General features: G+C 61.2%; 42 protein-coding genes (1 of these 42 only partly in view). 26 read left to right on the top strand and 16 right to left on the bottom strand.

Translation table 11 applies throughout. The features are described from left to right. The first annotated feature begins 28 nt into the window (after positions 1-28). The 14 genes from ACUN8C_RS16635 to ACUN8C_RS16570 all read left to right on the top strand — a co-directional run bounded on the left by ACUN8C_RS16635 (position 29) and on the right by ACUN8C_RS16570 (position 22407). Positions 29-1111: a hypothetical protein gene (locus ACUN8C_RS16635; RefSeq protein ID WP_445620271.1), complete on the top strand. Its 1083-nt coding sequence runs from the start codon at positions 29-31 to the stop codon at positions 1109-1111. A 61-nt stretch (positions 1112-1172) separates the two neighbouring features. Continuing rightward, a complete protein-coding gene (dcm, locus tag ACUN8C_RS16630) occupies positions 1173-2600 on the top strand; it encodes a DNA (cytosine-5-)-methyltransferase (protein ID WP_445620270.1) in 1428 nt (475 codons plus the stop codon). Between the two features lie 177 nt (positions 2601-2777). Then, the gene (gene hsdR, locus ACUN8C_RS16625; RefSeq protein ID WP_445620269.1) at positions 2778-6296 is read left to right on the top strand and encodes a type I restriction-modification system endonuclease; all 3519 of its coding nucleotides are present in this window, start codon (positions 2778-2780) and stop codon (positions 6294-6296) included. A gap of 220 nt (positions 6297-6516) precedes the next feature. Then, positions 6517-7587 carry a Fic family protein gene (locus ACUN8C_RS16620; protein WP_445620268.1) on the top strand — a complete coding sequence of 357 codons (1071 nt, stop codon included), beginning with the start codon at positions 6517-6519 and terminating at the stop codon, positions 7585-7587. A gap of 18 nt (positions 7588-7605) precedes the next feature. Then, on the top strand, positions 7606-9234 hold the full coding sequence (locus ACUN8C_RS16615; protein WP_445620267.1) for an N-6 DNA methylase: 1629 nt from the start codon (positions 7606-7608) through the stop codon (positions 9232-9234). Continuing rightward, positions 9234-10829, top strand: a complete 1596-nt coding sequence (locus ACUN8C_RS16610) for a restriction endonuclease subunit S (protein WP_445620266.1) — start codon at positions 9234-9236, stop codon at positions 10827-10829. Before ACUN8C_RS16615 ends, ACUN8C_RS16610 begins: the two co-directional genes overlap by 1 nt. Then, a complete protein-coding gene (locus ACUN8C_RS16605) occupies positions 10826-12445 on the top strand; it encodes a restriction system-associated AAA family ATPase (protein WP_445620265.1) in 1620 nt (539 codons plus the stop codon). Before ACUN8C_RS16610 ends, ACUN8C_RS16605 begins: the two co-directional genes overlap by 4 nt. A 2-nt stretch (positions 12446-12447) precedes the next feature. Beyond that, complete coding sequence (locus tag ACUN8C_RS16600) at positions 12448-13554, top strand: hypothetical protein (RefSeq protein WP_445620264.1); 1107 nt, start codon at positions 12448-12450, stop codon at positions 13552-13554. 868 nt (positions 13555-14422) lie between these two features. Continuing rightward, positions 14423-14503, top strand: coding sequence for a K(+)-transporting ATPase subunit F (gene kdpF / locus ACUN8C_RS16595; RefSeq protein WP_189517861.1), 81 nt, complete (start codon positions 14423-14425; stop codon positions 14501-14503). Positions 14504-14513: 10 nt separating this feature from the next. After that, positions 14514-16229, top strand: coding sequence for a potassium-transporting ATPase subunit KdpA (gene kdpA / locus ACUN8C_RS16590; RefSeq protein ID WP_445620263.1), 1716 nt, complete (start codon positions 14514-14516; stop codon positions 16227-16229). Positions 16230-16240: 11 nt separating this feature from the next. After that, on the top strand, positions 16241-18316 hold the full coding sequence (gene kdpB / locus ACUN8C_RS16585; RefSeq protein ID WP_445620262.1) for a potassium-transporting ATPase subunit KdpB: 2076 nt from the start codon (positions 16241-16243) through the stop codon (positions 18314-18316). Positions 18317-18327: 11 nt separating this feature from the next. Beyond that, on the top strand, positions 18328-18933 hold the full coding sequence (kdpC, locus tag ACUN8C_RS16580; RefSeq protein ID WP_445620261.1) for a potassium-transporting ATPase subunit KdpC: 606 nt from the start codon (positions 18328-18330) through the stop codon (positions 18931-18933). Next, complete coding sequence (locus ACUN8C_RS16575) at positions 18930-21716, top strand: ATP-binding protein (protein ID WP_445620260.1); 2787 nt, start codon at positions 18930-18932, stop codon at positions 21714-21716. Before kdpC ends, ACUN8C_RS16575 begins: the two co-directional genes overlap by 4 nt. Next, a complete protein-coding gene (locus tag ACUN8C_RS16570) occupies positions 21706-22407 on the top strand; it encodes a response regulator (protein WP_445620259.1) in 702 nt (233 codons plus the stop codon). The genes ACUN8C_RS16575 and ACUN8C_RS16570 overlap by 11 nt, the downstream gene beginning before the upstream one ends. Positions 22408-22479: 72 nt before the next feature. Here ACUN8C_RS16570 and ACUN8C_RS16565 read toward each other — a convergent pair whose 3' ends face one another. The 7 genes from ACUN8C_RS16565 to ACUN8C_RS16535 form a co-directional block, all read right to left on the bottom strand. Next, positions 22480-25002, bottom strand: coding sequence for a membrane-bound PQQ-dependent dehydrogenase, glucose/quinate/shikimate family (locus tag ACUN8C_RS16565; RefSeq protein ID WP_445620258.1), 2523 nt, complete (start codon positions 25000-25002; stop codon positions 22480-22482). A 214-nt stretch (positions 25003-25216) separates the two neighbouring features. After that, on the bottom strand, positions 25217-25549 hold the full coding sequence (locus ACUN8C_RS16560; RefSeq protein ID WP_445621878.1) for a glutathione S-transferase C-terminal domain-containing protein: 333 nt from the start codon (positions 25547-25549) through the stop codon (positions 25217-25219). Further along, positions 25431-25961, bottom strand: coding sequence for a glutathione S-transferase family protein (locus ACUN8C_RS16555; RefSeq protein ID WP_445620257.1), 531 nt, complete (start codon positions 25959-25961; stop codon positions 25431-25433). Before ACUN8C_RS16555 ends, ACUN8C_RS16560 begins: the two co-directional genes overlap by 119 nt. 124 nt (positions 25962-26085) lie before the next feature. After that, positions 26086-26757 carry a response regulator transcription factor gene (locus ACUN8C_RS16550; RefSeq protein ID WP_445620256.1) on the bottom strand — a complete coding sequence of 224 codons (672 nt, stop codon included), beginning with the start codon at positions 26755-26757 and terminating at the stop codon, positions 26086-26088. A 93-nt stretch (positions 26758-26850) separates the two neighbouring features. After that, positions 26851-27621: an SDR family oxidoreductase gene (locus tag ACUN8C_RS16545; protein ID WP_445620255.1), complete on the bottom strand. Its 771-nt coding sequence runs from the start codon at positions 27619-27621 to the stop codon at positions 26851-26853. 65 nt (positions 27622-27686) lie between these two features. Beyond that, positions 27687-28487 (bottom strand): SDR family NAD(P)-dependent oxidoreductase, encoded by an 801-nt coding sequence (locus ACUN8C_RS16540; protein ID WP_445620254.1) that lies wholly within the window; start codon positions 28485-28487, stop codon positions 27687-27689. Further along, positions 28477-29295 (bottom strand): MoaF C-terminal domain-containing protein, encoded by an 819-nt coding sequence (locus ACUN8C_RS16535; RefSeq protein ID WP_445620253.1) that lies wholly within the window; start codon positions 29293-29295, stop codon positions 28477-28479. The genes ACUN8C_RS16540 and ACUN8C_RS16535 overlap by 11 nt, the downstream gene beginning before the upstream one ends. A gap of 261 nt (positions 29296-29556) precedes the next feature. Between ACUN8C_RS16535 and ACUN8C_RS16530 the strand changes: the two genes are divergently transcribed. Further along, positions 29557-30951 (top strand): APC family permease, encoded by a 1395-nt coding sequence (locus tag ACUN8C_RS16530; protein WP_445620252.1) that lies wholly within the window; start codon positions 29557-29559, stop codon positions 30949-30951. A 262-nt stretch (positions 30952-31213) separates the two neighbouring features. Next, complete coding sequence (locus tag ACUN8C_RS16525) at positions 31214-32581, top strand: APC family permease (RefSeq protein WP_445620251.1); 1368 nt, start codon at positions 31214-31216, stop codon at positions 32579-32581. Between the two features lie 118 nt (positions 32582-32699). Here ACUN8C_RS16525 and ACUN8C_RS16520 read toward each other — a convergent pair whose 3' ends face one another. Together ACUN8C_RS16520 and hpaR are read right to left on the bottom strand one after the other, a co-directional pair. Then, positions 32700-34322 carry a GMC family oxidoreductase gene (locus ACUN8C_RS16520; RefSeq protein WP_445620250.1) on the bottom strand — a complete coding sequence of 541 codons (1623 nt, stop codon included), beginning with the start codon at positions 34320-34322 and terminating at the stop codon, positions 32700-32702. Positions 34323-34522: 200 nt separating this feature from the next. Continuing rightward, on the bottom strand, positions 34523-34963 hold the full coding sequence (gene hpaR, locus ACUN8C_RS16515) for a homoprotocatechuate degradation operon regulator HpaR (RefSeq protein ID WP_445620249.1): 441 nt from the start codon (positions 34961-34963) through the stop codon (positions 34523-34525). A 347-nt stretch (positions 34964-35310) separates the two neighbouring features. Here hpaR and ACUN8C_RS16510 point away from each other — a divergent pair, with 347 nt between their 5' ends. From ACUN8C_RS16510 to ACUN8C_RS16490, 5 genes are all read left to right on the top strand, one after another. Beyond that, positions 35311-36291, top strand: a complete 981-nt coding sequence (locus ACUN8C_RS16510) for a helix-turn-helix domain-containing protein (protein ID WP_445620248.1) — start codon at positions 35311-35313, stop codon at positions 36289-36291. 58 nt (positions 36292-36349) lie between these two features. Next, positions 36350-37273: a SphA family protein gene (locus tag ACUN8C_RS16505; protein WP_445620247.1), complete on the top strand. Its 924-nt coding sequence runs from the start codon at positions 36350-36352 to the stop codon at positions 37271-37273. Between the two features lie 8 nt (positions 37274-37281). Continuing rightward, complete coding sequence (locus tag ACUN8C_RS16500; RefSeq protein WP_445620246.1) at positions 37282-38505, top strand: MFS transporter; 1224 nt, start codon at positions 37282-37284, stop codon at positions 38503-38505. Positions 38506-38521: 16 nt separating this feature from the next. Continuing rightward, positions 38522-39967: an amidase gene (locus ACUN8C_RS16495; protein ID WP_445620245.1), complete on the top strand. Its 1446-nt coding sequence runs from the start codon at positions 38522-38524 to the stop codon at positions 39965-39967. A gap of 222 nt (positions 39968-40189) precedes the next feature. After that, complete coding sequence (locus ACUN8C_RS16490; RefSeq protein ID WP_445620244.1) at positions 40190-41881, top strand: amidohydrolase; 1692 nt, start codon at positions 40190-40192, stop codon at positions 41879-41881. Positions 41882-41967: 86 nt separating this feature from the next. Here ACUN8C_RS16490 and gabD read toward each other — a convergent pair whose 3' ends face one another. Together gabD and hpaI are read right to left on the bottom strand one after the other, a co-directional pair. Beyond that, complete coding sequence (gene gabD, locus ACUN8C_RS16485; RefSeq protein WP_445620243.1) at positions 41968-43419, bottom strand: NADP-dependent succinate-semialdehyde dehydrogenase; 1452 nt, start codon at positions 43417-43419, stop codon at positions 41968-41970. A gap of 64 nt (positions 43420-43483) precedes the next feature. After that, the gene (gene hpaI / locus ACUN8C_RS16480) at positions 43484-44287 is read right to left on the bottom strand and encodes a 4-hydroxy-2-oxoheptanedioate aldolase (protein WP_445620242.1); all 804 of its coding nucleotides are present in this window, start codon (positions 44285-44287) and stop codon (positions 43484-43486) included. Between hpaI and hpaA the strand changes: the two genes are divergently transcribed. Then, entirely contained in the window at positions 44286-45329 is a 1044-nt protein-coding gene (gene hpaA, locus ACUN8C_RS16475) for a 4-hydroxyphenylacetate catabolism regulatory protein HpaA (RefSeq protein WP_445620241.1), read from the top strand. The two genes, hpaI and hpaA, sit on opposite strands and share 2 nt — an antisense overlap. Before the next feature lie 28 nt (positions 45330-45357). Here hpaA and ACUN8C_RS16470 read toward each other — a convergent pair whose 3' ends face one another. Genes ACUN8C_RS16470 through ACUN8C_RS16450 form a run of 5 tightly spaced genes read right to left on the bottom strand, consistent with a single transcriptional unit; the run spans position 45358 to position 50056 of the window. After that, a complete protein-coding gene (locus tag ACUN8C_RS16470) occupies positions 45358-46158 on the bottom strand; it encodes a 2-oxo-hept-4-ene-1,7-dioate hydratase (RefSeq protein WP_445620240.1) in 801 nt (266 codons plus the stop codon). Beyond that, positions 46145-47035: a fumarylacetoacetate hydrolase family protein gene (locus ACUN8C_RS16465; RefSeq protein WP_445620239.1), complete on the bottom strand. Its 891-nt coding sequence runs from the start codon at positions 47033-47035 to the stop codon at positions 46145-46147. The genes ACUN8C_RS16470 and ACUN8C_RS16465 overlap by 14 nt, the downstream gene beginning before the upstream one ends. A 57-nt stretch (positions 47036-47092) precedes the next feature. Beyond that, on the bottom strand, positions 47093-48073 hold the full coding sequence (hpaD, locus tag ACUN8C_RS16460; RefSeq protein ID WP_445620238.1) for a 3,4-dihydroxyphenylacetate 2,3-dioxygenase: 981 nt from the start codon (positions 48071-48073) through the stop codon (positions 47093-47095). A 60-nt stretch (positions 48074-48133) separates the two neighbouring features. Beyond that, on the bottom strand, positions 48134-49642 hold the full coding sequence (gene hpaE, locus ACUN8C_RS16455) for a 5-carboxymethyl-2-hydroxymuconate semialdehyde dehydrogenase (RefSeq protein WP_445620237.1): 1509 nt from the start codon (positions 49640-49642) through the stop codon (positions 48134-48136). A gap of 27 nt (positions 49643-49669) precedes the next feature. After that, entirely contained in the window at positions 49670-50056 is a 387-nt protein-coding gene (locus ACUN8C_RS16450; RefSeq protein WP_445620236.1) for a 5-carboxymethyl-2-hydroxymuconate Delta-isomerase, read from the bottom strand. Positions 50057-50509: 453 nt separating this feature from the next. On the opposite strand from ACUN8C_RS16450, the gene ACUN8C_RS16445 reads away from it, so the two are divergent. The 4 genes from ACUN8C_RS16445 to ACUN8C_RS16430 all read left to right on the top strand — a co-directional run. Beyond that, positions 50510-52387, top strand: coding sequence for an FAD-binding monooxygenase (locus ACUN8C_RS16445; RefSeq protein ID WP_445620235.1), 1878 nt, complete (start codon positions 50510-50512; stop codon positions 52385-52387). Positions 52388-52680: 293 nt separating this feature from the next. After that, positions 52681-55737: a cytochrome P450 gene (locus ACUN8C_RS16440; RefSeq protein WP_445620234.1), complete on the top strand. Its 3057-nt coding sequence runs from the start codon at positions 52681-52683 to the stop codon at positions 55735-55737. A 279-nt stretch (positions 55738-56016) separates the two neighbouring features. Continuing rightward, a complete protein-coding gene (locus ACUN8C_RS16435; protein WP_445620233.1) occupies positions 56017-57360 on the top strand; it encodes a hypothetical protein in 1344 nt (447 codons plus the stop codon). Positions 57361-57499: 139 nt separating this feature from the next. After that, positions 57500-57671, top strand: the 5' portion of a protein-coding gene (locus ACUN8C_RS16430; protein WP_445620232.1) for an aldehyde dehydrogenase family protein. Its footprint extends 1313 nt past the window's final position; the window shows 172 of its 1485 coding nt (coding positions 1-172); its start codon is at positions 57500-57502; its stop codon lies beyond the right edge, outside the window.

Here is a 57671-nt window from a genome sequence, read left to right as displayed (position 1 = left end):
TTAGAGATAATGTATAAGGCGCATCGACATGGCACTGCTGACGCCGCTGGGACGGCTCAACGAGATCGACATCGACTGTTCGAACACGCAGATGAGGCTGCTGTCGATGGACAAGCACCGCCTGCTGGAAGGGCTGGTGGTAGAGGCGCTGGTCGAGGGCATTCTTTCAAGGCTTGAGGCCCACGGCGCGATGATCCTGCCGCTGTCACTGGTGCGGGCCGGGCGTCGCGGCAGACAGATCGCCTGGTGGCTCTGGGCGCACCGGCCTGACGCCGAGGTGGATCAGCTGTTCGAGGCCCTGTCATCGTGCCATCCCCGCACCGTGGTGCGCTGTCGCTATGACCGGGCACGACGAGACTTTCTGATCGACGGCTATGGTGGCCATGACGGCGTTGCGTTACAGACCTTTCTGGGGCAGCTCTGTCAAAAACGCGAGCTCGAGTTTCGTCGTCCCGACCAGGAGGTGTGCGAGCGCCTTCGTACCACCCGCGCCTTCTGGCGCATGACCGAGTGCCGGGTCGGGATCGACATGTTTCACGACATCGTGCTCCAGAGGCTCTACAAGAACTGCGCGCTGGCGCCCTTTTTTGACTGGCTGTGGGATATCGATACCCTCCTGCGACTGCCCGGCGGCCAGCGGGTGCAGCTCGAGATCAAACACAAGTACCCCTACCAGGGCCGGAATGGCCTGTGTTTTGGCATCAACAAGGGGCAGGTCGCGACCATGCGCGCGCTGGCCGAAAGCGGCATCGACACCTTCCACGTCATTCTGGTCAAGCCCTGGTGGGATCGGGAGACCGGGCCGGGGTATCTCACCCAGGACCATGCCCATCAGGACCGCGTGCTGCTGATCGGTCACTATCTGGACCGTGATGGCCTCAAGCGCCTGAGTCGCGAGGCAGACGGCGCCAGTGGCAGGTCGGAGTCGCTTTACGGACGCCGGGCTCAGGCCCACAAGGCCATCGCCGCTGCGCGGTTCGTGGTGCTGGGCACGCTGGCCGATTCAGCCGAAACCCTGGCCCGCAACCTGTTGGCCGGCGCCCTGCGACAGCCGCTGCCGCGCCTTACCGATGAATGCCTGAGAAAACACCGCCGAGGCCCTGGAGACTAGCCATCGCTTCCCCCTACAATGGCCTGCCACCCTGCCTGATCAGACTGACCCGCGAGTGCCCATGACGCTGTCTTCATCAGAACCGTTTTCACCGGACCTGCTGCCCCCGGAGCTCGAGACCGAACGTGCCCCCGTGGGGGCCTGCCCCTATGACGTGCTGGACGATGCGGCGCTGCTGGCTCGTGTACTGGAGATCTTTGATCGTGGCGCGGTAGCCGAAAAGCTCTCCGGGGTGAGCGCTCACTGGTCGCGCGAGGCGCTGACGCGCCATCTCAGGGCGGCCGAGCCATCCCCTCTCAGTGACGCCGAGCGCCGGGTGCTGATCACCCTGCTGCCGGCACCGCCGTCTCATCAGCATCAGGCCGATTTCACCTTCATTGATCTGTTCGCCGGCATCGGCGGCATTCGTCAGGGCTTTGAGGCCGTGGGTGGTGAGTGTGTGTTCACTTCCGAGTGGAACAAATACGCCGTGCGCACCTACAAGGCGAACCACTACTGCGACCCGCAGACCCACCGCTTCAACGAAGACATCCGCGATGTGACGCTCTCCGCCCGCGACGACGTCGATGAAGAGACGGCCTACGCCCACATCCGTAAGCAGATCCCCGAGCACGACGTGCTGCTGGCGGGCTTTCCGTGTCAGCCCTTCTCGCTGGCCGGCGTCTCCAAGAAAAACGCGCTGGGGCGCAAGCACGGCTTCGAGTGCGACGCCCAGGGCACGCTCTTTTTCGATGTGGCCCGCATCATTGCCGCACGAAGGCCTGCGGCGTTCGTGCTGGAGAACGTCAAGAACCTCAAGAGCCACGACCAGGGCAAGACCTTTCGCGTGATTTGCGAAGCACTCGATGAGCTGGGCTATGACGTCGCCGACGCAGACGCCCCGAAGGGCCGAGACCCCAAGGTGATCGACGCTCGCCACTTCGTGCCCCAGCATCGCGAGCGCATCGTACTGGTCGGCTTCCGCCGCGATTTAAACGTGCATGAGGGCTTCACCCTGCGCGATATAGACGCGCACTTCCCCGCCCAAAAGCCCACCTTCGGCGAGCTGCTGGATAAGGAGGTCGATGCAAAGTACGTACTTACACCCAAGCTTTGGAACTACCTCTACCAGTACGCCCGCAAGCACAAGGAAAAAGGCAACGGCTTCGGCTTTGGCCTGACCCGGACAGAAGACACCGCCCGCACGCTGTCCGCGCGCTATCACAAGGACGGCTCGGAGATTCTCGTCGATCGCGGCTTTGATGACGCGCTGGCCTTTGATGCCCCCGAAAACCTGCAAAACCGCCCGCGGCGCCTGACACCGCAGGAATGCGCGCGCCTGATGGGCTTTGACGCCCCCGGCGAGCGACGCTTCGTGATTCCGGTCTCCGACACCCAGGCCTATCGCCAATTCGGCAACTCGGTAGTCGTGCCGGTGTTTCAGGCCGTGGCGGAGATGATGAAGCCGAGGGTTTTGAAGGCGAAGAAGATAGGCACAAGGCAAGATTAGGCATTGGTTACAGCAGAGGCTGATCCGAAGGCATTGTAAGCCTCAATAAGAGCCTCAGGGACCAGACGCCGTGTATTAGAAAAACCATCCGATCGCTGCTTGCGCTGTGTTTCAATAAGCAAAAGTAGAAGCGCTGCCCGGCGGGCATCGAAGAGACACAGGATCGGAGAGCAGACAGTGCAGACGGCCAGTTCCCCTGAATCGCCCAATTTCGGTTTTCTTGCAGAGCATGACCCGCTGTTCGTACAGCTCGCCGCCGCTGCTGAACGCGCCTTTTCCAGCGACCCCAACACCACCCTGATCAAGCTGCGCCAGCTGGGCGAGGCGATCGCTCAGCATATCGCGGCACTCTCCGGCATCGAGTTTGATGACCAGACCTCCCAGTCCGATCTTCTTTATCGTCTCAACAAGGCGCTGCAGTTCGACTCGGTCACCCGTGAGCTTTTTCATACCCTGCGCATTGAGGGCAACAAGGCGACCCATCAATTTCGTACCCGCCACCGGGAGGCCATGGATGGCCTGAAGCTCGCCAGGGCACTGGCGATCTGGTTTCACCAGTCCTTTGGTACCGTCGGGACACGCTTCAAGCCCGGCCCTTTCGTACCACCTACTGACCCAAGCGGTCAGCTCCAGCAGCTGCATACCGATATTGAACAGCTCAAACACGAGCTGCAGCAGGCCAACGTGCAGCTGGAATCCAGTCAGCAGCTCAATGCGTTGATCGCACGCGAAAAGGAAGAGTACGAAGCGCTGGCCGTGGCGATGGATGAAGAGTCACAAGCCAAAACGCAGGAGGCGCTGGCACATGAGAATGCGCTGGCGCATCAGCAAAAAGAGTATGAGCAGAAGATCAGGACGCTGCAGGCGCAGCTGGCCGCGCAAAATGAGCAGGCGGTGTCCTCACAGCGTCAGGACGTGACCCAGAAGACCCGAGCGGCCAGCCAGCAAATCGTATTGGATGAGGCGCTGACACGCATCCTGATTGATCAACAGCTCGTCGAGGCCGGCTGGGAAGCCGATTCCGAAGCGCTGACCTATCAAAAGGGCGCCAGACCGGAAAAGGTTAAGCAGCGTGCCATTGCTGAGTGGCCTACCCGCGGGCAGGAACGGGCAGATTACGTGTTATTCCGTGGACTGACGCCGCTGGCGGTCGTGGAGGCCAAAAAGGAAAACGTCAATGTTGCCGGCAAGATCGGTCAGGCCGAGCGCTACAGCCGGGGACTTCAGGTGGTTTCGCCACTGGTAGGCGCTTGGGAGATGGCGGGGCGAACGATTGCCTGGCCGGATGCCCATGACGGCCACTACAAGGTGCCCTTTGTCTACTCCTGCAACGGCCGCCCCTATGTTCCCCAGCAGCTTGAGCAGTCCGGCACCTGGTTTCGGGATGTGCGCGACCCGAGCCATCTCAAGCGCGCCCTTCAGTCGTTTCATACCCCCGATGGACTGATCGACCTGCTGGGGCGCAGCAAAACAGAAGCCGAACAGAAACTGCAGCTGGAGCCCTTTGGTTATCTCAAGCTGCGCGACTATCAGGAAAAGGCCATCACCGCCACGGAGCAGGTGCTGGCCGAAGGGCACAGAACCGCCCTGCTGGCGATGGCAACGGGGACGGGGAAAACGCGCACCATCATCGGCCTGATGTATCGCTTCCTGAAAACCGAGCGCTTCAAACGCATCCTGTTTCTGGTCGATCGTACCGCGCTGGGCGAGCAGGCCCAGGGTGCCTTTGATGAAGCCACGCTGGAGCAGAATCAGACGCTGTCAAAGATCTATAACGTTGCCGAGCTGGGCGACATGACGGCCGAAGCCGAAACGCGCGTACAGGTCGCCACCGTCCAGGCGATGGTCAAGCGCATCTTTGCCAGCGACGCACCGCCCCAGGTCGATCAGTTCGACTGCATCATCATCGATGAAGCCCATCGGGGTTATACGCTGGATCAGGAGATGACCGAGGGCGAGCTGGCCACGCGCGATGTCAGACAGTACCTCTCCAGCTATCGCCGGGTGCTCGATTACTTCGATGCCGTAAAGATTGCCCTGACGGCCACTCCGGCCCGCCATACCAGCGAAATCTTCGGCAGGCCTGTCTACACCTACTCCTACCGGGAAGCGGTGGCCGAAGACTGGCTGATCGATCATGAGCCGCCGGTGCGCTATCAGACCCTGCTCACGCAGCAGGGCATCAAATTTGACAAGGGCGACACCGTTCACGCCATCAATACGCAGACCGGTGAAGTAGAAAGCGCCGAGCTGGACGACGAGCTGAACTTTGAAGTCGATGCCTTCAACCGCCAGGTCATCAATGAAAACTTCAACCGGGTCATCTGCGAGCAGCTGGTGCAGGAGCTTGATCCCTTCGGGGATGAAAAGACCCTGATCTTCTGCGCCACCGATCGCCACGCCGATATGGTCAAGCGCCTGTTGGATGATGCTTTCACGGCGCTTTATGGCGAGGATTACCATGAGGCCGCCGTGGCCAAGATCACCGGCCAGAGTGACCGGGTCGGACAGCTGATTCGCCAGTACAAGAACGAGCGCTACCCCAGTATCGCGATTACCGTTGACCTGCTGACCACCGGCATCGATGTGCCCGCGATCTGTCATCTGGTGTTCATGCGCCGGGTGAAGTCCCGCATTCTCTATGAGCAGATGATCGGCCGTGCCACGCGACGCTGTGACGAGGTCGGCAAGACGGTATTTCGTATCTACGACCCGGTCGACATCTACGCCGCACTGGCGGAAGTCAGCACCATGAAGCCGCTGGTGAAGGACCCCGGTATCAGCCTGGAACAGCTGGCAGGTGAGCTTACCGATCCGGAACGGCTTGAGCGTGCGCTGGATACGCCCGGGGAGCAGGCAGGTGAAAGCCAGGCGCACGTGGTGCTCAGCCAGCTCAGCCAGAAGCTGATGCGGGTGCTTCGCAAGGCGGAAAGCGCCGCGGAGCATAAACCCGAAGTGCGCCAGAAGCTCGATGAGCTGGAAACGCTGTGGGAGGTCCCGCCCAAATCACTCCATAAGCATCTGCTCGAACTCGGTCCGACCGGGGCCGCCAGATTCGTACAGCAGCATTCGGGGCTGATCCGTCAGCTGGAAGCCGTGAAGGCCCTGATGGGCAGCGAGCGAATGCCGGTGATCTCCGAGCACGCCGACGAGATCCGCGAACGCACCCAGAGCTATGGCGTCCATCAGCGTCCGGAAGACTATCTGGAAAGTTTTGAAGCCTTCATTCGCGAGCAGATCAACGAGTCGGCCGCCCTGGCGGCGGTCGTGAATCGCCCCCGCGATCTCACCCGCGAACAGCTCAAGGAGGTGCGTCTGCTGCTGGATCAGCACGGCTACTCGGAAGCCCATCTGCAGACCGCCGTACGCCAGCAGACCAATCAGGACATTGCCGCCAGCATCATCGGCCACATCCGACGCGCCGCGCTGGGCGAGGCGCTGGTGCCGTTCGAGCAGCGCGTCAACAACGCCATGGCGCACATCTATGCCCGGCAGGCGTGGACGCCGGTTCAGCGCCAGTGGCTGGCACGGCTGGCCAAACAGCTGACCCATGAAGTCATTCTGGATCGTGACACCATCAACCGGATGCCGGCATTCAAGGGCGGTGCCAAAAAGCTGGATAACGTGCTGCAGGATCAGCTGGATACGGTGCTGGAGGCGATGAATGAGGCTTTGTGGCCTTCCAGAAGCGCCTGATCAGGCATGTCGATGGCGTCGACATGGGCTCAGTCTGTGTCGATTTTTTGCGGTTTTTTCGACATGGTTCGGGTTCAGAAAGCATGGAAAGTACGTAAATTTTTCCGCTATCCATACACGTGAAATTTAATATGCAAAGAAAATCCGTTTTTCTTTGCATGTCGTTCAGGGCATGTATAGTTTTCTAAACTTTCTATACACAAGCTGAAAAGGATGCGCCGTGCTACCCACCCTGCCCCTTGAATCCCTTGAGCAGTGGGAAACCCGCGCCGTGCTGAAAAAAGCGGCGCAGGCCCATCGGCATCTGGCAGAGCTCAAGGGCGTTGCGGCGACCATTCCCAACGAAGAAATCCTGATCAATACCCTGACGCTGCAGGAAGCCCGGCACAGCTCGGAAATCGAAAATATCATTACCACTCAGGATGACCTGTACCGTGCGGTGGTAGCTGATGAGGCCAGCGTCTCCCCGGAAACCAAAGAAGTGCAGGATTACGCCCGCGCCCTGCGGGCCGGGTTCCACAGCGTTCGACAGTCCCGGTTAATGCGTCTGGATGACATTCTGCTGATTCAGCAAATGATCGAAAAAAATCGGGCAGGCCTGCGCAAGCTCCCCGGGACAGCCCTGAAAAACCAGGCCACCGGTGAAGTCGTCTATGAGCCACCGCAGTCGGCGCTGGAAATAGAAGATCTGATGGTCAATCTGGTGGCCTATATCAATGACGATGAGCTCTGCGATGCCGATCCGCTGGTCAAGATGGCCATCATTCACCACCAGTTCGAGAGTATTCATCCGTTTTACGATGGCAACGGCCGAACCGGGCGCATCATCAACATGCTCTATCTGGTGGCCAACGATCTGCTCGACCTGCCGGTACTTTACCTGAGCCGCTATCTGATCCAGACCAAGGCGAGCTACTACCGGGAGCTGCAGGCCGTGCGCGATACCGGCAACTGGGAGCCCTGGCTGCTCTACATGCTGGAAGGCATCATCCAGACCGCCCGCCAGACCGTCGATCTCATCGCTCGGATACGGGATCTGATGCAGCACACCAAACACCGCATGCGTGAAGAGTGCCCCAAGATCTACCGGCAGGAACTGCTGAACAATCTGTTCAACCACCCCTATACCAAGATCGATTTCGTCGTGGAGGATCTGGCCGTGAGCCGTATTACCGCGACCAAGTATCTCGATGAACTGGTGGGTATCGGCCTGCTGGAAAAAACCAGAGTCGGCCGCAGCAACTTCTATATCAACACGTCTTTAATGGCGCTCTTCCTTGAGCGTGCGTAACCCTTTCTGGAACCTTTCATGACCCATAACGACATCGTTCAGAAACTCTGGAACCTCTGCGACGTGCTGCGCGACGACGGCATCAACTACTCGGACTACGTCACCGAGCTGGTGCTATTGCTGTTCATCAAGATGGTCCACGAAAACACCGAAGCGGGCACGCTGGAAAAGCATCCGCTGCCGGCAGGCTGCCGCTGGCCGGATCTCAACGGCAAATCCGGCCTTAATTTGCTGGATGACTACAAGCGTATTCTGCTGAGCCTCTCCAGCGGGAAAGACGCTCACGGCAATTTTGTGCATAACGACCCGTTGATCAGCGCCATTTACGCCGACGCCCAGACCCGCCTGCGCGAGCCGCGCCACCTGGAACAGATGATCAAGGCACTCGACGGCATTGACTGGTTCAGTGCCCAGTCAGATGGTTTGGGCGATCTCTACGAGGGCCTGCTGGAGAAAAACGCCAACGAGACCAAATCCGGCGCCGGGCAGTACTTCACCCCGCGCGCGCTGATCGACTCGATGGTGCGCTGCATCAAACCGCAGCCCCGAGAAACCATTCAGGACCCGGCCGCCGGCACGGCGGGCTTTCTGATCGCGGCGGATCGCTATATCAAGGATCAGACCGATGATCTGTTTGATCTGGAGGCCCGTGATCAAACGTTTCAGAAGAATCGTGCCTTTATCGGCATCGAGCTGGTGCCCGGCACGCGCCGACTGGCGCTGATGAACTGCCTGCTCCACGGCATGGAAGGTGACGACGAGGGCGTGGTGCATCCGGGCAATGCGCTGGGGCAGGCGGGCGCTGGCCTCGAGCGCGCCGATATCATTCTCGCCAATCCGCCGTTTGGCACCAGCAAGGGCGGGGATGCCAGCATTACCCGTGACGACCTGACCTATAGAACCAGCAATAAGCAGCTCGCCTTTTTGCAGCACATCTACCGCAACCTCAAGCCCGGCGGCCGCGCTGCGGTGGTGCTGCCGGACAACGTGCTGTTCGAGGCCGGCGTGGGCGCCGACGTGCGCCGCGACCTGATGGACAAGTGCCACCTGCACACCATCCTCCGCCTGCCCACCGGCATCTTCTACGCCCAGGGCGTGAAAACCAACGTGCTGTTCTTTACCAAAGGCAGCGCGGCGGATAAATACCAGGACACCGGCTGCACCGACAACGTCTGGGTGTATGACCTGCGCACCAACATGCCGAGCTTCGGCAAGCGCACGCCCTTTGGTGAGCAGCATTTAAAGCCGTTCGAGGCCGTGTATGGCGATGACCCCAACGGCCGAAGCCCCCGGCAGGAAGGCGAGTGGTCGTTCAACGCCGACGAGATCGCTGTGGATACGGAGGCCACGGAGGAAAACCAGGGCGTGGATGATGACCGCCTCGCCAAATCCCGCTGGCGCTGTTTCTCCCGCGAATGGATTCGCGATACCAAGGGGGATTCGCTGGACATCAGCTGGCTCAAGGACAAGGACAGCGTCGACGCGGCTGACCTGCCCGCGCCCGAAGTGCTGGCGGGCGAAGCGATGAGCGAACTGGTGCAGGCGCTGGGCGAGCTGGATGGGCTGATGCGTGAGCTGGGGGCGGAGGAAGAAGCAGACGGGCAGCGGGTGTTGTTGAAGGAAATGATGGGTGGGGACGAAAAATAATGTCTGACCAAGCGCTTCCCCAGCAATGGCTTAATACGCCATTAGAAAATGTCATTTTAAAAATTACTGGTGGCGGAACACCGAGTAAATCTCATCCCGAATACTACCGTGGCGATATTCCATGGATGAGCGTCAAGGATATGAACAAGCATTTCCTTAAAGACACTATTGACCATATATCACCTGAAGCGGTTGAAAATAGTAGTACTAACATTATTCCCGCGGGTACTCCCATTATAGCTACACGAATGAGCTTGGGGAAAATCGTTGTAGCGCACTTCGATTCGGCCATTAATCAGGATCTAAAAGCCCTCTTTTTACCGTCCGATATACACCGGGATTATCTAGTTTATTGGTATCGCTCTATTGCTCATAAAATAGAACAGCTCGGAACGGGAACGACTGTTAAAGGGATACGGCTTGATGCCTTGAAAGCACTTGAGTTTGCACTCCCTCCTCTCGCCGAACAAAAGGTTATCGCCGATAAGCTCAATATCCTGCTGGCGCAGGTAGACAATGGCAAAGCCCGCCTTGAGCGTATTCCTGAAATTCTCAAGCGCTTTCGCCAATCCGTGCTCGCGGCGGCAGTGAGTGGGCGGTTGACGGAAGAGTGGCGCAATGAACATGAGGTATCTATTACCACATGGGGGCAAACGACGGTTGGTGATGTTTCTACGGTTGCCACTGGTAAAACTCCGAGCCGTAAAGAAACTAAATACTGGCAAGCTGGTGAAGTTCCATGGCTTACTAGTGCAAGCACTGGCGCGATTTATACTAATTCTGCTGAACAACATGTTACTCAATTTGCGGTAACAGACTGCTCTCTCAAGATATTTCCACCAGGCACGCTGCTGTTGGCAATGTATGGCGAAGGCAAAACGAGAGGGCAAGTAACTGAACTAAATATTTCAGCTACTTGTAACCAAGCTTGCGCAGCAGTTACGGCAGATGAAAGTAAGATATTACGTAGCTATCTCAAACTCCGACTCATTGAAAATTATGAAGAAACTCGTAAAGCTGCTGCGGGCGGGGCTCAGCCTAATCTTAATCTCAATAAAGTGCGTCAAATTGGTATCGCAGTACCAAGCCAAGAAGAACAAACCGAAATCGTTCGCCGCGTCGATCAGCTCTTCACTTATGCCGATACTATCGATCGCCAAGTCGAAAGCGCCCTCGAATGCATCAACCAGCTTACTCAGTCCATCCTTTCTAAAGCCTTTCACGGCGAGCTGACAGCCCAGTGGCGGGCGAAAAATTCAGAACTGATCAGCGGCGACAACAGTGCCGAGGCTCTAATTGAAAAGATCAAAATTAAACGCGAAGAAGAGACGAAAATATCCAAACGTAAAAAAAATGAAGTTAAAAGAAAGAAAAGGAATGTCATGAAAAATTCAAAAAAAGATGAATTGAAATGTTGGGTTTTAGAAAGAGAAGGTGCTTTTTTTAGTTTTGATGAACTAAGAGATTTTTTTGACGGCAGTTACGAAGAATTAAAAGATTGCTTGTTTGAAATGCTAAGCGATTCCCCTCCCCTTATAAAGCAAAGCTTTAGCAAAAGCGAAGGCATTATATATTTAGAAAGGCTGAATAAATGAAAATAACTTGGTTGCATGTAATCGATGCAGATACTTGTGGAGGACTACTCAACGGAGTTGTTATAAATTTTAGGGATGCTTGGGAGGTAAATGATTCTTTTTCGCCTATATGCTTGATCGGACCCAATGGCGCTGGAAAATCGCAGGCTTTGCAGATTATAGCCGAGATTTTTCAAGCAGCTTTTGCACAATTTTTACCAGATGAAGAGCAGGGGAAACCTAACAATCAAATACAATTTGAGCTTGAGTATTTCATTTTTAATAATAATAAAGAAAGTGAGCGGGTAAAGATTTGGCGAAAAAAAGGGAAAAGCAAGAGGTTGTCTAATATTGTTTTAGAGGTATATTCAGATAATAGGTGGGTTGAGCCTCAAGATTACATAGAGGCAAAAAAATTGCTTCCATCTAAAATTATAGGATATACATCTGGGCAGAATGAGACGATTAGTATTCCTTTTTTTGTAAGTCGATCCGGGTATGCAAAGCAAGTTAGTACCAATGCTTTAGATAAAGAAAAAATTGCTCTGCCGATTCCAGATTCTAGAATGTTACTTGTTGATTATAGCACTAACCTTGAAGTGCTTATGGCTAACTTAATCTTAAACCCTAAGAATGTTAGAGAGTATTTGGTAAATGAGCTTGGTTTAAAAAAGCTAAGATCTTTTCGCTGCGTGATTCAACTTAAATACGGTTCCTCTGCGAACAGTAAAGTTCAGCTCACTGACGAACTTAATAATTATATTTCTTATTTAAAGCGTTGTGCCACTTGCTTCGAATACGACGAAAAAAATTCGTCATACGTTTTTGATTTTTTTGTTCAAGAAGCTACGCATGAATCTTTTTCAAGCTATTGGGAAGAAGGCGCTCTGGAGCTTTATTCTTGTTTTCATAAATTAGCCATGTTGAATGATTTGATTATTCCAAAACAGGATCGAGAGGCTTTCTTAAAAGGCGTTGAAAAACGACGTTTCTCAACACGTTTGCCAGAACCGATGGAAAAGCAAAAAGTATTTCGCTTTGAAAGAGTAGAGTTTATATCAAAAAAAGGTGATAAGCATGTTGACTATGTTTCTTTGTCAGATGGTGAACATCAGCTTACTCAGCTGTTAGGAACCCTATGTATGGCTTCCTTTCCAAATGTATTATTTTTACTAGACGAGCCAGAAAGTCATTTTAATCCAAGATGGCGCGTAGAGTTTGTTTCGAAAATTTTAAACTTGCCTACCACTTCAGTACAAATATGTAGCAATGAAGGAAAGCGTCACTTTAACAGTCTTTCATCTAAGCAGGATTGTTTGTTAACTACTCACTCGCCGTTTGTCCCATCTGATATGGATAGTGAAAATGTAATTATTTTTAAAAGAAATTTTATTGATGGGAAAGTTTCGACACGCAAGCCGAGGATTCAGACATATGGCAGTACATTCGATACTATCCTTGAAGAATGCTTCGAGATATCTCCTCCTATTTCTGATATTCCTAAACGTGAAATAGAAAAATTGCTCAATTCGGATAATATCGAAGAGATCAAAAAAGCAGTTAATGGTTTGGGTGATTCTGTTGAGCGTATGTATTTGATTGAAAGAGTCAGGATGTTAAAAGCAAAGGAAAGTTGATTGTGCTTAGATGCTATCCAATCGAAGCAACATATGAAAATTGGCTTAACGAGTCGATAACTTCTATGGTTCGTTTAGTTCACTATAAGCTTGATCAAGATATATATGTAGGTAACGATCAAACGTGTTGGGAACGTTTTGTTCAGGACTCTGTAGTAGAAGATAAAAGAAGTCTAATTAAACCGCTTACTGGTATTCGTGACCGCATTTTTAACTATAAAGATGAACTTCATAAGCTTAGCCACCAACAAAGAGCTAATGTTCTATCTGCGATGCAAGCTCAGAGCTCAGTCGAATTATTGATTGACGGCACTCAGGAAATAAAAATAATAAAAAATAATTATCCCGGCCTTCATGAGGCAGCAAAAAAATTATTTTCTTTTTGCTATGAAAAGTTGACGGAATTAAAAGTTAGAGAGAGACAGTACAGGATAATATTTAATTCATTGTCTGATAAGATTTGCCCTTTCTGTGGGATTGAGCGCGTTATGAACCCTGAAGAAACAGCACAAGATCAAGATCATTATTTAGCTAAAAGTATCTACCCTTTTGCTGCTGCTAATATGCGCAATTTAGTACCAATGTGTAGATGCTGTAATCGTGACTATAAGCATGATAAGGATATACTGACTGGGTCAGACGGGTATAAAAGACATGTTTTTGACCCATATGATTGCAATCCTCCAAAAATTTCTCTTGCTAATTCTACTTTGATCTTAGATTCATTTCCGATTAAATTTAAATGGAAGATAGAATTTTTAACAGAAACAGAGGCATCAGAAACATGGGATCAGGTTTTTTCGATACGCACCAGATATGAACGGGATATTCTTAATCAGTATTTTGATACATGGATGAAGAATTTTTGTAAAAAATGCGAAAAGGATAGAAAAAGAAATAATATTTCACGAAATTTGACAAAGGTTGAGGTTAGAGAGCGACTCTCGTTTTATCAGGAGGATAAATCAGAAAGCCCATCTATTGGTTTGGCAGGTTTTCTCGAACCACTGGTGTTTAGTCTTCTTCTGCAACTATATGATGAAGGAAATGAAAGGGTGGTAAATTTAATTCGCGATGCCGTTTTAGGTATATCTTTAGAAGATGATTAAGGGAATGGTAAGAGTTATAGACCTGACACAGAATGTGCACTATATATTCGATTTTAAGCTGAGTTAAAAAGAAAAGGCATGGTATTTTTTGTTGGCTATTAATATTGCCTTTTCATTATTTATTTTGTTTTCCCATGTATAAAACATGCGAAGCTTTTTGGCTACGCCTTTCCCTCCCCCTTTTTTACGCGCCACCCCTGCAATCGATCTTGATATCTTATGCCCTTGGATCGCATGCTGAGCCTGTCTTTCAAGGAATCAAAGGCGCTGCAGGTTATTCTGCTGGTGCTGTCGTTGTATGTCGGTCTCTGCCTGTTGACCGCCCGTCTGTGACCTGAGTGCTTTCAAAGAAATTCCTATTAAGGAGGTCATACTCTGCTATGTGCTGGTCCTCGGGCTGGCCTTTCCTCTAGAAATCTATACGACCTAGGTGCTGGATGATGGACGATCAGGCCGTATAGAAAGGATGATCCATTGTTGGGAGGAGGCGAAGTCACGACTTATATCGTTCATCGTTTCGATACCACTTATACAATAAGGTCAAGCAAGGAAACAAAGGCCCTCTTTGAGCGAGGCTATATAACGACAATCTGTTGGAAGAGATACGTGTGCAGATGGATGCGCTCAATGAGCGTATTCGACAGCGGTATCTCGACGGCGCTTGATCAAAAAAGCTCGGCAAACACGCCGAGCTTTTTTTATGGATAGGGGAGTTGCCTCTCTCTGCTCAGGTATCGCTGCGTGATCAGGGCTAATCCTGAACATCCCTCCATTTTTACGCCCTTTTTACGCCCTGCCCCTGAAATCGGTCTCGATATTTTACGCACGTCGGTCGCACGCTGAGCCTGTCCTTCAAGGAGTCAAGGCGATGCAGATGGTTCTGCTGGTGCTGTCGTTGTGTGTCGGTCTCTACCTGTTGGTGGCCCTTCTCTGGCCCGAGCGATTCTAAGGAAACCCCCATGAACGAGGTCATACTCTGTTATGCGCTGGTCCTTGGGCTGGCCTTTCCGCTCGGCATCTACATGGCCCGGGCGCTGGATGATGAACGCGAAAGCCGGATCGACCGGCTTTTTCGCCCCGTTGAGGCGGTGATCTACCGCCTGGCGGGCGTGGATGCCACGCGCTCGATGCGCTGGCCGGCCTATGCCCTGGCGGTGGTAATGCTGCATCTGTTGCTGATCATACTGGCTTGGGGCGTGTTCATGGCCCAGGGGGTGCTGCCGCTCAATCCTGACGGTATTGCCGGCATGTCCTGGGATACGGCGCTGCACACGGCGGTGTCGTTTGCCACCAATACCAATCAGCAGCACTACTCGGGCCAGGCGCAGCTCTCCTACCTGAGCCAGACGTTTGCCATCGTGACGCTGCAGTTCATCACCCCGGCCACGGGCCTGGCGGTGCTGCTGGCGATCGCGCGGGTGCTGTTGAAGAAAAGGGCGGCGCCTGTCGCGGAGGCGGTGGGTCAGGATGTCGGGGTGGGCAACTACTACCGCGATCTGGTCCGCACGCTGGTGCGTATCCTGCTGCCGCTGGCCGTGGTGGTGGCGCTGTTGCTGACCTGGCAGGGTGTGCCGAGTACGTATCAGGGCGCGCAGACCGTGCAGCCGCTGGAGCAATCGGTGGCCACGACGCAGCAGATACCGGTTGGCCCGGTCGCCTCGATGGTGGCGATCAAGCAGCTGGGCACCAACGGCGGCGGCTGGTATGGCCCCAATTCGACCGTACCGCTGGAAAACCCCACGCCGCTTTCCAACATCATCGAAACCGTCTCGCTGCTGCTGATTCCGGTGGCGCTGCTGGTGGCGATGGCGGTCTTTACCGGGCGGCGGCGTCTGATGGCGGGCATCGGCGGGGTCATGCTGGCCTTTTCGCTGATCTCGACCTCGGTACTGATCGCCTCCGAGCGCCTGCCCAACGCCGCGTTTGAAGGGCTGGCTGCGGTGGGCAGCGCCAACCTGGAGGGCAAGGAGCTGCGCTTTGGCCCCGAGATGTCGGCGCTGTGGGCGAGCTGGACCACTCAGACCTCCAACGGTTCGGTCAACGCCATGCACGACAGCCTCAACCCGATGGGCGGCATGGTCACGCTGATGGACATGTTCATCAACGTCACCTTCGGCGGCATCGGCGTGGGGCTGATCGGCTATCTGCTCTATCTGATGCTGGCGGCCTTTATCGGCTCGCTGATGATCGGCCGGGCGCCGGAGCTGATGGGCCGGGCGCTGGAGACCCGCGAGATGCGCTGGATCTCGCTGGCCATTCTGGCCCAGCCGCTGGTGATTTTAGGGCTGACGGCGCTGACGGTGGCCGTGCCCGGGCTGGCCGGCACTTCCAACCCGTCCTTCCACGGGCTCTCCCAGGTGCTTTATGAGTACACCTCCGCCTTTGCCAACAACGGCTCGGGTTTTGAGGGGCTCGGCGATGGCACGCCCTGGTGGAACCTGGCCTGCGTGGTGGCCCTTCTGATCGGGCGCTTTGTACCGATGCTGGTGCCGCTGGCGGTCGCTGCGTGGCTGGCCGGCAAGCGCATGGCGCCGGCCGGGCGCGGGACGCTGGCCATGGACAGCGGCGCCTTCGTGGGCCTGACCGCGGGCGTCATCGTGATCATCAATCTGCTGGGCTTTCTGCCGGTGCTGGTGCTCGGCCCGATCGCTGAACAGCTGACACTGGGTTACTAAGGAGCAGTCACATGTCTCAATCGATCCATGGTGAGCAGACCGCAGCGGATGTCTCTGATGCGAACGCGCCGGGCACGCACCGCCCCCATATGGCGACCCTGCTGCTGGAATCGCTCAAGCGGCTGAGCCCACGTTCGATGGCGCGCAACCCGGTGATGGCGGTGGTGGCCGTGGGCACGCTGGTCTGCGCGCTCTATACCGCGCTGGCGGTGCATGAGGGAGCGCCCTTTGGCTTTGCGCTGAGCGTGACCCTGGTGCTGCTGGCCACGGTGCTGTTTGCCAACGCTGCCGAGGCGCTGGCGGAGTCCCGCGGCAAGGCCCAGGCGGGCAGCCTGCGCGCCACCCGCAGCCAGCTCAGCGCGCGGCGGCTGGAGCATGACGGCAGTGAGGTGACGGTCAGTGCCGACACCCTGCGCCGCGGCGATCGGGTGCGGGTGATCGCCGACGAGATGATTCCGGCCGACGGCGAAATCGTGAAGGGCGCGGGCTCGATCAACGAGTCGGCAGTGACCGGGGAGTCGGCGCCCGTACTGCGCGAGGCGGGCACCGACAACAGCGGGGTGAGCGCCGGCACCCGGCTGCTCTCGGACGAGCTGATCATCGAGGTCAGCGTCGACCCGGGTGAGTCGCTGCTCGATCGCATGATTGCGCTGGTCGAAGGCGCCAGTCGGCAGAAAACGCCCAGCGAGCTGGCGCTGTCGGTGCTGATCACCACCCTGACGCTGGTGTTTCTGATCGTGGTGGTGACCCTGTCGCCGATGGCGACGTTTGTCGGCATCACCACCTCGCCGGTCATGCTGGTAGCCCTGCTGGTCTGTCTGATCCCGACCACCATTGGCGGGCTGCTGCCGGCGATCGGCATTGCCGGCATGTCCCGGGCGATGCGCGCCAACCTGGTGGCGAAGTCCGGCAAGGCGGTGGAGATTGCCGGCAGCATCGATACCCTGCTGCTCGACAAGACCGGCACCATTACGCTGGGGGATCGCCGGGCGACCGAGTTTGCACCTTGCGAGCGCGTGAATGTCGAGCGTCTGCGCGAGGTGGCCTGTCGCTGCTCGCTGGAGGACCCCACGCCAGAAGGCCGCTCGATCGTGGCGCTGGCGCGTGACCAGGGGTTTGATCAGCGCCTGGATCGGCAGCCCGATCAGGCCGGCGCCACGTTTATCCCCTTCTCGGCCGCCACGCGACTGTCCGGGGTAGACCTTGCCGATGGCACCCGGCTGCGCAAGGGCGCGCCCAATGCGATTGCCGAGTTTGTAAAGGATCACGGCGGCAGCGTGCCCGCCGGCTGGACGGCGCTGGTCTCGCGCATCGCCGCCCGCGGCGCCACGCCGCTGGCGGTGGCCGACGGCGGTCGCCTGCTGGGCGTGATTGCGCTCTCGGATGTGATCAAGTCCGGCATGGCCGAGCGGTTTGCGCAGCTGCGCGAGATGGGCGTGAAAACGGTGATGATCACCGGCGATAACCCGGTGACCGCCGCGGCGATTGCCGCCGAGGCCGGGGTGGATGACTACGTGGCCGAGGCCACGCCCGAGCGCAAGCTCGCCATCATCCGCGAGGAGCAGGCCACCGGGCGGCTGGTAGCGATGATGGGCGATGGTACCAACGACGCCCCGGCGCTGGCGCAGGCCGATCTGGGGCTGGCGATGAACTCTGGCACCCAGGCCGCGCGCGAGGCGGGCAACATGGTCGATCTCGACTCCGACCCCGGCAAGCTGCTGCAGGCGGTCGAGATCGGCAAGCAGCTGCTGATCACCCGCGGCGCGCTGACCACCTTTTCGCTGGCCAACGACGTGGCGAAGTATTTCGCCATTCTGCCGGCGATCTTCGTGGCCAGCATGCCCTCACTCGGCGCACTGAACGTGCTGGGCCTTCACTCGCCGGAATCGGCGGTGCTGGCGGCGGTCATCTTCAATGCCCTGATCATCCCTGCCCTGATCCCGTTTGCGCTGCGCGGGGTGCGCTTCAAGGCCGACTCGGCCACGGGGCTTTTGCGGCGCAATCTGCTGGTCTACGGCCTGGGCGGCCTGCTGCTGCCCTTCCCTGCCATCAAGCTGCTCGATGTGCTGCTTGCCGGCCTGCTCTAGGAGCCTCTGTCATGAACGATGCCTTGATGATTCGCCCGGTTCTTTTCTCCTCATTGCGCCTGATGGTGGTACTGGCAGCGCTTTTGGGGCTTTTATATCCCTTCGTGACCACCACGCTGGGCGGCGCGCTGTTCCCCTTCCAGGCCGGTGGCAGCGTGCTGCATGATTCACAGGGCCGAGCGGTGGGCTCGGCGCTGGTGGGTCAGTCCTTTGAAGGCGCACAATACTTCCATGGCCGGCCCTCGGCGGTGGGCAATGACCCCATGAGTGTGGGCGGCTCCAATCTGGCGCCCGGCAATGAGGCGCTGCGTGAGCGTGCCCTGGCTGAGGCCGACCGGCTTGTGGTGCGGGATGGGCTGGTGATCGGCGAGATACCGGTGGATCTGCTCACTGCTTCGGGCTCGGGGGTGGATCCGCATATCTCACCGGCCGCGGCGCTGGGGCAGGCCGCCCGGGTCAGTCAGGCGCGGGGTCTCTCACTTGAGGACGTAACAAAAGCCATCGCGTCGGCGACCGAATATACCGGGCTTTTGGGTGAGCCGGTCGTTAACGTGCTGCGATTGAATCTGGCACTGGCGGCGCTGCCTTCAGGCGAGGCAGGACAGGAGGTGCGATGAGCCGCACTGATGATGAGCCAGCGCGTCCCGACCCGGACGCGCTTCTTGCCACCGCGCGCCGCGAGACGCGCGGTGGTCTGCGTATCTTTCTGGGCGCCGCCCCCGGCGTGGGCAAGACCTTTGCGATGCTGCGCACCGCCGGAGAGCGTGTCGCCGAGGGTGAGGACATCGTACTCGGGGTCATCGAATCCCACGGGCGCGAGGAGACCGAGAAGCTGTGTGCCGGCATCGAGCGTCTGGCGCTGACCCCGCGCGAGCATCACGGCCAGCGCTTTTTTGAGTTCGATCTCGATGCGGTGCTGGTGCGGGCACCAAAGGTGGTGCTGGTCGACGAGCTGGCCCATCGCAATATCCCCGGCGGGCGCCATGCCCGGCGCTATCAGGACATCGAGGAGCTGCTGGCGGCGGGCATCGATGTCTGGACCACCCTGAACGTGCAGCACATTGAAAGTCTCAACGACGCCGTGGCCCGCATTACCGGCATCCGCATGCGCGAGACCGTGCCGGATGCGCTGATCAAGGGCGCGCGGGATATTTCCCTGATCGATTTGACCCCCGATGAGCTGATTCAGCGGCTCCGCCAGGGCCGGGTGTACGTGCCGGAGCAGGCCCGCGCGGCGCTGGAGGGCTTTTTCAGCGTCACCAACCTGACGGCGCTGCGCGAGCTGGCCCTGCAGACCATGGCCGAGCGCATCGACAGTGACGTGCGCGATGTTATGGGCGCGCGCGGCGTCGCCGGGCCCTGGCCGGTGCGCCCGCGGATTCTGGTGGCGCTGTCCGGTCGGGACGAGGACGCCACCCTGGTACGGGCGGCGCATCGCATGGCCGAGCACCGCGGCGTGCGCTGGCGCGCCGTGCATATCGATACGGGCCGCACCTCGGCGCTGGCACGACTGGCGCTTGAGCGCAGTGCGCAGCTGATCGAGCGGCTGGGCGGCGAGGTGGTGGTGCTGCCGGGCCAGCGCCGCGTGGCGGAGCTTTTGGACTATGCCCGCCACCACAACATGACCACTTTGATGATCGGCCGGGGCCGGCCACGCGGCTGGCGGTTCTGGCACCGCTCGCTGGGCCGGCGCCTGCTGCGAGAAGCGCGCGCGTTTGATCTTCTGGTGGTGGCCGACGATTCGCGTGCCGACCGCCCGGGTCGGTCGACACGGTCCCTGTCGCCTTTGCAGCGACAGGAGTGGCTGGCCCCGATACTTGTCATGGGCGCAAGCCTGGGGCTGGCGCTGGTGATGGATCAGGTGCTGGCGCTGGCCAACCTGTCGCTGGTCTTTCTCACCGGCGTGCTGGTCACGGCGACCGTCAGCGGCACCCGGGCAGCGATGATCAGTGCGGTGCTCAGTGCGCTGATCTACAACTTCTTTTTTACCGACCCGCGCCTGAGCCTGGCCATGATCCAGCGCGATCAGCTTTTGACGGTCTTTTTCTTTTTCGTGGTGGCGATGATCGGTGGGCAGCTGGCAGGCCGCGCCCGACGCCAGCTGATCGCCCTGCGCGCCAGCCGGGATCAGACCCGGCGGCTGCTGCAGTTCTCGCGCGCGCTGGCCGCCGCGCCCGATCAGGACAGCGTGCGCGCCACCGGCGTGACCGCACTGGCCGACTGGCTCGAGGTGCCCGCCGTCTATCTGGCGCGCGAGGCCGGCGATGAGACGCTGCAGGTGCTGGCCGTCCACCCGAGCGGGGTGGTGCTGGACAGCGTGGCCCGCCAGGCCGCCGACTGGACCTGGCATCATCAGCGCCCCAGCGGCCACGGCTCCCAGACGCTGGCCGGCCAGCGCTGGCGCTTTATTGCGCTGGTCGAGAAGTCGCGCATTCTGGGCGTGGTCGGTTTGGCGCTGGGTGATCAGAGTGCACCGCCGCCGTATGATCAGGAGGTGCTGATCGACACCCTGATCAGTCAGCTGGGCATGGCGCTGGCGCGGACCCGACTGGTCAGCGATCTGGGCGCGGCACGTCTGGCCGAGGAAAACGAGCGGCTGCGCTCGGCGCTGCTCTCCTCGGTCTCGCATGACCTTCGCACCCCGCTGGCCTCGATCATCGGCGCGGCCGGGGCGCTGCGTACGCTGGATGGTCAGCTCTCCATGCAGGACAAGCAGGAGCTGCTGGACGGCGTGCTCAGCGAGAGCGAACGGCTGGACCGCTACATCCAGAATCTTCTCGACATGACGCGGCTGGGCCACGGCACGCTCAAGATCGAGCGGGACTGGGTGACGCTGGGTGATCTGATCAATGCCGCGCTGGCGCGGCTGAGGGCGGCACTGAACGGCATCACGCTGGTACGTGACTGGCCGGAGGATCTGCCGCTGTTGTATGTCCATCCGGCACTGCTGGAACAGGCGCTGGTCAACGTGATTGAAAACGCCATTCGCTTCTCGCCGGCCGAGGGGCGCATTGTCATCCGCGCCGCGTGTCAGATTGATGCGCTGGTGATCCGGATCAGCGATGAGGGCCCCGGCATTCCCGAGGCGCTGCGCGAGCAGGTCTTTGACATGTTCTTTACCGGCGGCGAGGGCGACCGCGGCCGCCACGGCAGCGGTCTGGGGCTGGCCATCTGTCGCGGCATGGTGGGTGCCCACGGCGGCAGCATCAACGCCGAGGCCAATCCGGACGGGCACGGTACCTGCATCGTGATCCATCTGCCGCTGGAGGACAGGCGCGATCACGCGGCCGCTGGTCTTGACGAGCAAAAGCGGCCTGATGAGCGCAAACCCGCTGACGAACGTGAGCCCCTTGATGAGCGCAAGCCCCTTGAAAAGAGAGCCCCCGCCGATGAGCGCTGATCGCTCCCGCATTCTGATCGTTGATGACGAATTCCAGATCCGACGCTTTTTGCGCATCAGTCTGGCCTCGCAGGGCCATGAGGTGATCGAGGCGGCCACTGGCGGCGAGGGGCTGGTGCGTGCGCTCGGCGATCAGCCGGATCTGGTACTGCTGGATCTCGGCCTGCCGGACATTGACGGACGCGAAGTGCTTCAGACGATTCGCTCGCAGAGTGACGTGCCGGTCATCGTGGTATCGGTTCGCGCCTCGGAGCGTGAAAAGGTGGCCTGTCTGGATGCCGGGGCCAGCGACTATGTGACCAAGCCGTTCGGCATTCAGGAGCTGCTGGCGCGCGTGCGGGCGGCGCTGCGCCAGCAGGTTTCCAGCGCAGGCCCGGCTCTCACCCGTCAGCGCCAAGTCGGCGAACTGTCGGTGGATCCGGATACGCACCGCGTGACCCTCGGCGGCGAACCGGTTCGGCTGACCCCGCGGGAGTTTGCGGTCCTGACAATGCTGGCCGAACACGCCGGGCGGGTCATCACCCAGAGCCAGCTGCTGCGCGAGATCTGGGGGCCGGTGCACGAGCACGATACCCACTATCTGCGCATCGTCATCAGCCGGCTGCGTCAGAAGCTGGGTGATGACCCCGAGCAGCCCCACCTGATCCAGACGGAGGCAGGTGTGGGTTATCGACTGTCGGCGCCGGACTAGCGGTTTGTGCATTTAAAAAAAGCGCCCCGAAGGGCGCTTTTTTCTCTGCGGTTTGTCTTTCCGCCAATCAATCTACTGCGGCAGTGCCCAGGTCAGCACGTAATCCCCTGACGGTGTTTCCATGAAGTGGTGGCCGGTGGCGACGATCATCAGATACTCGCGGCCGTTGGCTTCATACACCAGCGGGTTGGCCTGACCGCCGGCCGGCAGCGGCGCGCTCCAGAGCGTTTCACCGCTTTCGATGTCGATGGCTCGAATCAGGTCATCGGTGGCGGCGGCAATGAAGATCAGACCGCCTGCGGTAACGGCCGAGCCGCCGTTGTTGGGCGTGCCGATGTTGATCGGCAGTCCCGATTCGATACCCCAGGGGCCATTGGCGCGTGCGGTGCCCAGCGGACGGTCCCAAAGGGTATTGCCGGAGGCGACATCAACGGCGCGAATATGGCCGTAGGGCGGCTGCTTGCACAGCAGACCGGTGAAGGGCACGCGCCAGCCAGCGTTGACGTTGACGGCGTAGGGCGTGTTGGCCTGCGGGTCCCCTGCCCCTTCGGCGCCGCCGTCGTCACTGGCCATCTCTTCGCGCGGTTTCCAGCCGTACTCGTTGGCCTTCTCGCGCGGCACGAGAATGTTGTAGTTGGGCATGTCGTTGTAGTTGGCGATCAGTACGCCGCGTTCCGGATCGATCGCGATGCTGCCCCAGTCCGAACCGCCGTTGTAGCCGGTATATTCGACCCAGTGCTGATCGGCGGTCGGCGGGGTGTACATGCCCTCGTAGCTGGCGTTCTGAAACTGGATGCGACAGAACATCTGATCAAAGGGCGACATGCCCCACATGTCGCGCTCGGTCAGCTCGGGCTGCTCGAGGGTGTGATAGAGCGAGTATGGCTGGGTTTTTGCGCGCTGCTCGGGCTCGACGCCGCCCTGCGGCACCGGACGCTCCTCGGCGCCACCGCCGAGCAGTTCGCCGCTGCGCCGATCAAAGACGTAAATACCGCCCTGCTTGGTCGGCATGACCACGGCCGGCACCCGACCATTGTCGGTAGGAAAGTCGATCAGCGTGGGCTGGGAGCCGGGGTCGTAGTCCCAGACATCCTTGTGGGCGGTCTGAAACTTCCACTTCGGCAGCCCGGTGGTGACATCGAGTGCCACCAGTGAGCTGGCCCATTCATTCTCGGCCGGCGTGCGCGAGCTGCTCCAGTAGTCCGCGGCCGAGTTGGCCATCGGCAGATAGACCAGCCCCAGCTGGTTGTCGCCCACGGCCGTGGTCCACATGTTGGGCGAGCCACGCACGTAGGTCTCGTCACCGCTGAGCGGCTCGCTCTGATCCGGCCGCCCGGCATCCCAGGCCCACTGGAGTTCGCCAGTCACGGCGTCATAGCCCTTGATCACGCCGGAGGGCGGATAGCGGCGCTGACCATCCAGCACCTGGTGGCCGGTGACCAGCACGCCATCAACAATCACCGGCGCCGAGTTGATGGAGACATAGCCCGGCGGCGTCTCACCCATGTTCTGCTTGATATCGACCTGGCCGTTGTCGCCGAAATCGGTACAGGGTTGGCCGGTCTCGGCATCCACGGCAATGATGCGACCGTCCAGCGTGCCCGAGAAGATGCGTGTGCGGCACTGCTGCGCGCCGTCACCTGACGAGGCGGCGACAACGCTTTCGGCACCGTCATCAGGACTTGCAGCACTGTCATCGACCGCAGCTGCTGCGGGATTCGTGTCGTCACCATCATCCTGCGCCGGGGTGTTCTCCGGCACCTGATAGTAGGTCACGCCGCGGCAGGCGGCGGTGTAGGGAATGGCGTCCTCGGAGACCTGCGGGTCATGGCGCCAGCGCTCCTCGCCGGTGGCGGCGTCCAGCGAAATCAGGATATTGCGCGAGGTGCATAGATAGACGCTGTTGCCGATTTTCAGCGGCGTGGTCTCGGCGCCCCACCGATGATCGAGCAGGTCCCCGGTGCGATAGGTCCAGGCAGGCTCAAGCTTGCCCACGTTGTCGGGCGTGATCTGATCCAGCGAGGTATAGCGGGTGGCGGCGTTGTCACCACCGTAGGCCGCCCAGTCGCCGCGGGCAGGCTGGTCTGCCGGCTGGGTATTGCCGGTATCCGTGGCCAGCGACGCCGACTGCGGGCCGGGCACCTCACCGGAGTGCGAGAAATTGTGTGGCAAAAAGGCCAGTGCCCCGGCGCCGGCCAGTACCAGCGCCAGCCCGCCGGCGGTGAAAAACGAGGCGCGACGTGACGCACTGTCCGACGTTTTGTACGCCACCAGCGCGACCAGAATGGCAAGGATCAGTACCACATCCATGCGCGGAATCCAGCGCCAGTAATCAAGCCCCGACTCCCAGGCCGCCCAGACCAGCGAGGCGATAAAGACCGCGGCGTAGAGCAGCACCCCGGCGCGGCGCTGCATGATCAAAAGTCCTCCGGACAGCAGCATGCCGATGCCGGCCAGCAGGTAATACCAGGAGCCGCCGACAAGCGCCAGCCAGGCACCCCCCACCGTCATGGCAAGGCCCACCAGCGCCACCAGCGCCCCGACCAGTAACAACGCAATATCGCGCCGTCGTTCGTTCCCTGAAGATGTGCCCATGTCGCTCTCCCTTGCAGTTGTCATTATTCGGGCGTGCTTGTTTATGGCTTAACGGCTCACCCGTCATGTCAGCCTGACCATGTTTCTAATAAAAGGAAATGAGATCAAGGTGCAGGGTTTCGCCACGGCGATCGCGGGCGCGCTTCAGGTTTTGACCAAAAAGCCCGGCCTTGGCCGGGCTTTTTGAGTGCTGACAGGCGGTTCGGTTGACGTCTCAGCTGAAGGCATCAAGCGCCAGATACGCGCCGTCCTGGTCCTGAATGTCCTTTCCCAGCGCGTTTACTTCCTCGCTCACGGCCTGAAAGTGTGGCCGCGCGGCCAGACTTTTCAGCCATGCCGTCACCTGTGGGTAGCCGTCAAAGCGGTAGCCGGCTGCGTAAATCTGGTAGAGCTCGCAGCCCATGACGAGATCGGCCATCGTAGGGTGCTCATCGCCCAACAGCGTCGGCGGTTGCGCGGCGTTGTGCTGGCGCTTGAAGTGTTGCTCCAGCGTGGCCAGTCCCGGTTTGAGCCCTTCCTGCAGTGGCTTTAATAGCGTGGCCTGAATCTCGCGCTTGAGCATTGGCAGGGTCAGGTGCAGGTTCATGATGTGGTGAAACATGTCGAAAGCGGCGCACGTTGGCGTGGTACCAGGCGAGCCACTGATCGATCCGGGCGCTGCGGGGGAGGTCCTGCTCTCCCGGATACCAGCGCCGGGCAGCGTCCTGATACGTGGCCGTGCGACACAGATACAGCATGATCGCCTGGCTTTCAGCCAGATGGAGCGTCTCTTGCTGGCGGTCGACCACCAGCGCCGGCACGGTCTGAAAGGCATTAATGGCGGCATAGGCCTCGGTGCGCGTCTCGCCATCGGCAAAGTCGACCTCATGGAAGGTGTACTCGATGCCTAGTTCGCGCGCGAGCACTTCCACGGCGCGCGAGGGTTGAGAAAGGCGATGGGCGTAGAGGGTCGTGGACATGGTGGAATCCTTGCAGCGAATGAGGGCGTGCCATCGAGGGCCGTCAGGGCATCGCCTTACAGAAGGCGTCGTTTTACGGAAGGCATCGTCTTGAAGAGAGCGTTCTCTTGAAGAGGACGTTGTCTTACAGATAAAGCCGGCTGACCAGCTCGGTGCGGTTGGTGACCCCCAGCTTGCGGTAGAGATGATCCAGGTGGGTCTTGACCGTGGAGGGCGCAATGCCGAGCTCGCGGGCCATGGACTTGTTGCTCAGGCCGTGACGGATCAATTCGGCCAGCTGGGTCTCTCTGGCGGTCAGAGCCGGTGGTGATAGCGTCTCTTCGGCGTGCTGCAGGGTGGGCGGTCGCTGATCGACGGCCAGCTGCATCATCTCCTGCAGGGACTGAAGCGTTGCCATCTCGGCGCGGGTGAAACGCCCGTGTTCGGAGCGGCGCAGCAGGGAGAGTCCGAGCACGGGGCGACCCCGGGCATGAAAGAGCACCTCGGCGATATCGACCACGTCATGCTGGCGTAAAAAGCCCTGATAGCGCCGGTTGCGGGCTTCCGATTGAAAGGCCAGCCCCTCATCGAGCAACAGCACCTGACGGCCGGTCTGCAGGCAGTGCCCGGGTTGCAGGGGGTCAAGATGGCGATAGCGCTCGAGATAGAGCGCATGGATCGAGCGAGCATCTCCTGCGAGCTGAAAGTCGCGGGCGCTCAGGGTCTCGTCGATGGTATAGAACGCCGCCAGCGATGCCGGAACGGCGCGGGTAAAGGCGCGCAGACAGGGGGTTCCCAGAACCTGGACATGAGACATGACGGGCCGACTCCGTGTCGAGCAATGTCGACAACATAGCGAGCCGGCCATGGGCGGGCAACGAGAATCTGTGGCCAATGGTCCAATACGCTCTTACTCGAGGGCGGTCACACTTTCCGGCAGCAGTGCCCCGCCATCGACGATGATGGTCTGGCCGGTGATGTATCGGGCCAGATCGGAGCCCAGAAACAGCATGGCGTTGGCAATGTCTTCCGGCGCGCCCAGACGCCCCAGCGGGATGCCGCGCTCCAGACTCTGGCTGTGCTCGTCATCGCCGAGATTGTCCATCGCGGGCGTTCGGATCATGCCCGGCTCGACGCCGTTGATGCGGATGTTGGAACCGCCCATTTCAAGCGCTGTATTGCGGATAAAGCCATTCACGGCGGCCTTGGAGGCGGCGTAGTGGGTCAGGCCCGGATAGGCGACCCGGTTACCGGTGACCGAGGAGGTGCACAGGATCACGCCGCTGCCCTTTTGTTTGAAATACGGCAGCAGGGCCTGGGTCATCCAGAACAGCGACTGCACGTTGACGGCAAAGGTGCGCTCGATCCGTTCGCGGGTGAGTTCCTCGAACGGTGTCAGCGGGAAGTAGCCGGCGTTGTGCACCAGAACGTCGATCGGGTCGCTGCCTTCGATCATGGCGCGGGTGGCGGCCTCATCGGACAGATCCACGGTGTGGGCCTGAACCTGATGCCCGGCGGCCGTGAGCTTCTCGGCCACGGCGCGGGCCTGGTCTTCGTTGATGTCGGCCAGCGTCACGCGGGCACCGGCCTGGGCAAAGCGGGTCACGATGGCTTCCCCAATGCCCTGGGCACCGCCGGTGACCAGCACGTGCTGACCGCTGTAATCGATGCTGATACTCATGAGCCAACTCCTGTCATGAAAGGAAAAAAGGTCGGGCGACCCACGGCCCGACCGAACGACACGGGTCAGACGCCTGGCGAGAGGGCCTCGAAGGCCAGCGTTGGCATATCAACGATATGCGAGCCACCGTCGGCCATGATCATGGCGCCGGTAATAATGGCGGAAGCCGGGCCGATCAAAAAGGCGCAGACCTCGGCGATCTCGTGGGCACTGGCCGCCCGGCGCAGCGGGACGTGACGCGTCACGCGGGCGTAGGCGTCATCAAGAGACTCCTGATAGTGCGCCATCAGCGGCTGCATCTCTTCGTCGGCCATCGGCGTTCGAATCCAGCCCGGGCAGACGCAGTTGACCCGCACCCCGTGCTGGCCGTAATCACGGGCCAGCGAGCGGGTCAGACCGACAAGCGCATGCTTGGCCGTGGTGTAGCCACAGATGTCACCGCCGGCCTGAAACGAGGCCAGCGACCCCAGCAGCACCAGGGTGCCCCTTTGTTCGATCAGATGCGGCAGGCAGGCGCGGGCGCTGTAGAAGGCCGTATCCAGATTCAGCCGCATCGCCTGCTGCCAGTCCTGCTCCGACATGTCGGTGGCCGCGCCCAGATCATGACCGCCGGCGCTGCAGATCAGGCTATCGATGCGCCCGAAGGTCTCCAGAATGCGCTCGCAAAACCCCGTCCATTCGGTGGCGCTGGCGGCGTCGCCGGCCAGCACCAGCCCGCCGATCTCCTCGGCCAGTGCTTCAAGCGGCGCCGGGCGCCGGCCAATCAGGACCACGTTGTGGCCCAGGGCGGCCTGCTGGCGAGCACAGGCTTCCCCTACGCCGGTGCCGGCACCGGTAATGACGATGGTTCTGGTCTCAGCGCTCATCGAGGTACTCCGTCTCGTTCAGACGGTGACAAAAGGAGGCGACCGGGAAATTGGCCAGTGGTGCCTCTTCGGTGTCGCCCACGCCGAAGATCTTGCCGTCGCTGCGGTGGTTCTGCTCATCGATCATGACGATGCCCAGCGTTGGCACGATCTTTTCACGCCAGATGAACAGATAAAGCTCGTCGGTGATCCTGTAGTAGTGACAGGCGTCGGTATCGCACAGGTTCTTTTCCACCCCCTTGAGGCAGTGCCAGGTGTAGAAATGCTCGTTGAGATAGACGTGCTCATACATCTCGGTCGGGCTGTAGCGATAGAGATTGCGCACGCCGATCAGTTCATCGGTCAGCGCATGTGGGCAGGCGCCGTCGCTGAAGGGCCGGTTCAGGGTGCCGTGGCTGATCTCGGCCCTGACGTCGGTCAGCGCTCGGCCGCCGAGGGCGCGCTCGTAGAGACCTGTCTTGATGACATCGAAGGTGGGCAGAGTGCCGGTGACCTGGGTATAGCTGTCGCTCAGCGTATCCAGCACCACGGTGAATGAGGTGGTCGGCCGGGTCTGTTCGTCCAGCCAGTCGAGCAGATAGACCCCCTGACGCAGTGAGGTGACGCGTGCCTTGACCGCTTCGCCGCCGTCGATGCGCAGCCGGTCATGCTCGATGTCGAGACGGCGGACGTTGCCGCTGGCGTCGTGCAGCTCAAGCGTCCTGCCGCCGAGATCGACCGAGTGATCCAGTGCGTAGGAATCGGTCTCGAAGCCCTTTTCAAGGCCGGTCACCGAGATCCAGTCCGTGGGGGAATTGGCGGTTGTCATGGAACAACTCCTGATCATCGTGAAAGGGGGAACGCTTTCATCCTTGCTTGCCGGTGACCACGGGCGCTATCCCCCGAATGGGGGAGTTCAGCGCGCCTTTGGTGGGCAAGGCAGGGAAAGGAAAATTTCTGGCAGGAGAAAACAAGAATGCCGCGCCCGGCAGGCGCAGATTGGATGATGGGGCCTGAATGCCATCGCGGATGTCAGGCCACAGGATCAGCCAACAATAATGTCGAATGCGCGCCGCGGAGGTGATGGATCATGCTTGAGACCACGAAAACGGTGCCCATGCCGTCTGCCGGCAAATCGCTCCGGCAGGGCATCGGCTTCAAGACCATGATTGCGATCTGTGTGGGGACCGTGGTGGTACAGGGTGCCATGGTGTCGGCACTGGTGGGGTTCGGACTCGGGGGCCTGAGCTTTCTGGCCGCGATGCTGGTAGCGGCCCTGCTGGCGCTGTGTAACGCCATGACCTTCTCGGAACTTTCGTTGATGTATCCGCAGTCGGGGACGCTGGCCACCTATACCCAGAAGGCCATCGGCCATTTCCCGGCCATCGTGTCGGTGTTTGCCGGCTACGTGGTGGTGGCCATCTTCGCGATTCCTGCCGAATTCCTGCTGGTGGATGCCCTGCTGCAGGCGCTGTTTCCCGCAATGCTGCCATCGCATCTGGTGCCGATTCTGCTGCTGGTGATCCTTGCGGTACTCAACATCCTGGGCACGGATGTCTTCGCAAAGCTTCAGAACGTGTTCACCTTTGCCATGATTGCCGCCATTTTGCTGGTGGGGGCCACGGCGCTGATTGAGTCGCCGTCGCCGGAGGTGGCGCAGGCGGCCGTCGGTATGGGCTGGGGTCTGGGGGGCATTGCCGATGGCAGCTTTATCGGCCTGGTCGCGCTGGCCATGTGGATGTTTGTGGGGTGCGAGTTTGTCTGCCCGATGATCAATGACGTTCGCCAGCCCGAAAAGCGCATTCCCCGTGCCATGTTTTTGTCGCTGGGCATTGTTTTTGTACTGTTCACGATCTTCTGTCTCGGTGCGGGCCATTACCTCTCGACTGAGACCCTGACCACCTCGCCGCTGCCGTATCTCGATCTGGTCAATGGCGTCTTCGGCAAGGTGGGGCTGATCATTGCGACCGTGATGGGGATTACCGCGACCTGCAGTACGGTCAACACGGTGCTGGCCGCCGTACCGCGCATGCTCTCCGGCATGGCCGATAACGGCCAGGCCTTCAAAGTCATGGGCAAAATGCACCCGCGCTATAACACCCCCTGGGTCGGCATTGTCTTTCTGGCGGTGGGGGTCACCATTCCCTTTTTGCTGATCAGGCCCGATCAGATTATCTCACTGGTGATCGCTGCGGCCACCAGCTGGCTGCTGGCCTATATCGTGGCGCACATTGACGTGATCGTGTTGCGCCGGCGACGTCCCGAGCAGCGCCGTCCGTATCGCACTCCCTTCTATCCGGTGCCGCAGATCGTGGGCATTGCCGGCATGGCCTACGTGGCCGCCAATGCCGCCCCCTCTCCTGAAATGACGACGACAATCTATACGCTGCTGGGTGTGGTGCTGGGCATCGTCAGCCTGATCGCCATCGTCTGGGTCAAGTTCAGGATGAAAAAGGGCCTGTTTGAGCCGGATTCAAGCCACTAGCACCGCGTGGATCGACCGGGTGCCCTTCCTTCGGGCACTCGGCTGTGCCGAAACAGGCCGGGGCAGGGAAAGAAAAATTTCTGGCACGAGCAAACAAGAACGGCGTGTTCATCGGGCGCAGATTGGCGTCTCTGGATGGGATGCCCGCGTCGGTGTCCGCCAGCCGTCGGTATCCGCCAACCGTCGGTATTCGCCAACAACCGTGCCGGATGTATTTCGCAGAGGTTCTCTGATTATGCTCGACATCATGAAGGCAAGATCAATGCCAGTGGCCATCGCTCCGGTCCGACAGGCCATTGGCTTTAAAACCATGATCGCGATCTGTGTGGGCTGCGTGGTCGTTCAGGGGGCCATGGCGTCCGCGCTGATGGGCTTTGGTCTCGGAGGCGTGAGCTTTCTGGCCGCCATGCTGGTGGCGGCCTTTTTTGCCCTGTGCAACGCCATGAGCTTTTCGGAACTCTCGTTGATGTATCCGCAGGCCGGAACGCTGGCCACCTATACCCAGAAGGCGATCGGCCATTTCCCGGCGATCGTCTCGGTCTTTTCAGGCTATGTCGTGGTGGCGATGTTCGGATTGTCCGCTGAGCTTTTGCTGGTGGATGCCCTGCTGCAGACGCTGTTTCCTTCAATGTTGCCGCCGCATCTGGTGCCGCTGCTGTTACTGGCAGGACTGGCCATGCTCAACATGCTGGGCACGGATGTGTTTGCACGGCTTCAGAACGTGTTCACCTTTGCCATGATTGCCGCGATTTTGCTGGTCGGCGCCACGGCGCTGATTCAGTCGCCCTCGCCGGAGGTGGTCCGAACGGCCGCCGGCATCAATTGGGGCATCGGGGGCATCGTCGATGGCAGTTTTATCGGTCTGGTGGCGCTGGCCATGTGGATGTTTGTCGGCTGCGAGTTCATCTGTCCGATGATCAATGACATCCGTCAGCCGGAAAAGCGCATCCCGCGGGCCATGTTTTTGTCGCTGGGCATCATCCTGGTCCTGTTTACGCTGTTTTGCCTCGGGGCGGGCCGCTATCTCTCCAGCGGGACGCTGACCACCTCGCCCCTGCCGTATCTTGATCTGGTCGATGGCGTGTTCGGCAAGGCCGGGCTGATCCTTGCCACCGTGATGGGACTGACCGCGACCTGCAGCACGGTCAACACGGTACTGGCCTCGGTGCCGCGCATGCTGTCGGGCATGGCCGATAACGGCCAGGCCTTCAAAATCATGGGCAGGATGCATTCGCGCTTTAACACCCCCTGGGTCGGTATCCTGTTTCTGGCCCTGATCGTTGCGATCCCCTTTCTGCTGGTCAAGCCGGACCACATCGTCATCCTGCTGGTGGGCGCCTCGACGAGCTGGCTGCTCGCCTACATCGTGGCGCACATTGATGTCATCGTGCTGCGCCGGCGGCGTCCCGAGCATCGCCGCCCCTACCGCACGCCGTTTTATCCGGTGCCCCAGGTGCTGGGCATCCTTGGCATGGCCTATGTGGCGGCCAACGCCTCGCCCTCGCCCGACATGACCCCCATGGTGTATACGCTGCTGGGCGTGGTGCTGGGGATGGTCAGCCTGATCGCCTTCGTGTGGGTCAAATTCAAAATGAAAAGGGGCCTGTTCGAGCCGGACATGGACGAATAGACGCAAGGCCGTATCGCCTGCAGCAGAGAACGGGGCGCTTTTATACGGCGCCCCTTTTTTTTGCAGATGTTGCAGGTATTGCAGATGCTGAGGGTGTTGCAGGATTTCAGGGCGCGTTTCAGGCGGCGTCGATCACCATGTCGGCGGCCTTTTCTGCCACGGCAATGGTCGGGGCGTTGGTGTTGCCGCCGGGCAGGGTCGGGAAGACCGAGCAGTCGATGACGCGCAGCCCGTCAACGCCATGGACCTTCAGCTCGGGGTCGACCACCGAGTGTCTGGCATCTGCGCCCATGCGGCAGGTGCCGACCGGGTGATAGGTGGTCTTGCAGTACTGGCGGATAAAGGTTTCAAGCGCCTGCTGATTGTCCGCCATGCTCTGCGCCATCAGATAGCGCGCCTCGGGCGGAGAAAAGACGTCGTCGATCACGGTTGAGAGCGCCGGCGTATCAAGCAGCGCAAGCCCCGCACGCAGCGAGCGCACCTGATGCTCAACATCCACAGGGGCCTCGAGAAAGCGGGCGTCGATGGCCGCCGTTTTTGAACCACTAGGGCCTGTGAGGCGAACGTTGCCCCGCGAGACCGGACGCAGATGGCCGACCTTCAGCGTCAGGCCGTGGGTGCGCCCCAGGCCGATACCGTTGGGATCGTCCCAGGTATCCAGCACCGGCATGAAGTGGATCTGGGTGTCGGCGCGTCCTTCTCCGGTGGTATCCAGAAAGGCGCCGCCTTCCAGCACGTTGGAGGTCATGAGACCGCGGCGATGCAGGAGCCACTCGGCGCCGTGGCGCAGGGCCCGAAAACCGGCATCTTCACCGTACAGGGAGGTCGGGTCCTTGAGGGTGGCATTGATCGACAGGTGCAGGTGGTCCTGCAGGTTGTCCCCGACCGGCAGATCATGCAGGCACGTGATGCCCTGGTCACCGAGGTGGTCGCGGTGGCCGATGCCGGAGTTCATCAAGATCTTCGGGCTGCCGATCGCGCCGGCGCTGACGATGACCTCGCGGCGGGCATGCAGGGTCATCGCCCCCTTTTTGGCATGGCGGGCCTGGATGCCCGTGGCCCGACCGCCTTCAATGATGACCCGCTCAACTTCGGTGTCGGACAGAATCGTCAGACGAGGGTGATCGCGCACCTCGCTCAGATAGGCCTTCGAGGTGCTGTAGCGTTCGCCGTTGAAGGTGGTGGTCTGGTAGTAGCCCACGCCTTCACGGGTGTTGTCGTTGAAATCATTGACGTAGGGCAGCCCGCGCTCCTGACCCGCGCGCACGAACGTCTGGGTCAGCGGATGGCGGTAGCGATTTTCGCTGACCTTCAGCGGGCCGTCATTGCCATGCAGGGGGCCGGCCAGCGATTCATTGCCCTCGCTTTTGATGAAATACGGCAACAGCGCCCTGTAGTTCCAGCCGGGGCAGCCGTGGTCGTTTTCCCAGCCGTCATAGTCGCTGCAATGGCCGCGGATATAGATCATGCCATTGACCGAGCTGCTGCCGCCGATCAGGCGTCCCTGGGCGATCGACATGGCGCGGTGGTGGGTCGCGGCGTGCGGAGTGGTCATGTAGGGCCAGGTACGGGTCGGAATGACCTTGCCGACCGCCGCGGGCATTCGAATCAGAAGCCCGGCATCCGAGCCGCCGGCCTCGATCAGAAGGACCGATGCCTTGAGGGCCTGAATCAGGCGATAAGCGACGACGCAGCCGGCCGAGCCGGCACCGATGATGATGTAATCGTAGTGATCCTGCATGTGATCTCCCTGACACATGACGATGCGCGTGGCGCGACAGGATCAGATTAAGAATCGGGCGGGTGGCTCAATTGACCGGCCATGACAGTTATTTGACCGTGACTGCCATGGGCCTGAAAGCCCCACTGCATCAGGGGTATGCAGGACATTCTTTGGTATGAGACGGCGCCGTCGGGGCGCGTCGGAGGGTCGCCAGGGCGTCAGTGCTGATCGTCAGTGTCCAGATTCTGGACTTCCTCGAGCAGGCCCATCAGGGTGCGGTATTTCTCCGGGCCGAGACGCTGCTGGATCTTTTGATACTGGCGCATCATTTCATCCTTCATGCCCTCAAAGAGCTCGTTGCCCTTCGGGGTCAGGGTCACGCACAGGCGCCGCTGGTCAGTTTCGGGCTTCCAGCGCCGCACCAGTCCGCTCTGTTCAAGGCGCACCAGTACGCCGGTCAGACTGGGGCGCAGAATGCAGGCCCGCTCGGCCAGCTGATAGCTTTCAAGGGTTTGCGCCTCGGCCTGCCACAGCATGCGAATGACGCGCCACTGCTGCTCGGTGATGTTGTTGCGATTGAGGTGTGGCCGGAAAAAATCCATGGCGGATTCACGAGCCTGAAGCAGTGCCAGAGTCAGGGAGGGGGTTGGGCGCGCCATGTTCTGCCTTTTCAAGGGGTCGCCTGAAACGATCCGGTGGTGGTGATCAAGAAAATGTGCCGCTCGTCCGATAGAACCGGACGGGTTGCCAGACCTGCCGCGTCCTCCTCAAAAGAGGAAGGATAAAAGCGGTCTTTCGCGGGAGGGCCTGACGATATCACACTCGCCCGGTCCGGCCATACGCCCGGCGTCTGCGCATTCCGGCGCCAGACAGTGCGGTGTGCCGATCCGCAGGCATGGCCTAACGTTGCATCGGCAGGGGTGCGGATTCGCGCTAGATTGGCGGTGGCGAGGGAGCGCCTGACTATCACGGAAATCGATACCGATCGTGGAACGAGGATGAGGTCATGGCCGTTCAAAAGGAAGATCGACGCTCGCCGCTGGTGCTGTCCGGGCTGTCCTGTCATCACACCCGCAGCATCCAGCAGCATGTCGAGCACTACCAGGGCTGGGACCTGCAGCTCATGCAGCTTTCCCAGGGGCGCTTTGAAGGCCGGGTGACGCACTTTGAGCTGGAAGGGTTGCACCTGGTACGCGATCACAGCAGTCAGGCCCTGCTCAAGGGGGGCGGGCTGGACAGCGCCACGGTCGGCTTCAGCTTTCCGCTTTCAAGACCCGATGATCCGCTGATCTGCCAGGGGCGGCGCTATGCCCATGCCGGCGTGCTGGCCGTCATGGGCGGGGATCTGCCGGAAGTCCGGGTGGCGGCCAATCTGGATCTGCTCTCCTTGAGCCTCGACTATCAGAAACTGGCAATCCTGTCCGGGGAGACGCGGGAAATCATGGACAGCCTGCGGGCCGGGCCGGGCTATCTGCCGGCGGCCTCGGGCTATCAGGCGCTGACGCTGCTGTTTGATCTGGCCTGTCAGTGGCTGACGCTGCGCCCCGAGCTGGTGTGCCGCTCTGCACTGCGTGATGCCTTTCTGGGCCATGTCCTTGATATCGTGGAGCGCGGGCCGGTGGAGCGGGTGACACCATCGGTGCGAAAGCGCGTGGTGGACCGCGCCCGGGAGGTCATCGATGCCCAGGACGGTGAGCCCATCGCCATCCCTTCCGTCTGCCATCGCATCGGCGTCAGCCGGCGCAAGCTGCAGTACTGCTTCCAGGAATATCTGGGCATCAGCCCGGCCAGCTATGTACGGCTGGCGCGTCTCAATGCCATTCATCGCACGCTGGCCCGGGGAGACACGCTGCGGGTGCAGGATGAAGCCGTGCGCTGGGGCTTTTTCCATCTCGGCCATTTTGCGCTGGAGTATCGCCGCCTGTTTGGTGAGCGGCCCTCGGAGACGCTCCAGCGCGGCCGACAAAATCCTGCCGAATCCGGATAACGTCGCTCATTCGTGGCGGCATAAGCTGGTGCACCACACTGTGATGACAAGGTGCATAATGAAAAAAATAGTCCCTGTCTGTCTCGCGCTGGCTGGTATGGCCTGCGCTGCTTCATCCTCCGCCACCGAAGGCGGTGCCCCCACCACCCCCATGGGCGCCTATGAATTCGGTTCCGGCTTTCTGCCACCCACCACCCCGAACGGTACGATCGGCCTGCGCACGGCCTATTACACCACCGATGACCTGCGCACCAGCGGCGGCAAGCGCTCCCCCAATGACTTCTCTCTCGACGTGCTCTCGGTCGGTGTCGCCTATATCCGCATGACGGACCAGACGCTGTTCGGCGCGCGCTATGGCTTCGGCGGCGTGTTGCCCTTTTTCGACATGAGGGCCTCACTGGACGTCAAGGCCGGCGGGCAGACCGTGTTTCAGGACGACGCCCACGTGCTGGCCCAGGCCGATGCCCAGGTCATACCGATCATGCTGGGATGGCAGCCTGCGCCGAACATGGGCATCAGCGCGCAGTTCCAGATTCAGGCCCCCACCGGGGAGTATGAGCAGGACCGCCTGATCAACCCCGGGGTCAATCACTGGACCTTCTCGCCCATTGTGGGCTTTACCTACGTCACCGACGGCGGTCTGGAGTTCTCGACCCTGTCCCAGCTCGATTTCAACACCCGCAATACCGACACCGACTACCGCAGTGGCGTGGAGTATCGCAACGAGTTCGCCATAGGCCAGCACGTCGATGCCTGGACGCTCGGGCTGGGCGGGTATTACTACGACCAGCTCAGTGACGACAAGAGCCCCAATCTGGTGTCGGAGGACGGCAATCAGGCCCGCGTCTGGGCAGCCGGTCCGGCCATCAGCTTCCTCTCGCCCGGTCTGCCGGCCGTCTGGTTCCACGTCTACAAGGAATTTGACGCCGAGAACCGCACCGAAGGCTATAACGCGGCCGTGCGCGTCGCCTACAGCTTCTAGGAGGCATCATGACAACGACACCTGTACATCGTCAGGCCGGCGCGCGTGAGGGCGCCATCCTGCTGTTGGGCAGCAGTCTGACCATTGTGGGGTCGGTCATGGTGGCGCCGGTACTGCCGCGCATGATCGAGGCCTTTGCGCCGACAAACCCGCAGGCGCCGCTGTGGGTGCCGCTGGCGATTACCGGCCCGGCGCTGGCGATCGCCCTGTTTGCACCGCTGGCCGGATGGCTGGCCGATCGCTTCGGCCGCAAGCGCATGCTGATGGTGGCCACGCTGTGTTACGCCCTGCTGGGCGCCCTGCCGGCGTTGCTGGATGGGCTGACGGCCATCGTGGGCGTGCGGCTGCTCTTCGGGCTGGCCGAGGCCATGGTCATGACCGTGTGTTCAACGCTGATTGCCGATTACTGGCAGGGCGATCAGCGCCTGAAATACGTCAATCGGCAGGTGGTGACCATTGCCCTGGTCGGCTCAGCGTTTTTCGTGATCGGCGGCATGCTAGGCGAGCACTCCTGGCGCTTCCCGTTCTATCTCTATCTGCTCCCCCTGCTGCTGTTGCCGTTCATGTCGCGCATTCTGTGGGAGCCTGTCGTGTCGCGTCCGTCGCTTCAGACCGTGAGTCAGACACCACAACGTCCGCAGAGCCGGGTGAACATGGCGGCCCTGCTGGCCGGGTATCTGCTGGTCGGCATCGGCATGGTGATGAGCTTTGTGGTGCCGGTGCAGGCGCCCGTATTGCTGGTCATGCTGGGGGTGACGTCCACCACCCTGATTGGTCTGGCCACCGGCACCGGGCTTCTGGCCTCGCTGGTCGGTGCCCTGATGTGGCCGCTGGTGCGACGCGCCCTGGGCGTGCGGGGCTGTAATGCGCTGCTGCTGTTGCTGGGCGCGGCTGGTCTGATTGGTCTGGCCCTGGCACAGAGCTATACCACGGTGCTGGTGTCGATCGTGATCCACGGTATTGGCATGGGCATGCTGGTCCCCAACGCCATGGCGCCGGTCATGAACGCCCTGACCCCGACCAACCGCGGGCGGGGCATGGGCTTTTTCACCGCCTTTCTCTATCTGGGGCAGTTCATCAGTCCGCTGGTGATCAGCCTTGCCGCCTCAAAGGCGGGTGGCCTGACCAACGGTATTCTCGCCCTGGCCGGGCTGGTGGCGCTTTATGCCGCCATCTGGGGACTGGGCGCCTTTTTCAGGCGCCGGCCCCTGGCGAACGCTTCTCCCCTGTAGTCCCAGGAGCATCATCATGAGCCATGAACTTCATCATCTGCTGGATTCCCAGGACGGCATTGCGCTGGGCGAGCGCGTCAATGCCGGAGACATTTCCCGCGAGGCGCTGGTCGAGGCCGTTATCGAGCGGCTGGAGCGGGTCGAGCCGAGTATCAATGCCGTGGTGGACCGGCTGTATGACGCGGCCCGCGAGGAAAGCCGTCAGCCGCAGCCCGCCGATCAGCTGTTTGCCGGGGTGCCGACGCTGGTCAAGGATCTCTTCTCGCCGCTCAAGGGCGCACGCATGACCCAGGGCTCGCGGGTTGGCGGTGAGGTCCGGGCCGAGTTTGATGCCGAGGCCGTGGCGCGACTGCGTCGTACCGGCTGTGTCCTGCTGGGCACCAGTACCTCACCGGAATTCGGCACGTCCTACACCACCGAATCCACCCGCCACGGGGCCACCCGCAACCCCTGGGATCTCGAGCGCAGTACGGGTGGGTCCAGCGGTGGGGCTGCGGCGCTGGTAGCCGCCCGGGTCGTGCCCTTTGCCCATGGCAACGACGGCGGCGGTTCGCTGCGGGTGCCGGCGTCGTGCTGTGGGGTCTTCGGCTTCAAGCCGAGCCGCGGACTGATGCCCTCGGGGCCCATGGCCGGCGAAGGCTGGGGCGGCATGGGCACCTCTCACGCCATTACGCGCTCGGTACGCGACAGCGCCGCCCTGCTGGACGCTACCGCCGGCATTGATCTGGGCGCCCCCTACGCGGCCCCGGTCAGCGCGTTCTCCAGTCTGGAGGCCACCCGGCGTGACCCCGGTGCACTGCGCATTGGCATGATCGAGGGGCCCGAGCTGTCGCCGGAGGCGGCAAGGGTGGCCCGCCAGACGGCGGCGCTGTGCGAGTCGCTCGGCCATCGGGTGGAGACGGTCACGCTGCCGCTGGAATGGGACGAGCTGTATCAGCGCTGTTTCGATGTGATCGGTCCCAGCACCCAGGAGCTGCTCGACACGATCGGGCGCATGCGTGGCCAGCCGGTCACGGATGAGGAGATCGAGCCCCGCACGCGGGTCATGTTGCGCGAACGCGGGCACATCGATGCGACCCGCTATGTGTCTGCCATCAACTATATCCACGCGCTGGGTCGCAGGATCGCCACCACCCAGCTGGAATTTGACGTGCTGCTCTCGCCGACGCTGGCGCGCAAGCCGCCGGTGATCGGAACGCTGGACGCCTTTGATGATCGACTCTCGCTTGATGAGATCATCCACGCTTTCCACAGCTACTGCCCGTTTACGGCGCTTTGCAATGCCACCGGTCAGCCGGCCATGTCGGTACCGCTTTTCTGGACCGAGGACGGTCTGCCGCTGGGCAGCCATTTCGCGGGGCGCTTTGGCGAAGAGACGCTTTTGTTCTCGCTGGCAGCGCAGCTGGAGCGCGCCCAGCCCTGGGCCGCGCGTGTGCCGGGGGTGAATGCCTGTTGTCGCTGACTGCGCATCTGCGCCTGACGTTTTGACCATGACACGACACCGGGCAGCGCCCGGTGTCGTCGCCTCTGGTTGACGGCCTCATCGCGACAGGCGAGGGCCGCTCACCGGCAGGCAGCATCAAGCATCCGGCAGGCTCGTCCATGACGTCCCTTCCCATTCGATCAAGCATGCTCTGGTGGGGTGATCCTTCGTGAGAGGCCGACACAACCAGGGGTGGGGAACATGAAAACATGGCTGACGCTGGCGCTTTGCGCCGTGGCGTGTCAAACGGGCAGTGCACAGGCCGCCAGTGACGTGGCCGACCGAGTCTATCAACACGGCAACATCGAAACCCAAAATGACCGGCGCACCCGCGCCGAGGCGATTGCCATCAAGGATGGCGTGTTTCTGGCCGTCGGCAGCGATCAGGCCATCAGTGGCTACATCGGCCCTTCCACCGAGGTGGTGGATTTACAGGGCAAAACGGTCATGCCCGGTCTCATCGATGCCCACGGCCACTATGTGCGCGGGTTCCAGCGTGAGTTGTTCAACTGTGATTTCCCGAGCAACACGCCGGCTTCGGCCATTGCCGACAGGGTCCAGGCCTGTGTGAAAAACGCAAAACCCGGCGAGTGGGTCGTGGGCGGGGCCTGGGCGTCGAGCTATGCCAACACCGGCGGCGTCAACAAGGCGCTGCTGGATGCGGTCTCGCCCGATAATCCGGTCTATCTGCTCGATGACACCGGCCACAACGGCTACGTCAACTCAAAAGCGCTGGCGGCGGCCGGATTCACCAAAGAAAAAGCCCGCGAGATGCCGGCGATTGTCACCGATGACCAGGGCGAGCCTACCGGCATCCTGCAGGAGGACGCCGCCGGCGCGCTGACCCGGATCATTCCGCCGATGAGCGATGAAAAATATCAGGCGGTGGTCAAACACGCCGTCGAGATGGCCAACCGCTACGGCATTACCACTTTTGTCGAGGCACGCACCGACCGACCCACGATCAAGGCCTATCACGACGTGGATGAGCAGACGGGTCTGACCGCGCGGGTGGTTGCCTTTCTTCAATACGACACCGACTTCAATGAGTCCAGAGAGACGCAGCGCGAGACCGTCGCTCAACGACAGCGCTACATGTCCAAAAACGTGGACGCCAACAACGCCAAGTTCTACCTCGACGGCGTGCCGCCGGCGTTTACCGCCGCCCTGTTGAATCCCTACCAGACAGAGGCGCTGCACGAGCATCATCTGCCGGATGATTTTCGCGGCCATCTTCGGATGACGCCGGAGGCGGTGCGAAAGGATGCGATCGCGCTCGACAGGCATGGCATCACTCTGAAGTTTCACGCCGCAGGCGATGCGGCGGTGCGCGAGGCGCTGGATGCCCTGGAGGCCGTGCGCCAGGCCAATCCCGATGGCCATCTGCACCACTCCATCGCCCATGTCGGCATGGCAAGCCCGCAGGATCTGGCCCGCTTCAAGGCGCTTGATGTGACAGCCGACATCGCCCCGCCAATCTGGATAGAGGGTCCCTACAGCGACACCATGACCGAGGTGATCGGCAAGGCGCGCTACGCGCGAACGCCGCCGACGGCCGAGCTTCTAAAGGCCGGCGCCACCATCGCCTATGGCTCGGACTGGCCCTCCATTGCCGCCTCGATCAACCCCTGGCCGTCTCTGGCCTCGATGGTGCACCGCGATATCGGCCCCGAGCAGAGCATCCCGCTGCAGGCCGCGGTCGATACGATGACCCGCGGCGGCGCCTGGTCGGTCAACCAGTCTGCCGAGATCGGCTCGATCGAGCCGGGCAAATCGGCCGACATGATCGTTATCGATCGCGACCCGCTGGCCATCCCGGTCGAGGACATTGCAAAGACTCAGGTGCTGTCGACGGTGTTTCGCGGCAAGACGGTTTATCAACGTGATGAATGACCGACCAGCCCTGTCATGACGATGGCCGCTTGAAAAAATGCCCCGCCCCTCGCGAGAGGGACGGGGCAATGTCGGTCAGGCGTGGGTTATTTGATACCCATGCACAGGTATTTGATTTCGAGATAGTCCTCGATGCCATAGTGCGAGCCTTCACGGCCGACGCCGGAGGCCTTGATGCCCCCAAACGGGGCGACTTCCGTCGAGATGATGCCTTCATTGATGCCGACCATACCGTATTCGAGCGCCTCCCCCATGCGCCAGCTGCGACCCAGGTTCTGGGTGTAAGCGTAGGCCGCCAGGCCAAACGGCGTGTCGTTGGCCATGGCGATGGCCTCCTGCTCGGTGCCAAAACGGAACAGCGGCGCCAGCGGGCCAAAGGTCTCCTCGGCTGCCACATCCATGTCAGGCGTGACATCGCCAAGCACCGTGGGTTCGAAGAAACTGCCGCCCAACGTGTGGGCCTTGCCGCCACAGAGAATGGTCGCACCGTGTTCGACGGCGTTGTTGATGTGCGCGCGCACCTTGTCGACGGCCTTCTGGTTGATCAACGGCCCCTGCTGGGCGCCCTCTTCTTCTGCCGGTGCGACCTTGAGCGCCTTTACCGCCGTTACCAGCTTCTCGCTGAAGGCATCATAGACGCCGTCCTGGACCAGAAAGCGGTTGGTGCAGACGCAGGTCTGGCCGCTGTTGCGAAACTTCGAGGCGATCGCGCCCTCGACCGCGGCGTCCAGATCGGCGTCATCGAAGACGATGAACGGCGCATTCCCGCCCAGCTCCATGCTGACCTTCTTGATGGTGCCGGCGCACTCCTCCATCAGCTGGCGACCGATCTCGGTCGAGCCGGTAAAGGAGAGCTTGCGGATGGTCTCGCTGTGGGTGAGTTCGGTGCCGATTTCGCTGGCGCGACCGGCCACCACGTTGAACACGCCGGCCGGGACGCCCGCGCGCTCGGCCAGTTCCGCCAGTGCCAGCGCTGACAGCGGGGTTTCCGAGGCGGGCTTTAACACCATGGTGCAGCCGGCGGCCAGCGCCGGACCGGCCTTGCGGGTGATCATGGCAATCGGGAAATTCCACGGGGTGATCGCCGCGACCACGCCGACCGGCTGCTTGATCACGATCAGGCGACGGTCGGGCTTGTCGTTGGGGATCACGTCGCCGTAAACACGCTTGCCCTCCTCGGCAAACCACTCAATGAAGCTGGCGCCGTAATCGACTTCCCCGCGGCTTTCCGCCAGCGGCTTGCCCTGTTCCATGCTCAGGATGCGGGCCAGGTCTTCCCGGTGTTCCTGCATCAGCGCAAACCAGCGCTTGAGAATCAGCGACCGGGCCTTCGCGGTCAGGTCACGCCAGGCCGGCAGGGCCGCGCCGGCAGCGTCAATGGCGCGCCGGGTTTCCGCTTTGCCCACGCGGGCCACGGTCGCGACGGTGTCGCCGTTGGCCGGGTTGGTCACGTCAAACGTATCGCCGCTGTCGGCATCCACCCACTGGCCGTTGATATAGGCCTGTTGACGCAAAAGACTGGAGTCTTTGAGGTTCATGATCCATTTCCACATAAGGGGCCGACGGCACTGGCCGGGCCCGGATGATCGAAAACAGGCAACATCAGTACACCGATGACGAGGGGGATTCGGGGGCATCGCCGCCCTTGAATTCGCCGGCCAGCGCTTTCATGGCGTTCATCAAAAGGCTGGTATCGACGCCCACGGCCACGAAGGTGGCGCCCAGCTCGAGATAGCGCCGCGCGAGCGTCCTGTTGGCCGAGAGAATGCCGGCGGCCTTGCCGGCCTCTTGAATACGCGCGATGCCGTCCTCGATGGCGTTTTGTACCTCGTCATGACCCGGGTCGCCGCGGTGGCCCAGCGAGGCACTCAGATCCGCCGGGCCGATGAAGACACCATCAACGCCTTCGACGGCGGCGATCTCGTCAAGATTCTCAAGCCCCTGTCGGGTCTCGATCTGGAGGAGCAGGCAGATTTCACCGTCGGCCTGATCGAGATAGCCGGGAATGCTGTTCCAGCGCGAGGCGCGGGCCAGCGCGCTGCCCACGCCGCGAATGCCCTCGGGCGGGTAGCGGGTGGCGCGCACCAGCTCGCGGGCCTGTTCGGCGGTATCCACCATCGGCACCAGCAGGGTCTGCACGCCGATATCGAGATATTGCTTGATCAGGGCGGCATCGCCCACGGGCGGGCGCACGACCGGCTGGGCATCGTAGGGCGTGACGGCCTGCAGCTGCTGGAGAATGGTGCGCAGATCGTTCGGGGCGTGCTCGCCGTCGATCAAAAGCCAGTCAAACCCGGCATTGGCGGCCAGTTCGGCGCAGTAGCCATCGGCCAGACCCACCCACAGGCCGATCTGTGCCTGATGATGGGCAAGGGCCTGCTTGAAGGTATTACGGGGCATATCCATGAAGATTCTCCCTGACGGGTCGAAAGAGGAAATGGACGCCGCGACGCATGCAGGACGCCATGACGTGCATGGAGCGGGTGACGGCCACCCTGTTAATATCCCGATGATCGGCGGGCGTCATGCGCCACCAGCGAGGCAGGACACCATGGCACTGGATTTCATTCCCAACATCACCATCGGGCGCGAGTACGACCAGCGCTACGCCGATGCGCCGGTGCACCACGATTCGCTGGCCCACATGGCGAACTTTTACGGGCGCAACATGCCGGTCCATCACCATGACCGGTTCTTTCAGGTGCACTACGTCAAAAGCGGCATGGTGCGGGTCTATCTGGACGAGCGACCCTTTCACCAGCACGGGCCACTCTTTTTTCTGACGCCGCCGACGGTGCCTCACGCCTTCATTACCGAAGAAGGCTGCGATGGCCATGTCCTGACCGTGCGCCAGGAGCTGGTCTGGGCGCTGCTCGAGGAGAGCCCCGAACTGGGGGATGCCTCGAGCGTGGCCCCGGTGTGCGTGGCCACCGGTCATGTCAGCGAACAGGCCCGCGGTGATGTCCAGCGCGTCGAGCGCCTGCTCGATGAGCTGGGGGCCGAGTTCACGACGCAGCGCCCCGGGCGCGATGTGGCGCTGGTGACCCTGACCCGGCTGATTCTGGTCAGTCTCTTTCGACTGAGTGCCAGCTCGCTGCGGGCCAACCATGTGCGCCACGATGCGCTGAGCCTGTTTCGCCGTTTCAATCTGGAGATCGAGACCCATTTTCGCGAGCACTGGACGCTTGCGCACTACGCGAAAACGCTGAACGTGACCGAGGCCCGGCTCAACAGCGTGTGTCGGCGCATCGCCGGTTCGCCCAGCAAGCGGCTGGTGCATGACCGGCTGATGCAGGAGGCCAGGCGCCTTTTGGTGTTTACCCGCATGTCGGTCAACGAAATCGGCTACCAGCTCGGTTTCCAGGACCCTGCCTATTTTTGCCGCTTCTTTGCTCGTCATGTGGGGTCCACCCCATCGCGCTATCGCCATCAGCACACGGCGACCTGAGTCGCCCAGGCGTTATTCAAACGTCGCTCTATTCAAATGTCAGTGTGACCTGCCCGAATGTCCCGAAATCGGCCTCGATATGGCTGCCGGACGGGCATTCGATCGGGCCGATGAACGAGCCCGACAGCACCACCTGACCCGCCTCGATACGCTGGCCGTAGGTCGCCATGCGCCGGGCCAGCCACACAAGGCCGGTGACCGGATCATCCAGCACGCCGGCACCCAGGCCGGTGGCCATGACCTCGCCGTCGCGTTTGACGATCGAGCCGACCCAGCGCAGATCAAGTTCCCGAGGGTCGTGACGCTCGCCACCCAGCACGATGCCGGCATTGGCGGCGTTGTCGGACACCGTGTCGACGATCACGCGCATCCGGCCGGTGTCAGCGTCCTTGCGCACGATGCGGGTATCGAGAATCTCAAGCGATGGCGCCACAAAATCGGTAGCCGCCAGCACGTCTTCACGGGTGACCTCGCCTTCCAGCGGTGCCTTCATGACAAAGGCGATCTCGGCCTCGATACGCGGCTGAATAAAGTGGCCCTTCGGGATCACCGCGCCAGTCTCAAAGCGCATGTAGTCATAGAGCACGCCGCTGTCGGGCGTATCGATGCCGAGCGCGTCCTGCATCACTTTCGAGGTCAGGCCGATCTTCCAGCCGATGATGTCGTGCTCACGTGTCTTGCGCGCCATCTGGGCGGTCTGGATCGCATAGGCGTCGTCCAGCGTCATGTCCGGATAGGCCTTCGAGAGCAGGCCGATCTGCTCGTGACTTTTCTCGGCCTCAAGCAGCGCCTCGGCGGCGGCTTCGATCTGAGCGTTAGTCAGCGCCATGGTGCTCGTCCTCCACGCCGTTGATCAGGGTGCCGATACCGTCGGCCTCGACCTCGATGACATCGCCGGGCTTGAGCCACACGGGCGGATTAAAGCGGGCGCCGGCGCCGGTCGGCGTGCCACACACGATGACGTCGCCCGGCACCAGGGTGGTGAAGGTCGAGACGTAATTCACGATGTAGCGGAAATCGAACATCATGCGCGAGGTGCGATCATTCTGGCGGACCTCGCCGTTGACGCGCGTGGTCAGTTCTATGTCATCCAGCTGGGCGGCGTCACGAAACGGCACCAGCCAGGGGCCGATCGAGCCGGTAGCGTCAAAGTTCTTGCCCTGGGTGACGTTGAACTTGGCGTGACGGACCCAGTCGCGAATCGTGCCTTCGTTGCACAGCGTCAGCGCTGCGATGTGCTCGTAGGCCTTCTCGCGCGCAATGCGGCGACCGCCCTTGCCGATCACGATGGTGACTTCGCCTTCATAGTCGAGCTGCTCGCTCTCCGGCGGGCGGACCAGGTTCACGTTGTGACCCACGAAGCTGCGCGGAAAACGGATAAACAGTGACGGTTTGTCCGGGGCGGCCTGGCCGTCCTTGTACTCCTCGTTGCGCGAGGGGAAGTTGACGCCCACGCAGATCAGCTTTTCAGGGTTGGCCACCGGAATCAGAAAGGTGACCGCGTCTGGCTGGTAATCCGGACGGCGGCCTTCGGCGGCACGCATCAGCTCATCAATGGCGCCCTGCTCGATCACTTCCTTGAGCCCCTGGAAGCGTTCGCCAAATTCCTGACTCAGATCGATGATGCCCTCATCGGTCACGACGCCGTAGCGGTCAGCGCCATCGGCGTGAAAGGCGGCCAGTCGGGCAGGCAGTGCAGTGGTCATGACGTCTCTCCTGCAGAGGCCCGGCATCGGCCGGGCCGGATGTTCAGACAGTGTGGCTCAGGGCGCCACGATGGGCGTGGCCTTGAGCTGGGATTCGACGGGCTCGAGACCTTCAAACAGCGAGCCGTGCTCGAACCAGGAGCGCGGCGCCGGTGCGCCCCACAGGGTCTGGCGCTGGGGATCCTTCAGGTCCCACTTGATCGCTTCCAGGTCCGGGTCGACGGTCTGGTAGTCCGAGCAGTAAATCTCGATGCGGTGACCGTCCGGGTCGAGGATATAGAGAAAGAAGGCATTGGAGATGCCGTGCCGGCCCGGCCCGCGCTCGATGTTGCTGACATAGCCGGTGGTGGCCATCAGGTCGCACAGGTCGATGATGTTCAGCGGTGTGGGCACCCAGAACGCCGTGTGGTGCAGACGCGGGCCCTGGCCGTTGGTGAAGGCCATGTCGTGCACGCCGCCCTTGCGATGGGTCCAGGCCGCCCACAGCTTGCCGCTCTCTTCGTCCTCGGTGTATTCGGTGACCCGAAAGCCCAGCTGGTTATAAAAGTCGACGGACTTGTCCACGTCGGGCGAGAACAGATTGAAGTGGTCGATGCGCAGCGGCTTGACGCCCTTGTAGAGTGCGTACTGCTGATGGATCGGGGAGAGCCGGTCCATCTTGAAGTACAGCTCGATGGGCACGTCAAAGCAGTCGGTGGTGCGCAGGGTGCGGCCCTGATAGGGACGCTCGACCCACTCGACTGGATGACCGTGCTCCTTGAACCAGGCGTGCGCCTTGTCGAGTTCGACCTCGTCGAACACCTTGAGCGACAGCGATCTGACGGTCGCGGTGTCGCTTTTCTCCAGCACGATGCAGTGATGGCCGCGCTCTTCCATGGCGCGCAGGTAGATGCGCTGGTCGTCTTCATCGGTGACCTGCAGGCCGAGCGTGTCGACATAAAAATGCCGACTTTTGCTCAGATCGGTGACGCCGAACACGACGTGGCTCAAACGAATGATGTTGAACGCCGGGTACAGATTGGGAGCTGGAATGGGCATGACGTGTCTCCTTGAGATTCCGGGGCAAGGGGCGCGCGTGGCCCCTTGCGAGTAGCAATATCAGCCGAGCCTTGGCACCTGATGGGCCTTGCGCGGGAAGGAGACGTTGACGGTCTCCATATAGAAGTCGAACGACCAGTCACCGCCGTCGCGGCCAATGCCGGATGACTTGACGCCGCCGAAGGGCGATTCCAGGTGACGCACGTTTTCGGAGTTGACCCAGATCATGCCCGCTTCCAGTTCATCGGTCAGACGCATGGCGCGGTCGAGGTCATTGGTCCATAGATAAGCGGCCAGGCCGTACTGGGTATCGTTGGCCAGTCGCAGCGCTTCTTCTTCATCCTTGAAGGGGATGGCGGTGAGCACCGGGCCAAAGATCTCTTCCTGGGCGATCGTCATGTCGTTGCGGGCGTTGGTGAACAGCGTCGGGCGAATGAAGCAGCCCTGCTCACCGACCTTTTCGCCGCCGGCGGCGATGGTGGCACCCTCTTCACGCGCCTTTTCGAAATACGACAGCACCTTTTCTTCGTGTTCCGGATGGATCAGCGGACCCACCACGGTGTCCGGGTCGAGCGGATGGCCGACCTTCACGCCGTTGGCGATGTCCGCCACGCGACGAGTGACCTCTTCATAGATGCTTTCATGCACCAGCAGTCGCGACGACGAGGTGCAGCGCTCGCCATTGAGCGAGTAGATCATGAAGCTGGCGGCGTTGACGGCGCGCTCGATGTCGGCGTCCTCGAACACGATGACCGGGTTCTTGCCACCGAGCTCAAAATGAAAGCGCTTCAGCGTCGGCGCGGCCTGGGCCATGATCATCTGGCCGGTGCGGCTTTCGCCGACAAAGGCGATGGCCTTGATGCCGGGGTGTTCGGTCAGGGCCTTGCCGGCGTCTTCGCCCATGCCGTTGACAAGGTTCAACACGCCCTTCGGCAGGCCGGCTTCCTCGGCAATTTCGACCAGCAGTCTGGCGGTCATCGGCGAGAATTCGGCCGGCTTGTGGACCACGGTGCAGCCCGAGGCCAGGGCCGGGGCAATCTTCCAGGTCGAGAGCATGAACGGCGTGTTCCACGGCGTGATGACCCCGACCGGTCCCAGCGGACGCCTGGAGGTCACGTTCATCTGGGTCTCGTTGCGCAGCGCCTGACCGTCCTCGGCCTGGGGCGCCCGGTCGGCAAAAAAGCGGAAGTTGGCCGCACCGCGAATGGCGGCCTTTGACATGAAGCGCAGCGACTGGCCGGTGTCCATGCATTCGATAAAGGCGATTTCCTCGGCGCGGGCCTCGATCGCCTCGGCCACCTTGATCAGGATCGCCCGACGCTCCTTGCCCGGCGTTTTGCTCCAGGTCCTGAACGCCTTCTCCGCCGCCTGTACGGCGCGGTCGATGTCGCTGGCCCCGCCGTGGGCGACGTGGGCCAGCGTCGAGAGATCCACCGGCGAGATGGTCTCAAAGGTCCTGCCGGAGTCGGCAGGCACCGACTCACCGTTGATATGGTTTAAAACGCCCTGCTCGCGAAAGCGCTTCATGTAGTCCTGCGCGCGGGTAATGTTGTCGTTCAACTGGCTCATCAGACATCCTCCAGAAAGGGCATGGGCTTACTGTCGGGACAGCCGGGCATGGATCGGGGTGTCCTTCCAGCTCAGCTCGGCATTGATTTCTCGAATTTCCAGCGACAGGGCGAAGTGCGGCGTGGCCAGTACCTCGGACAACACCTGTTGTACGGCGGCAAAGAGACGATCACCGGCGGCCTTGAGATCACTCTGCGCGCGTCCGCTGCCGACACTCAGCGTCATGGCCAGAAAATCGTTGTCGGGATGATCATCGGCAACGATCCAGTGGTCGGCGGCAAAGGCCCGCACGCGAATGCCGGCCCGCGGGAAGAGGTCGCACGTCGTCATGACCTCCCAGGCCGCCCGGCAGATGTCGCGGACATCCACATGTCGCTCGAGCGTGGGCGAATACTCGATATGCAGATGGGGCATGTCTCTCTCCCTGAAAAAGGCCTGAGCGTGGTGATTCAAGAGTGAACGTCTGCCAGGAGCCTTCCCCGGGCACGTCGCGGCTCACTTTTTCGTTAATATATTAACGACATGGGCGGGCATTTTATGTCAAGCCCTATCTTTGTCGATGAAAGGCCAATCTCCGCCCGGTAATCGCGATGGCACAAAATGGGCGAAAAGCGCCCTGCCAGCGATATCGTTCATAGATTAATGAGTGAAGGGCGTGATGGGTGAGCAGAGCGACCAAGGTAGGGGGTGAATTCATGAAAAGTGCAATCGAGAAAGCGTAAAACACATCCTCAAGGGGGCAGGCGTTGCCCAGCATAAAAAGCACACGAGCCGCTGCGCGCCTTCGACCCGGTCGAGGCGATGCGCGGCCCTGCCGTGACCGAGTGCTCATTGCCTCGGCACCGCCACCATCACGAGGACAGCATCATGCAGTTTCATCACTACGGCTATGTGTCAGGCGACCCGCGCAGGCTACCGGCTCTGGGCGAAGGCGTTGACCGACCCGAGACACTGCCCGACAACGTGGATGTTCTGATTGTGGGCACCGGCCCTGCCGGCATGATCATGGCCGCCCAGCTCTCACAGTTTCCGCACATCCGCACCCGCATCATCGAGCGCCGCACGGGCCGGCTTGAAATCGGCCATGCCGACGGCATTCAGGCGCGCAGCGTCGAAACCTTTCAGGCCTTCGGCTTTGCCGACCGCATCACCGCCGAGGCCTACCGCATCACCGAGATGGCCTTCTGGAAGCCGGACCCGGACCGTCCCGAGCACATCAAACGCACGGCGCGTACCCCGGATGACCCGGAGGGCATCAGCGAGTTTCCCCACCTGATCGTCAACCAGGCCCGGGTACTCGACTATCTGGCCGAGTCCGCCGCCAACGGCCCGGCGCGCATTCGCCCGGACTTCGGCTTCGAGTTCAGAGGGCTTGAGATCAATGACGACGAGGACTACCCCGTCAGCGTCTCGGTACGCACGGTGGCAGGCCATGATGAAGGCGTTGAGCGCACCATACGGGCCAGATACGTGGTGGGCTGTGACGGCGCGCGCAGCGGCGTGCGCAGTGCCATCGGCTGTACGCTTGCCGGCGATCAGGCCAATCATGCCTGGGGGGTCATGGACGTGCTGGCGGTCACCGATTTTCCCGACATCCGCACCAAATGTGCCATTCAGTCCCGCTCCGGCGGCAGCATTTTGCTGATTCCGCGCGAGGGTGGGCACCTGTTTCGCATGTATGTCGATCTGGGCGAAGTGCCTGCCGATGGCAGCAGCGCCGTGCGCAATACGCCCATCGAGCAGATCATCAAAAGGGCCAACGAGATCCTCACACCCTATACCCTCGATGTTCGAGACGTGGCCTGGCACAGCGTCTATGAAGTGGGACACCGTCTGACCGACCGCTTTGATGATGTCGAGGACCCCGAATCCGGCCGCCTGCCGCGGGTGTTTATCACGGGTGACGCCTGCCACACCCACAGTGCCAAGGCGGGTCAGGGCATGAACGTGTCGATGCAGGACGGCTTCAACCTGGGCTGGAAGCTCGGCTACGTGCTGACTCAGCGCAGTCCGGCCAGCCTGCTGTCGACCTATTCTGGCGAACGTCAGGTCGTGGCGGCCAATCTGATCGCGTTCGACAAGCAGTGGTCAACGATGATGGCCAAACGCCCGGAGGAGTTCGAGGACCCGGGCGAGCTGGAAGCGTTTTACACCCGTACCATCGAGTTTCCGGCCGGCTTCATGACCGAATACGCACCCTCGATGATCACCAATGACGCCGAGCAGCAGGCGCGTGCCAACGGCTTTCCGGTCGGCAAGCGCTTCAAGTCGGCGAGGGTGTCGCGGGTATGTGATGGCAACCCGCTTCAGCTCGGCCATCAGGCCCGGGCCGACGGTCGATGGCGCCTGTATGTGTTTGCCGATGCTGCCACCGCCGGCGAGAACAGCGCGACGCAGCGTCTGGCCGAGTGGCTTGCATCGTCGCCGCAGTCACCGCTCAACGCAGGCGGTCACGGCGATGCCCGGAACGACTGGTTCGATATCAAGGTGATCTATCAGCAGCGCCATGAGGATGTGGCGATCAATCAGGTGCCGCAGGTGTTCAAGCCGACCGTGGGCCCGTTTGCGCTGGTGGACCTTGAAAATGTGTTTGGCGTGGCACCTGACGAGGACATTTTCGATCTGCGCGGCATCGACCGTAACGGGGCGCTGGTGGTGGTACGTCCCGATCAATACGTGGCCGATGTGCTGAGCCTTGAGGATACCGGGCGGCTGGCTGCGTTCTTCCAGCGTCTTCTGATCTGACCTCCCCTCCCCTGCCTGAATCATCGACATCACACGACGGCGGTACGCCAGGGGCGTACCGCCGCGATGTCTGTGGGCAATGGCCATGAAAAATGCAATGGCAGGCGCTGTGCCAGAGGCGCGCGTATACAGAAAGTCGAATTGTTAACTTATTAATGAATGGATAGCCTGGTCATGTATCAGCGCTGACGATCGCCCGTGATCCATCGCGTTCTGGTGCGCCGAAGCCGCCATGACATCCCGATGTCCATGGCCTGATGTCGCTTCGGCCATCCCTTTTCCGTGGAGGTTGCATGACACCGTCACCAATTGCTCGTCCCGCGCCCGTGGCTGATTGGGTCGATATTGATACGCTCTATCGCGACCCGTATCCGACCTATGAACGTCTTCGTCGTGAGGGCGGCGTTCACTGGGTGCCCTGCGTCAATCGCTACCTGATCACCAGCTATGAGGCCGTGATCATCACCGAGCATGACCAGCAGACCTTTTCTGCCAATGAACGTGACTCGCTTCAGATACGGGCCATGGGGCATTCGATGCTGCGTCGCGACGACCCGGAGCATTACCACGAGCGTCGGCAGTGGCAGGGCGTGTTCAAGCCGGGCGCCGTGAAAAACACCTGGACGCAGATCTTCCACGACAAGGGGCGCGAGCAGCTGGCTCGATTTATCGACATGGGGCCCGGGGCCGACATCATCCGGGACTTTTCGGCCCCTTTTGCCGCCGAGTGTCTGAAATCGATGCTCGGGCTTTACAACGCCTCGGCGGAAGCTCTTCAGCGCTGGTCACAGACTTTGATCGATGCCACCGGCAACTACGCCGAGGACCCGGCGGTCTGGGCGGCGGGCAAGCGCTCGTTTGATGAGGTGGATATCGCGCTGGATGAGATGCTCGAGTGGCATCTGCATCACCGGGACCACTCCCTGATCTCGCTGCTGCTCTCCTCGCCCGAGGCGCAGATGCCGATCGAAAAGATCCGTGCCAACCTCAAGATGAGCATCGGTGGCGGGCTTAACGAGCCGCGCGACGCGCTGGGAGTGGCGGCCTGGGCGATGCTGACCCATCCCGACCAGCGCCTGGCGGTAGAGCGTGATCCGGGCCTCTGGTCGACGGTGTTTGATGAAACCATTCGCTGGGTAGCGCCCATCGGGCTCTACTCGCGCCAGACCACGACAAAAACGGTGCTGGCCGGTGTCGAGCTGCCGGAAGGCGCGCGGCTGGGCATCTGTATTCTCTCGGCCAATCGGGATGAGTCGATCTGGGCGCGTGCGGACGAATTCGACATTCACCGCGAGGTGAAACCGCATCTGGCGTTCAGCAAGGGCACACACGTCTGTCTGGGCGCGCGGGCCGCGCGCGCCGAGGTGGCCGAAGTCGCCCTGCCGCTGCTGTTCAATCATTTAAAGGGGCTCGATGTGCACCCTGACCGCGAGCCCACCATCGGCGGCTGGGTCTTTCGCGGCATGCTGACCCTGCCGGTGACCTGGCGTGATGTGGCGCCGCTTGAAGGCGGGCCTGTCTCCGTGTTCGCGAACGGTTCAGCGGCGGCAACGATGGAGGCCGAGGCGACCCCGCATGTGGCCATTGTCGGCTCGGGGCCGGCGGGCTGTTTCACTGCCAAAGAGATTCAGCGCCGCATGCCGGGTGCGCGTATCGATCTTGTCGACCGGCTGCCTGTGCCCTATGGGCTGCTGCGCTATGGCGTGGCCGGCGATCATCAGGGCACCAAGGCGGTGTCGCGTCAGTTTGATCGTCTGTTCGAGTCGCCGAACGTGCGCTTTGTCGGCAATACCACCCTGGGTCGGGACGTGTCGTTCAGTGATCTGCGGACGGGGTACGACGCGGTTGTGCTGGCCTCCGGCGCCTGCGCGGACCGTCGTCTGAACATTCCGGGCGAGGATCTGACCGGCGTGTTTGGCGCAGGCTGCATTACTCGCCGGCTCAACGGCCATCCGGACGAAACCGACACCCCGACACTGGGCCGGCGCGTGGCGATTGTCGGTCAGGGCAATGTGGCCATCGACGTGCTGCGGCTGCTATCGATCCGGCCGCTGGATCTCGAGGGCAGTGACATTGATGATGCCGTACACGGCGCGCTGACCCGCGAGATCGATACGCTGCACATCATTGGCCGTTCAAGTGCCCGAACGGCCCGCTTTGATCCGGTGATGATCCGCGAGCTGGGACGCTTCCCGAACATTCGACACCGCCTCCACGGGGTCGACCTCGACAGTGTGGTGGACGGCAAGGATGCCCGGCTGGATGCACTGCGCCGGCTGCCGGGCGTGGGTGACATCGGGGTCGAGGGCGCCATTGAGGTCGAGAGCACCCCTCGCATCACGGTCGAGTGGTGGTTCGAGGCGGTGCCCGAACGCATCAACGGGCAGGCGCAGGTTGAAGGGCTGGCGCTGCGGTTTGAGGGTGACACGGTGTCACTGGCCGCAGACTCGGTGATTACGGCCATCGGCTTTGTGCCCGACCCGGAGGATGCGGTGTCCAAAGCACTTGCCGAGCTGCCGGCTGCTTCCGAGACCGGACGCATCGAGGCCGGGCTGTATCTGGCCGGCTGGCTGCGGCGTGGTGCCCGCGGCACGATTCCCGATCAGCGCAGTGATGCCCGGGCGCTGGCCAGTGTGATCGGCGCTGACATCGCCACGGGAGAGGTGACGTGTTCGCGCAGTGGACTTGCGCCGCATGCCGAGGCCACCGATATCGACGGCTGGCGTCGGATTGATCACGTTGAATGTGCCCGGCCGGCCGCTGGCCGGGTGCGTACCAAGCTGGACACGCTCGAGGCCCTGCTTGAATCGGCGCGCAACGCGTCATTGGTGATCCCGCGCGACGTTCAGGCGGCGGGCGGCGACGGCGACAGCCTGGGCAATCTGTCGGTCAGCATTTTGTTTGGCACCGAGTCCGGCAATGCAGAACTGGTGGCCGAGGAGCTTGAGCAGGCGCTCAATGGGCGCTGTGAGGTCACCGTGGCCGATCTGGGCGATATCGAGCCCGGGTCGCTCGACCCTGAGCGGTTTTATCTGATGGTCTGCTCGACCTATGGTGACGGTGAGGTGCCCGGCGGCGCCATGGATTTTTACCAGGCACTGCGTGATGACGCTCCGAACCTGGCCGGCATTCGCTTTGCATGCCTTGGGCTGGGCGACAGCAGCTACGCCAAAACCTATTCCCGCGGCGGCGAGCTGCTCGCCGAAGCGCTAATGGCTTGCGGGGCCACGCGGGTTGGCGAATTCGGTCGCCACGATGCCAGCGGGGCGCTTTCGGCATCAGAGGTGGCACTGGACTGGGCAGAAGGTGTGCTGGCGCTGGTGACTGAGGCGGCGAGCGTGCCGGCCTGACGCCTGGCATATAAGCGTTGTCCTGTCGGCACGACTGTCCCTGATGCCTGCAGGCGGCACTTCAAACGACCGGCCCCGTGCCGGTTTTTTGATGTCTGTGCGACGCCTCGGCAGCGCGGGGCGGGTTTTCGTCAGCGCCAGACAAGCGCGGTGCGGCGCTGCTCGATAGTTTGTGATCAGAGGCCCTGCGCCTCGGGTGTCCTGATCATTAAAGCCATGATCACCACCACCCTGATCTTCAAAACAAAGCGCGTCACAACAACAAGGGACGATTGCCTCATGACCACCTCACGCTATAGCCCCCTGCTGCCGCGGCTGGCCGCCGGTACTGCGATCACGCTGTCCATGTGTGGCAGCGCCTCGGCGCTTGAGCTCTACGCCACCGATCAGACCAAAATCAATTTGAACGTCAACGGCGTGGGGGGCGTCTTTCACTCCCAGAAGGGCTATGCCCAGTCGGAGACAGCCGAGGCCGGGGGTAGGGACTGGCAGGAAGGGTTTATCAAGTACGGCCTGGATGCGACCCACACGCTCTCGCCGACGCAGGGCTCGCTCTACGGCAACGTGGCCTGGACCTCGAGCGCGACCTGGGGCCAGGGCGATGCCGGCGGCTTTACCACCGGCGATGAGCGCCGCACGCACATCGAAAACCTGTTTGGCGGCTGGAAGTCCGGCGACATGGTGCCGGCGCTGGGTCATGACGGGATCGATGTCTCCTTCGGGCGGCAATACATTCAGGCCGGCGACGGCTTTTTGATTTCCGGCGACTCGCTCAACTTCGGTGATGGGGTGCTGGGCGGCGATCTCGACCGCGGCGGGGCCTACTATCTGGCCGCGCGGCAGTCCTTTGACAATACCGCGGTGGTACGACTGGGTGGCGATCAGGGCTGGCGTGGTGATCTGATGTGGCTGAAGTCCGACAACCGGGCGCAGGCGCGACCGGAGATGGCGGTAGGCACTCTGGAGCATGTCGATGGCGACAATACGCTTGGGGCGACGTACATCAAGGTTCTGGATACCGACAGCGACTACGCGTTTCTCTATCCGGACCGCGACAATACAAGGGTCTATAGCGTCTACGGCCACGGCAATGCGGGCGTCAAAAACCTGTTTCTGGCCGGTCAGTACGCCTTTCAGGACAAGGGCAACGACGACAGTGAAAACGCCTGGTATCTGGAAGCCGGCTGGACGTTTGATCAGCTGGCCTGGTCGCCCTACGTCAGCTATCGCTTCAGCCGCTTCTCCGACGGTTATGACCCGCTCTTTTACGGCAACGGCCGTGCACTGGGCACCTGGTTCCAGGGCGAGGTGGCGGCCAACTATGCCGGCCCCTTTGCAAGCAACGCGCGCGTTCATCAGGCCAAGCTGGCCCTCCAGCCCTCGGAGCAGTTGAGCCTCGGGGTGCTGGCCTATCGCTTTGATACGCTTGATACCCGTCAGGGGCCGAAACTCGACGGCAACGAGATCGATCTTTACGGCAACTGGGCCATCAACGATCACTGGTGGGTGATGCCGCTGGTGGGGCGCTACAAGCCTGATGCTTCTGCAGACAGCGGCGGTTCGCAGCTCGGCGACAGCGGTACGAACTACTACACCCAGCTGCTGGTCGGCTTCAATTTCTAGTACTCGGCAGCCAGCGTCATGTGTCCGGCAGCGCAGGGCAAGCGCGGCACCTGTCGGACACATAGTCTGAGCCCATGTCATGTCGCGCGGCCCCTGAGGGGTCGCCTCCATTGAAGCTGCGTATGCGCAGGAGATTGTCATGAGTCAGACCACTATCGCACAGGGTGTGCAGGACTTCTTCAAGCGGGCCACCGGCTCGTTGATCGACGGCGCCTTTCTCGATGAGGGCAAATCCTTTGAGGTCATCGACCCCGCGACCGGTCAGGCGCTGACCTCGCTGTGTGAAGGCGACCGCGCCCTGGCCGACCGGG

The sequence above is a fragment of the Kushneria sp. Sum13 genome, assembly GCF_052692355.1.
Note: the sequence above shows the minus strand (reverse complement) of the source record. Positions and strands in the feature narration are given on the sequence as shown.

Bases quoted from the DNA above. Each gene is read 5' to 3' on its own strand.
- ACUN8C_RS16635 (WP_445620271.1), top strand. From the start codon at position 29: ATGGCACTGCTGACGCCGCTGGGACGGCTCAACGAGATCGACATCGAC.
- dcm (WP_445620270.1), top strand. From the start codon at position 1,173: ATGACGCTGTCTTCATCAGAACCGTTTTCACCGGACCTGCTGCCCCCG.
- ACUN8C_RS16615 (WP_445620267.1), top strand. From the start codon at position 7,606: ATGACCCATAACGACATCGTTCAGAAACTCTGGAACCTCTGCGACGTG.
- ACUN8C_RS16610 (WP_445620266.1), top strand. From the start codon at position 9,234: ATGTCTGACCAAGCGCTTCCCCAGCAATGGCTTAATACGCCATTAGAA.
- ACUN8C_RS16605 (WP_445620265.1), top strand. From the start codon at position 10,826: ATGAAAATAACTTGGTTGCATGTAATCGATGCAGATACTTGTGGAGGA.
- kdpF (WP_189517861.1), top strand. From the start codon at position 14,423: ATGCAGATGGTTCTGCTGGTGCTGTCGTTGTGTGTCGGTCTCTACCTG.
- kdpA (WP_445620263.1), top strand. From the start codon at position 14,514: ATGAACGAGGTCATACTCTGTTATGCGCTGGTCCTTGGGCTGGCCTTT.
- kdpB (WP_445620262.1), top strand. From the start codon at position 16,241: ATGTCTCAATCGATCCATGGTGAGCAGACCGCAGCGGATGTCTCTGAT.
- kdpC (WP_445620261.1), top strand. From the start codon at position 18,328: ATGAACGATGCCTTGATGATTCGCCCGGTTCTTTTCTCCTCATTGCGC.
- ACUN8C_RS16575 (WP_445620260.1), top strand. From the start codon at position 18,930: ATGAGCCGCACTGATGATGAGCCAGCGCGTCCCGACCCGGACGCGCTT.
- ACUN8C_RS16570 (WP_445620259.1), top strand. From the start codon at position 21,706: ATGAGCGCTGATCGCTCCCGCATTCTGATCGTTGATGACGAATTCCAG.
- ACUN8C_RS16565 (WP_445620258.1), bottom strand. From the start codon at position 25,002: ATGGGCACATCTTCAGGGAACGAACGACGGCGCGATATTGCGTTGTTA.
- ACUN8C_RS16555 (WP_445620257.1), bottom strand. From the start codon at position 25,961: ATGTCCACGACCCTCTACGCCCATCGCCTTTCTCAACCCTCGCGCGCC.
- ACUN8C_RS16550 (WP_445620256.1), bottom strand. From the start codon at position 26,757: ATGTCTCATGTCCAGGTTCTGGGAACCCCCTGTCTGCGCGCCTTTACC.
- ACUN8C_RS16545 (WP_445620255.1), bottom strand. From the start codon at position 27,621: ATGAGTATCAGCATCGATTACAGCGGTCAGCACGTGCTGGTCACCGGC.
- ACUN8C_RS16540 (WP_445620254.1), bottom strand. From the start codon at position 28,487: ATGAGCGCTGAGACCAGAACCATCGTCATTACCGGTGCCGGCACCGGC.
- ACUN8C_RS16535 (WP_445620253.1), bottom strand. From the start codon at position 29,295: ATGACAACCGCCAATTCCCCCACGGACTGGATCTCGGTGACCGGCCTT.
- ACUN8C_RS16530 (WP_445620252.1), top strand. From the start codon at position 29,557: ATGCTTGAGACCACGAAAACGGTGCCCATGCCGTCTGCCGGCAAATCG.
- ACUN8C_RS16525 (WP_445620251.1), top strand. From the start codon at position 31,214: ATGCCAGTGGCCATCGCTCCGGTCCGACAGGCCATTGGCTTTAAAACC.
- ACUN8C_RS16520 (WP_445620250.1), bottom strand. From the start codon at position 34,322: ATGCAGGATCACTACGATTACATCATCATCGGTGCCGGCTCGGCCGGC.
- hpaR (WP_445620249.1), bottom strand. From the start codon at position 34,963: ATGGCGCGCCCAACCCCCTCCCTGACTCTGGCACTGCTTCAGGCTCGT.
- ACUN8C_RS16510 (WP_445620248.1), top strand. From the start codon at position 35,311: ATGGCCGTTCAAAAGGAAGATCGACGCTCGCCGCTGGTGCTGTCCGGG.
- ACUN8C_RS16505 (WP_445620247.1), top strand. From the start codon at position 36,350: ATGAAAAAAATAGTCCCTGTCTGTCTCGCGCTGGCTGGTATGGCCTGC.
- ACUN8C_RS16500 (WP_445620246.1), top strand. From the start codon at position 37,282: ATGACAACGACACCTGTACATCGTCAGGCCGGCGCGCGTGAGGGCGCC.
- ACUN8C_RS16495 (WP_445620245.1), top strand. From the start codon at position 38,522: ATGAGCCATGAACTTCATCATCTGCTGGATTCCCAGGACGGCATTGCG.
- ACUN8C_RS16490 (WP_445620244.1), top strand. From the start codon at position 40,190: ATGAAAACATGGCTGACGCTGGCGCTTTGCGCCGTGGCGTGTCAAACG.
- gabD (WP_445620243.1), bottom strand. From the start codon at position 43,419: ATGAACCTCAAAGACTCCAGTCTTTTGCGTCAACAGGCCTATATCAAC.
- hpaA (WP_445620241.1), top strand. From the start codon at position 44,286: ATGAAGATTCTCCCTGACGGGTCGAAAGAGGAAATGGACGCCGCGACG.
- hpaI (WP_445620242.1), bottom strand. From the start codon at position 44,287: ATGGATATGCCCCGTAATACCTTCAAGCAGGCCCTTGCCCATCATCAG.
- ACUN8C_RS16470 (WP_445620240.1), bottom strand. From the start codon at position 46,158: ATGGCGCTGACTAACGCTCAGATCGAAGCCGCCGCCGAGGCGCTGCTT.
- ACUN8C_RS16465 (WP_445620239.1), bottom strand. From the start codon at position 47,035: ATGACCACTGCACTGCCTGCCCGACTGGCCGCCTTTCACGCCGATGGC.
- hpaD (WP_445620238.1), bottom strand. From the start codon at position 48,073: ATGCCCATTCCAGCTCCCAATCTGTACCCGGCGTTCAACATCATTCGT.
- hpaE (WP_445620237.1), bottom strand. From the start codon at position 49,642: ATGAGCCAGTTGAACGACAACATTACCCGCGCGCAGGACTACATGAAG.
- ACUN8C_RS16450 (WP_445620236.1), bottom strand. From the start codon at position 50,056: ATGCCCCATCTGCATATCGAGTATTCGCCCACGCTCGAGCGACATGTG.
- ACUN8C_RS16445 (WP_445620235.1), top strand. From the start codon at position 50,510: ATGCAGTTTCATCACTACGGCTATGTGTCAGGCGACCCGCGCAGGCTA.
- ACUN8C_RS16440 (WP_445620234.1), top strand. From the start codon at position 52,681: ATGACACCGTCACCAATTGCTCGTCCCGCGCCCGTGGCTGATTGGGTC.
- ACUN8C_RS16435 (WP_445620233.1), top strand. From the start codon at position 56,017: ATGACCACCTCACGCTATAGCCCCCTGCTGCCGCGGCTGGCCGCCGGT.